The 57,671-nt window shown below is 42.8% G+C and carries 48 protein-coding genes, 1 tRNA gene and 1 pseudogene (1 of these 50 cut by a window edge); 21 read left to right on the top strand and 29 right to left on the bottom strand.

Annotated features, from left to right (window positions below; all coding sequences use genetic code 11):
* The first annotated feature begins 657 nt into the window (after window positions 1-657).
* The 3 genes from V7K76_RS20370 to trpE all read left to right on the top strand — a co-directional run bounded on the left by V7K76_RS20370 (window position 658) and on the right by trpE (window position 5,070).
* Complete coding sequence (locus V7K76_RS20370; RefSeq protein WP_334950872.1) at window positions 658-2,667, top strand: DICT sensory domain-containing protein; 2,010 nt, start codon at window positions 658-660, stop codon at window positions 2,665-2,667.
* A 259-nt stretch (window positions 2,668-2,926) separates the two neighbouring features.
* Entirely contained in the window at window positions 2,927-3,346 is a 420-nt protein-coding gene (locus V7K76_RS20375) for a photosystem I reaction center subunit II PsaD (protein ID WP_334775286.1), read from the top strand.
* Window positions 3,347-3,555: 209 nt separating this feature from the next.
* A complete protein-coding gene (gene trpE, locus V7K76_RS20380; RefSeq protein ID WP_334775312.1) occupies window positions 3,556-5,070 on the top strand; it encodes an anthranilate synthase component I in 1,515 nt (504 codons plus the stop codon).
* Window positions 5,071-5,541: 471 nt separating this feature from the next.
* On the opposite strand, the gene V7K76_RS20385 is transcribed toward trpE, so the two are convergent.
* Together V7K76_RS20385 and V7K76_RS20390 are read right to left on the bottom strand one after the other, a co-directional pair.
* On the bottom strand, window positions 5,542-5,781 hold the full coding sequence (locus tag V7K76_RS20385) for a hypothetical protein (protein WP_334706486.1): 240 nt from the start codon (window positions 5,779-5,781) through the stop codon (window positions 5,542-5,544).
* Window positions 5,782-5,846: 65 nt separating this feature from the next.
* Window positions 5,847-6,059, bottom strand: coding sequence for a high light inducible protein (locus V7K76_RS20390; protein WP_334950875.1), 213 nt, complete (start codon window positions 6,057-6,059; stop codon window positions 5,847-5,849).
* Window positions 6,060-6,400: 341 nt separating this feature from the next.
* Between V7K76_RS20390 and V7K76_RS20395 the strand changes: the two genes are divergently transcribed.
* Window positions 6,401-6,538, top strand: a complete 138-nt coding sequence (locus V7K76_RS20395; protein ID WP_334950877.1) for a hypothetical protein — start codon at window positions 6,401-6,403, stop codon at window positions 6,536-6,538.
* Window positions 6,539-6,594: 56 nt separating this feature from the next.
* The gene (locus tag V7K76_RS20400; protein ID WP_334775283.1) at window positions 6,595-7,557 is read left to right on the top strand and encodes an orange carotenoid protein N-terminal domain-containing protein; all 963 of its coding nucleotides are present in this window, start codon (window positions 6,595-6,597) and stop codon (window positions 7,555-7,557) included.
* A 110-nt stretch (window positions 7,558-7,667) separates the two neighbouring features.
* Here V7K76_RS20400 and V7K76_RS20405 read toward each other — a convergent pair whose 3' ends face one another.
* From V7K76_RS20405 to V7K76_RS20440, 8 genes and pseudogenes are all read right to left on the bottom strand, one after another.
* Entirely contained in the window at window positions 7,668-7,916 is a 249-nt protein-coding gene (locus V7K76_RS20405) for a hypothetical protein (protein ID WP_334775282.1), read from the bottom strand.
* Between the two features lie 9 nt (window positions 7,917-7,925).
* Entirely contained in the window at window positions 7,926-8,480 is a 555-nt protein-coding gene (locus V7K76_RS20410; RefSeq protein WP_334950880.1) for a pyridoxamine 5'-phosphate oxidase family protein, read from the bottom strand.
* A gap of 105 nt (window positions 8,481-8,585) precedes the next feature.
* Window positions 8,586-9,110, bottom strand: a complete 525-nt coding sequence (locus V7K76_RS20415) for a DUF937 domain-containing protein (protein WP_334775280.1) — start codon at window positions 9,108-9,110, stop codon at window positions 8,586-8,588.
* Window positions 9,111-9,232: 122 nt separating this feature from the next.
* Window positions 9,233-9,468, bottom strand: a pseudogene (locus tag V7K76_RS20420) (ATP-binding protein); the annotation flags it as partial.
* Between the two features lie 329 nt (window positions 9,469-9,797).
* Window positions 9,798-10,175 carry a response regulator transcription factor gene (locus V7K76_RS20425; protein WP_334775279.1) on the bottom strand — a complete coding sequence of 126 codons (378 nt, stop codon included), beginning with the start codon at window positions 10,173-10,175 and terminating at the stop codon, window positions 9,798-9,800.
* Between the two features lie 271 nt (window positions 10,176-10,446).
* Window positions 10,447-14,199 carry a PAS domain S-box protein gene (locus tag V7K76_RS20430; protein WP_334950883.1) on the bottom strand — a complete coding sequence of 1,251 codons (3,753 nt, stop codon included), beginning with the start codon at window positions 14,197-14,199 and terminating at the stop codon, window positions 10,447-10,449.
* Window positions 14,200-14,212: 13 nt separating this feature from the next.
* Entirely contained in the window at window positions 14,213-16,234 is a 2,022-nt protein-coding gene (locus V7K76_RS20435) for a GAF domain-containing sensor histidine kinase (RefSeq protein WP_334950885.1), read from the bottom strand.
* The gene (locus V7K76_RS20440; protein ID WP_335029978.1) at window positions 16,221-16,676 is read right to left on the bottom strand and encodes a hypothetical protein; all 456 of its coding nucleotides are present in this window, start codon (window positions 16,674-16,676) and stop codon (window positions 16,221-16,223) included. Before V7K76_RS20440 ends, V7K76_RS20435 begins: the two co-directional genes overlap by 14 nt.
* Window positions 16,677-16,903: 227 nt before the next feature.
* On the opposite strand from V7K76_RS20440, the gene V7K76_RS20445 reads away from it, so the two are divergent.
* Complete coding sequence (locus V7K76_RS20445) at window positions 16,904-17,062, top strand: hypothetical protein (RefSeq protein ID WP_334950889.1); 159 nt, start codon at window positions 16,904-16,906, stop codon at window positions 17,060-17,062.
* 6 nt (window positions 17,063-17,068) lie between these two features.
* On the opposite strand, the gene V7K76_RS20450 is transcribed toward V7K76_RS20445, so the two are convergent.
* Entirely contained in the window at window positions 17,069-17,569 is a 501-nt protein-coding gene (locus V7K76_RS20450) for a fatty acid hydroxylase (protein WP_334696008.1), read from the bottom strand.
* Between the two features lie 1,137 nt (window positions 17,570-18,706).
* On the opposite strand from V7K76_RS20450, the gene V7K76_RS20455 reads away from it, so the two are divergent.
* Both V7K76_RS20455 and V7K76_RS20460 read left to right on the top strand, forming a co-directional pair.
* The gene (locus V7K76_RS20455) at window positions 18,707-19,405 is read left to right on the top strand and encodes a haloacid dehalogenase type II (protein WP_334775274.1); all 699 of its coding nucleotides are present in this window, start codon (window positions 18,707-18,709) and stop codon (window positions 19,403-19,405) included.
* Between the two features lie 249 nt (window positions 19,406-19,654).
* Entirely contained in the window at window positions 19,655-20,524 is an 870-nt protein-coding gene (locus tag V7K76_RS20460) for a DUF5895 domain-containing protein (RefSeq protein WP_334775273.1), read from the top strand.
* Window positions 20,525-20,621: 97 nt separating this feature from the next.
* On the opposite strand, the gene mltA is transcribed toward V7K76_RS20460, so the two are convergent.
* Entirely contained in the window at window positions 20,622-21,872 is a 1,251-nt protein-coding gene (gene mltA, locus V7K76_RS20465; RefSeq protein ID WP_334775311.1) for a murein transglycosylase A, read from the bottom strand.
* A 3-nt stretch (window positions 21,873-21,875) separates the two neighbouring features.
* Window positions 21,876-22,130 (bottom strand): hypothetical protein, encoded by a 255-nt coding sequence (locus V7K76_RS20470; protein ID WP_179066232.1) that lies wholly within the window; start codon window positions 22,128-22,130, stop codon window positions 21,876-21,878.
* 631 nt (window positions 22,131-22,761) lie between these two features.
* Between V7K76_RS20470 and V7K76_RS20475 the strand changes: the two genes are divergently transcribed.
* Window positions 22,762-23,037: an HU family DNA-binding protein gene (locus V7K76_RS20475; protein WP_334775272.1), complete on the top strand. Its 276-nt coding sequence runs from the start codon at window positions 22,762-22,764 to the stop codon at window positions 23,035-23,037.
* A gap of 94 nt (window positions 23,038-23,131) precedes the next feature.
* Here V7K76_RS20475 and V7K76_RS20480 read toward each other — a convergent pair whose 3' ends face one another.
* Both V7K76_RS20480 and V7K76_RS20485 read right to left on the bottom strand, forming a co-directional pair.
* Entirely contained in the window at window positions 23,132-23,383 is a 252-nt protein-coding gene (locus V7K76_RS20480) for a hypothetical protein (protein ID WP_334775271.1), read from the bottom strand.
* Window positions 23,384-23,455: 72 nt separating this feature from the next.
* Window positions 23,456-23,653, bottom strand: coding sequence for a hypothetical protein (locus V7K76_RS20485; RefSeq protein ID WP_335029979.1), 198 nt, complete (start codon window positions 23,651-23,653; stop codon window positions 23,456-23,458).
* A gap of 193 nt (window positions 23,654-23,846) precedes the next feature.
* On the opposite strand from V7K76_RS20485, the gene V7K76_RS20490 reads away from it, so the two are divergent.
* From V7K76_RS20490 to V7K76_RS20500, 3 genes are all read left to right on the top strand, one after another.
* Complete coding sequence (locus V7K76_RS20490) at window positions 23,847-24,821, top strand: cation diffusion facilitator family transporter (protein ID WP_334950893.1); 975 nt, start codon at window positions 23,847-23,849, stop codon at window positions 24,819-24,821.
* A 125-nt stretch (window positions 24,822-24,946) separates the two neighbouring features.
* Window positions 24,947-25,186: a hypothetical protein gene (locus V7K76_RS20495; protein WP_334950895.1), complete on the top strand. Its 240-nt coding sequence runs from the start codon at window positions 24,947-24,949 to the stop codon at window positions 25,184-25,186.
* A 39-nt stretch (window positions 25,187-25,225) separates the two neighbouring features.
* A complete protein-coding gene (locus tag V7K76_RS20500) occupies window positions 25,226-27,175 on the top strand; it encodes an alkaline phosphatase (protein WP_334950897.1) in 1,950 nt (649 codons plus the stop codon).
* Here the strand turns inward: V7K76_RS20500 and V7K76_RS20505 are convergent.
* Window positions 27,133-27,312 (bottom strand): hypothetical protein, encoded by a 180-nt coding sequence (locus V7K76_RS20505; protein WP_334775267.1) that lies wholly within the window; start codon window positions 27,310-27,312, stop codon window positions 27,133-27,135. The genes V7K76_RS20500 and V7K76_RS20505 overlap by 43 nt on opposite strands.
* A gap of 95 nt (window positions 27,313-27,407) precedes the next feature.
* Here V7K76_RS20505 and V7K76_RS20510 point away from each other — a divergent pair, with 95 nt between their 5' ends.
* Together V7K76_RS20510 and V7K76_RS20515 are read left to right on the top strand one after the other, a co-directional pair.
* A complete protein-coding gene (locus tag V7K76_RS20510) occupies window positions 27,408-27,917 on the top strand; it encodes a PEP-CTERM sorting domain-containing protein (RefSeq protein WP_334950900.1) in 510 nt (169 codons plus the stop codon).
* Between the two features lie 631 nt (window positions 27,918-28,548).
* Window positions 28,549-30,816, top strand: a complete 2,268-nt coding sequence (locus V7K76_RS20515) for a transglycosylase domain-containing protein (RefSeq protein WP_334775265.1) — start codon at window positions 28,549-28,551, stop codon at window positions 30,814-30,816.
* 132 nt (window positions 30,817-30,948) lie between these two features.
* Here V7K76_RS20515 and V7K76_RS20520 read toward each other — a convergent pair whose 3' ends face one another.
* From V7K76_RS20520 to V7K76_RS20535, 4 genes are all read right to left on the bottom strand, one after another.
* A complete protein-coding gene (locus V7K76_RS20520) occupies window positions 30,949-32,433 on the bottom strand; it encodes a tetratricopeptide repeat protein (protein ID WP_334950902.1) in 1,485 nt (494 codons plus the stop codon).
* A gap of 12 nt (window positions 32,434-32,445) precedes the next feature.
* A complete protein-coding gene (locus V7K76_RS20525) occupies window positions 32,446-33,774 on the bottom strand; it encodes an ATP-binding protein (protein ID WP_334950904.1) in 1,329 nt (442 codons plus the stop codon).
* 139 nt (window positions 33,775-33,913) lie between these two features.
* Entirely contained in the window at window positions 33,914-35,347 is a 1,434-nt protein-coding gene (locus V7K76_RS20530; RefSeq protein WP_334950906.1) for a DUF4335 domain-containing protein, read from the bottom strand.
* Window positions 35,344-35,970, bottom strand: a complete 627-nt coding sequence (locus tag V7K76_RS20535) for a DUF3038 domain-containing protein (RefSeq protein ID WP_179066478.1) — start codon at window positions 35,968-35,970, stop codon at window positions 35,344-35,346. Before V7K76_RS20535 ends, V7K76_RS20530 begins: the two co-directional genes overlap by 4 nt.
* A 427-nt stretch (window positions 35,971-36,397) precedes the next feature.
* Between V7K76_RS20535 and V7K76_RS20540 the strand changes: the two genes are divergently transcribed.
* Window positions 36,398-36,916, top strand: coding sequence for an adenine phosphoribosyltransferase (locus V7K76_RS20540; RefSeq protein ID WP_334775261.1), 519 nt, complete (start codon window positions 36,398-36,400; stop codon window positions 36,914-36,916).
* Between the two features lie 85 nt (window positions 36,917-37,001).
* Window positions 37,002-38,048, top strand: a complete 1,047-nt coding sequence (locus V7K76_RS20545) for an ABC transporter permease (protein ID WP_334775260.1) — start codon at window positions 37,002-37,004, stop codon at window positions 38,046-38,048.
* Between the two features lie 692 nt (window positions 38,049-38,740).
* Here V7K76_RS20545 and V7K76_RS20550 read toward each other — a convergent pair.
* The 4 genes from V7K76_RS20550 to V7K76_RS20565 all read right to left on the bottom strand — a co-directional run bounded on the left by V7K76_RS20550 (window position 38,741) and on the right by V7K76_RS20565 (window position 44,040).
* A tRNA-Gly gene (locus V7K76_RS20550) sits at window positions 38,741-38,811 on the bottom strand.
* 56 nt (window positions 38,812-38,867) lie between these two features.
* Window positions 38,868-40,031, bottom strand: a complete 1,164-nt coding sequence (locus tag V7K76_RS20555; protein ID WP_334775259.1) for a hypothetical protein — start codon at window positions 40,029-40,031, stop codon at window positions 38,868-38,870.
* Between the two features lie 69 nt (window positions 40,032-40,100).
* Complete coding sequence (locus V7K76_RS20560) at window positions 40,101-43,646, bottom strand: response regulator (protein WP_334775258.1); 3,546 nt, start codon at window positions 43,644-43,646, stop codon at window positions 40,101-40,103.
* Window positions 43,647-43,800: 154 nt separating this feature from the next.
* Window positions 43,801-44,040 (bottom strand): hypothetical protein, encoded by a 240-nt coding sequence (locus V7K76_RS20565; protein ID WP_334775257.1) that lies wholly within the window; start codon window positions 44,038-44,040, stop codon window positions 43,801-43,803.
* A 736-nt stretch (window positions 44,041-44,776) separates the two neighbouring features.
* On the opposite strand from V7K76_RS20565, the gene V7K76_RS20570 reads away from it, so the two are divergent.
* Together V7K76_RS20570 and V7K76_RS20575 are read left to right on the top strand one after the other, a co-directional pair.
* Window positions 44,777-45,382 carry a GNAT family N-acetyltransferase gene (locus tag V7K76_RS20570; RefSeq protein WP_334775256.1) on the top strand — a complete coding sequence of 202 codons (606 nt, stop codon included), beginning with the start codon at window positions 44,777-44,779 and terminating at the stop codon, window positions 45,380-45,382.
* 922 nt (window positions 45,383-46,304) lie between these two features.
* Window positions 46,305-46,859 (top strand): hypothetical protein, encoded by a 555-nt coding sequence (locus V7K76_RS20575; RefSeq protein ID WP_334775255.1) that lies wholly within the window; start codon window positions 46,305-46,307, stop codon window positions 46,857-46,859.
* Window positions 46,860-46,867: 8 nt separating this feature from the next.
* On the opposite strand, the gene V7K76_RS20580 is transcribed toward V7K76_RS20575, so the two are convergent.
* The 4 genes from V7K76_RS20580 to V7K76_RS20595 form a co-directional block, all read right to left on the bottom strand.
* Window positions 46,868-48,016, bottom strand: a complete 1,149-nt coding sequence (locus tag V7K76_RS20580; RefSeq protein WP_334775310.1) for a histidinol-phosphate transaminase — start codon at window positions 48,014-48,016, stop codon at window positions 46,868-46,870.
* A gap of 105 nt (window positions 48,017-48,121) precedes the next feature.
* A complete protein-coding gene (locus V7K76_RS20585; protein ID WP_334775254.1) occupies window positions 48,122-48,763 on the bottom strand; it encodes a YqiA/YcfP family alpha/beta fold hydrolase in 642 nt (213 codons plus the stop codon).
* Between the two features lie 83 nt (window positions 48,764-48,846).
* A complete protein-coding gene (gene gor / locus V7K76_RS20590; protein ID WP_334775253.1) occupies window positions 48,847-50,223 on the bottom strand; it encodes a glutathione-disulfide reductase in 1,377 nt (458 codons plus the stop codon).
* A gap of 216 nt (window positions 50,224-50,439) precedes the next feature.
* Window positions 50,440-51,828, bottom strand: coding sequence for a FecR family protein (locus V7K76_RS20595; RefSeq protein WP_335029980.1), 1,389 nt, complete (start codon window positions 51,826-51,828; stop codon window positions 50,440-50,442).
* A 949-nt stretch (window positions 51,829-52,777) separates the two neighbouring features.
* On the opposite strand from V7K76_RS20595, the gene V7K76_RS20600 reads away from it, so the two are divergent.
* Window positions 52,778-53,938, top strand: coding sequence for a hypothetical protein (locus tag V7K76_RS20600; RefSeq protein WP_335029981.1), 1,161 nt, complete (start codon window positions 52,778-52,780; stop codon window positions 53,936-53,938).
* Window positions 53,939-54,007: 69 nt separating this feature from the next.
* Here V7K76_RS20600 and V7K76_RS20605 read toward each other — a convergent pair whose 3' ends face one another.
* Window positions 54,008-54,826 carry a sulfurtransferase gene (locus tag V7K76_RS20605; RefSeq protein WP_335029982.1) on the bottom strand — a complete coding sequence of 273 codons (819 nt, stop codon included), beginning with the start codon at window positions 54,824-54,826 and terminating at the stop codon, window positions 54,008-54,010.
* Between the two features lie 219 nt (window positions 54,827-55,045).
* On the opposite strand from V7K76_RS20605, the gene V7K76_RS20610 reads away from it, so the two are divergent.
* The gene (locus tag V7K76_RS20610; protein WP_335029983.1) at window positions 55,046-55,969 is read left to right on the top strand and encodes a tRNA (5-methylaminomethyl-2-thiouridine)(34)-methyltransferase MnmD; all 924 of its coding nucleotides are present in this window, start codon (window positions 55,046-55,048) and stop codon (window positions 55,967-55,969) included.
* Window positions 55,970-56,927: 958 nt separating this feature from the next.
* A protein-coding gene (locus V7K76_RS20615; RefSeq protein ID WP_335029984.1) for a response regulator crosses the window boundary here: on the top strand, window positions 56,928-57,671 show its 5' portion. 501 nt of this gene lie beyond the right edge of the window; only the first 744 of its 1,245 coding nucleotides appear in the window; the start codon lies at window positions 56,928-56,930; its stop codon lies beyond the right edge, outside the window.

Here is a 57,671-nt window from a genome sequence, read left to right on the forward strand (position 1 = left end):
TATCATAGCTCCTGAAAGATTTTGCCTATGCAGGCACATAGCAAAGTTGGTCAAGAATGTATATTGGGCGTAGTAGTAGTCTGTCAATAAATAATTGATGGATAAATCCCCTGTAGAGACGGTGATTATCGCGTCTCTCTAACCGTCAAAATGAATTTGACGAAGCCAAGAGGGTTTCAAGCCCCGCCCCTTGTGGGCGATTAACATTTTTGGGGGAAGGTTCATAGCAACAACCCTTGTGGGTGGCTCCGCCTCCTGCCTCCTTGACAGACTAGTACAACACGGCGTAAATCAACCACCTATTCCAAATCAACGAAACTCTTACGCTGTAGTCATTTTGAATTTTGTTAGCGCAGCGTAAAGCCTGCGGCATGGCTTCGCTTAGAGCGAGTCCGCGTTCGCTTTTAGCGTCTCGTAGAGAGCGTCATTTTGAATTTTGAATTCCGCCTTGCGGTACTAGTAGGTTGTCAATCAACCAATTAAGTTGTATGTACCCCTCCTAGTTGGTAACGAAGTGTTGCGCCTGTTTTGGCGAAAAGCGCTTTTTTAGCGTTCTTTACATATTGCAACTGTCTATTTAACTTGAGAGTCCCTTGGAATTTGTACAATGCAGCTGTGACGTGGATCTGATCGAGGTTGAGCGTTTAACAATAATTCATGAGCATTTCGACTTCTGTGCTGAGTGATCTGCTAAAGTCCCTACCCTACTTGCGGCCCCAGCTATATTTTAAGGCTTCATTAACGGCGCTCTCCCACGCGATGGAAGATCAAGTTTTGGCTGGGACTTTAGCCCAACCCCTTGTAATTGCTAGTTTTCAGCGAGAGCGATTCTACCGCCAAGAAGCTCATCGCTACCAGCGACTTGCCTTGCGGAGTAATCAAATATACGTATTGTCTGCTCCAGAAACGGATTTCACCAACAGTTCGGAACACTACGAAAAGGTGGCTTTTGAGCCAACAGATGGCTTAAGTCACGAGTGGCATTTGGTAGTGATTGCTGACAATTACGCTACTTGTCTGGTTTGCCGGGAAAACCTTAGTTCTATTGCTAAAAACAAGCAACTACCAGAACTAAGCCCTAATCTGGATATCGACACAGCGCGAAGATTTGAGGGAATTTGGACATCGGAAAGGGGAGCTAGCCTGAAAGCCGCCGAATTGCTGTTAGACAGGATTTTGGTTTACAGACCAGAACTAGTAAGTAAAATTGAGGAGGCACGTCAGAGGTTTGGCATCGGGCAGCCACGAAACTACTCTGGAGCAGAACAGGTCAATGAATATGCCTGTGACATTGATACAGATCCCTTTGTGCAGCGCTTAGTAACTTATTTGCAAGCGAGTCAGTACAAATTGCATAAAGCCTATCGCTCCATCGCTGCCCAAGCACGAAAAGAGCGATTAGTCAACTCAATTAGTACTGCCATTCGGCGATCGCTCGATCCTCACGAAGTTCTTCAGGTGGCGGCACAAGAATTAGGACAACACTTAGAAGCTTGTCGCTGTTTAATTTATCGCGCTCAAGCCGCAGATCGCCAAGCCATAATTGAACACGAGTTTTTGACACCTGGTACTTTATCTGTTTGTGGGCAAACCTGGGAATTAGAGAAAAATTCGCTATTTCGGGACATAGTAGAACTTGGCGAAGGCGTTTGTGTGAGCGATACGCTGACTGATCCTCGCGTTATCAACTCGCCAGGACTTTCCACGATCGCTAAAAAGTTTGCCATTCGTTCTTGGTTGATGGAACCAGTATTTTATCAGGGGCGATTATTGGGCATTGTGGAGTTACATTACTGCCGAATGCCACCGCACGAGTGCCAACCAGGGGAATTGGATTTGGTAGAAGCGATCGCCACCCAGGTAGGAGCCGCTCTCATTCAAGCGGAAGCTTACGCTAACCTAGAAGAACTTAACCAACAGCTAGAAGCCCTAGACCGCACCCGCAGCAACCTTATAGCTATCACCGGACATGAACTGCGTACCCCCCTATCTACAATTCAAGTTTGCCTAGAAAGTCTCGCCAGTGAGCCGGATATGCCCTTGGAGTTGCAGCAAATCATGCTCAACACGGCTCTTTCCGACTCAGAGCGGATGCGAAAACTGGTGCAAGATTTCCTCACACTTTCCAACCTGGAAAGCGGTCGAGTGCAATGGCATCCAGAATCCCTCAGTTTACAAGAGTGTATAGATTTATCACTCAGCCGGAATCGCACGCGTTCCTCAACGGAAAAGCCGCCCCAAATAAAGACTCAAATTGCCGAAAACCTACCTCTGGTTAGAGCCGATGGTGATTGGCTAGTAGAAGTACTGGCAAAACTCATGGACAATGCTTGTAAATTTACGCCACCCCAAGGAGAAATCACCATTAAAGCGATTTACAACAGCCGTCAAATGGTCGAGGTAACTGTAGCTGACACTGGACGCGGCATTGAACCGAATCGTTTAGAAATCGTTTTTGACCGCTTTTATCAAGAAGAGGGAGCGCTGCGCCGCACCACTGGCGGCACTGGACTTGGTTTAGCAATTTGCCGTCAAATTGTTAATGGCTGGGGTGGAGAAATTTGGGCAGAGTCAACTGGCAAAGACCAAGGTAGTCAGTTTCACTTCACCATCCCGATTGTTCAGAATAGCCAAGAAGAAAAGCGGATAAAAGTTAAGAGTAGATAGGGATTGGGGACTGGGGATTGGGGATTGGGGATTGGGGACTGGGGATTGGGGATTGGGGACTGGGGATTGGGGATTGGGGACTGGGGATTGGGGATTGGGGACTGGGGATTGGGGACTGGTTTTTAACAAAGGACTAATGACCAATGACTAATGACTAATGACTAAAAGACTAAAAACTGTTACAGTCTATAACGCGATCGCAATATGATCCTGGTTGCGGTGTTAGGATTCCCTAAAAACGTTGAGAGAATCAGACTCTATGACAGAAAAACTCTCTGGACAAACCCCGCTATTTGCTGGCAGCACTGGTGGCTTGCTCAGAAAAGCGGAAGTGGAAGAAAAGTACGCTATCACTTGGACTAGCCCGAAAGAGCAAGTATTTGAATTACCTACAGGTGGTGCTGCTACTGCTCGGAAAGGCGAAAACCTGCTGTATTTAGCCCGCAAAGAACAAGGCATCGCTTTAGGTGGTCAACTCCGCAAACTCAAAATCACAGACTACAAAATTTATCGGATTTTGCCCAACGGAGAAACTACTTTAATTCACCCAGCCGATGGTGTCTTCCCTGAAAAGGTGAATGCAGGTCGTGAAAAAGTGCGTTATGTACCTCGCAGTATTGGGCAAAACCCCAATCCAGCACAACTCAAGTTCAGTGGTAAAGCTACCCACGACGTATAGGGACTAGGGACTGGGGACTGGGGACTGGGGACTGGGTAAGAATTTTAGATTTTAGATTTTGGATTTTAGATTGAAGTTTAATCCAAAAGACGCTCGCGGACTCGCTTGCCGCCGGCGCTATCGTCAATCCAAAATTGAATTGCCCAATGCCCAATTCCCCATGCCCCATACCCAATGCCCCATGCCCAATGCCCCATCCTAAACAATTTATGGTATTCCCCGATTTCTCCGAATTTTCCCAGCTAGCTCTACAAGGCAACTTCGTCCCGGTATATCAAGAATGGGTAGCGGATTTAGATACGCCCGTATCTGCTTGGTATAAAGTCTGTGCAGGTCAGCCCTATAGCTTTTTGTTGGAATCCATAGAAGGCGGGGAAAAGCTGGGACGCTATAGCTTGGTAGGTTGCGATCCGGTGTGGATTTTAGAAGCCAGGGGCGATCGCACCACCCAGAAAAACCGCGACGGTTCGCAGGTGGTTTTTGCAGGCGACCCTTTTACAGCTTTAGCTGAATGTTTAGCACCTTATCATCCAGTGAAATTACCACAGCTACCGCCAGGAATTGGCGGTTTGTTTGGGTTTTGGGGCTATGAATTGATTAACTGGATTGAACCGCGTGTGCCCATTTATCCACAAGATGAGCGAAATATCCCTGATGGGTTGTGGATGCAGGTAGACCACCTATTGATTTTTGACCAGGTGAAGCGGAAAATTTGGGCGATCGCTTATGCTGATTTACGTGAAGAGAATGTAGATTTACAGGCAGCATATCAACAAGCGAGCGATCGCGTCACCCAAATGCTCGAAAAGCTATCTCTACCTCTATCGCCGGAAAAAACTAAATTAGAATGGAAACCGCCAGGGAGCAAGGTATCTGGAGAAGCAGAGGAATACACAAGTAACTTTACCCGCCCTGATTTTTGTGCCAGCGTCCAAAAGGCCAAAGACCATATTCAAGCAGGCGATATTTTTCAAGTAGTAATTTCTCAGCGACTATCAACAACATACACAGGCGACCCCTTTGCCCTTTACCGTTCCCTACGCCAGATAAATCCTTCGCCTTACATGGCTTACTTTAACTTCCAAGATTGGCAAATCATCGGTTCCAGTCCCGAAGTGATGGTGAAAGCCGAAATAGATTCAGATGGTGGAGTCATAGCAACGGTACGACCAATTGCCGGCACACGTCCACGGGGTAAAACCACGAAGGAAGATGCAGCATTTGCTGAGGATTTACTACAAGACCCCAAGGAAGTTGCTGAACACGTTATGCTTGTGGATTTAGGGCGGAATGATTTGGGGCGTGTTTGTCAAAGTGGTAGCGTCAAAGTCGATGAATTAATGGTAGTTGAGCGCTACTCCCATGTGATGCACATTGTCAGCAATGTTGTGGGTAAATTAGCAGTTGGTAAAACAGCATGGGATTTGCTAAAAGCTTCCTTCCCAGCAGGTACGGTAAGCGGCGCACCCAAGATTAGGGCGATGGAAATTATTCACGAATTAGAGTCTAGTCGCCGGGGCGTTTATTCCGGTGTATATGGATATTACGATTTTGAAGGACAATTAAATACTGCGATCGCAATTCGCACAATGGTAGTGCATGATCATACGGTTAGTGTCCAAGCTGGTGCAGGTTTGGTGGCTGACTCTGAGCCAGAGAAAGAATATGAAGAGACGCTAAATAAAGCTAGAGGTCTACTAGAGGCGATTCGTTCTTTGCGTTGATCTGGGGACTAGTATACACAAGCAGATCCCCGACTTCTTTGAGAAGTCGGGGATCTTGTTTCTCACCATGATTCAGGATTGGTATAGTCAATTTCGCATACAATTAATTGCACACTGGTTTTTGTTGTTTAATTGCAAAACTGGACTTGATATAAGTACAGTAACAGTTCGATCTGCTGTATGAGAATCCAGTCCAGACTTTAAAAGTTGATATATCAATAATCTTCTATTTTGAATTACATAGGTTTTATTTTGAACTGCAAGATGTTTGGAAACAATTTGTGCTACTTCTAAGCCCACGTATCCACAATACCGTGACAAATTAGGAAGCTTTATAAATCCAATTAACATCGAACTTTTTCCAAGGCTAAACAGAGTTTTTTAGAGCTATTAAAAAGCGCAAAGAAGTCCTGGTATCCAAATCCAAGACCTCCATTAAATTTACCACACACTAGTAATAAACAAACTTATTCATCCCAATTGGCTAAAGTATGTTGCCCAAAGAATTCCAGTTACTCCAATGGCAATTAAAAGGTTAGTGAAAAATCTGCCGAACTCAATTTCTTGTCCTAGTCCCTTATCATCTTGACCTGCTGTAAAAAATAATGACCAGGCTTGATTTGCATTGATAGTCTCAAAATTGTTGAAATCAGGTCTAAAAACAACCGGCCCAATCAAATCTTTTTTAGGATAATCAAAATCAGTTTTCATAAGTTTGCCTCTAAATTGGTTTATTCGTCAAGTGAAGAAAATTCATGAATCTCAAAATGTCTTCTCTAAAGGCTGGTTAGCCATCCAATCAAACCGTGTCCGGTGATAACTTCTAAAGCGATGAGTGAGACAAAGCCAATCATTGCCAAACGACCATTGAGTTTTTCGGCATATTTGGTGAAGCCTACTCGTGGGGTTTCATCAACATAAACCTTAGGTTCGATCGCAAATCTGTTAAGCTGACCGCGTTCGTTAATGCTAAAACCTTTACTTGTCATCTTTTATCCCTTGTTTGTGTCATTCTATGAACTAATGTTAATGATTGTAAATATTTTTTGCAACTACTTGACTTGGCAACAAAAGTAGTAAAAACCGTACAAAGCAAGTACGGTATTTCAGATTTGTAGGAGAAGCGATCGCCTTTGCATGTGAATGCACACAAAAGCGCCAATTAGCTTAATTTAAATTCAGTAAAACTTATCATTTGTATAAATAGAAGTTATCAATATATAACTGAGAAAGTATTGCTTATTTGTAACAGACTTGTTATCTTTCTTTACATAAAGATACAAAAGCAACATCAATGCGTTAAACCACCGTTAATCAAGGCTTTCTAACTATGCAGTTGAGCCTGCAATGTCCTTTGCCGAGTATTTCAACTCAACGGCAACAACATCGCCATGCCTTTAGTACAGCTATGACTACAATGGGCTATCCAGTGATGCAAAAACTGCTGAGTGCCTTGATTAACAGCTAAACGCCTTATCTTTTCACATTCGGTAGAACTGTAATTTTCTTTTGGGAATTTCTGCTATGTCTTTTACCATCAAGTCGGCTCAAAGTATTTTTCCCGGCACCCTAATTGCTGACGTTGTTCCAACCGTTGTTGAATCATTCTCTAAACTCAATGCTGAAGATCAACTAGCATTACTTTGGTTTGCCTATACCGAGATGGGTAGAAGTATTACGGTTGCTGCTCCTGGGGCAGCTAACATGATCCTCGCACAAGGCTTACTCGAACAAATTAAGCAGATGCCTTTTGAGGCTCAAACACAAGTCATGTACGATTTGGCTAACCGTGCTGACACTCCTCTCTGTCGTTCCTATGCATCCTTCACCGTAAACATCAAATTGGGCTTCTGGTATCAGTTAGGAGAATGGATGGCTCAGGGAATCGTTGCTCCAATCCCAGAAGGTTACAAGCTTTCTGCCAAAGCTGCTGATGTGTTGCAAGCCATCCGCAGTGCAGATTCCGGTCAACAAATCACAATCCTACGCAATACCGTAATTAGCATGGGATTTGACCCGAACGCTCCTGGTAGTTACAAAAAAGTCTCAGAGCCAGTGTCTCCTCCGACTGCACCAGCATTTCGGACTAAAGTCACCATTGAGGGCATCAACAATACTACGGTGTTGGGCTATATCAACAACATGAATGCCAATGACTTTGATGCTGCGGTTTCTCTGTTTACCTCCGAAGGTGCTTTGCAACCTCCCTTTGAAAGACCGATTGTTGGTCAAGATGCAATCCGCGCCTATATGCGTGAAGAATGCCAGGGATTGAAGATGATTCCAGAGCGCGGTATATCTGAGCCTGTGGAAGATGGCTATACCCAAGTTAAAGTCACAGGCAAAGTCCAAACCCCTTGGTTCGGTGCCAGTGTGGGAATGAATATTGCATGGCGGTTTTTGCTAGATCCCCAAGGCAAAATCTTCTTTGTCGCGATTGACTTGCTGGCTTCTCCGAAAGAACTGCTGAACCTAGTACGTAAATAGAGGGCTAGATTAGTCGCTGCTTAAGCGTGGATGAGTGAGGCATCTGGCCACGCTTAAGCAAAAGAAACTGATAACGGCTTCTTTAGCGTTATCTTTTTACTTTTTACTTCTTAAATATTTTTACCTGTTAATAAACGCAGCCATGCAGCTCCTACTGGCTGATTACTACTTTCCAAAATAGCGACAAAGCCACTATCATCCTTACATCCCCAATTTTTCACATATTTTGCCAAATCAGGATTATTCTTTGCATCTTGCACTGTCAAATTACCTTCTTCTACCAGATGGGCTGCTTCGTAAAGCATTTGCCAGAGAAAAGGCTCATCTTTTTGTGTGAGTGGACGAATAGAATAATCCATCAGGCAAAGTTAGGGCAATCTACTCAGTGGTGTCGCTAAACCGTCAATGCTGACAAGATTTTTCTGCTGTTGATATTCTCTAACTCCCTCTTCACCTTTTTTACTAGCCCAGTTTACTAAAGTTTGGCGCTGACCTTGATATTCATAGAGTGGTATACCAAAACCACAGGAGGTCTGGATTTTTTCAATGTCAGCGATGATAATTTGACGAGTTCCAGGTATCGGCAAAAACAGAGAATACAGCGAGTCCCAGTCTGGAGAACTCGGTAAAATTGTGGTTCCTTGACCGTAAAGACGCAGGATACACGGAGGTTCTTGAAAAGCACAAAACATGAAGGTTATCCGCCCATTTTCTTGCAAATGGGCTGATGTTTCGTTACCACTGCCTGTAAGGTCTAAGTAACCTACTCGGTTGGGAGAGAGGATGCGAAAGCAGTTAAAACCTTTAGGAGAAAGGTTAACATGACCTGTAGGACTCAAAGGTGCAGAGCCAACAAAAAAAAGGTGTTGGGCAGCAATAAAGTCTTGCAGTTCCTTAGTGATACAGTCAAACAATTTAGACATAGACTGTCTGATTTATATTTGAAAATTTCTTATGTTCCCAGCCTATGTCTTAGCTAAGAATCTAGCAAGGACTAATTGTCGATGTGTGGGGAATGGGGAAAAGTGTTATTGTCTGATGTATCGACTAGCCATTTGGATCGCATCAGCGATATCGACATCACCATCGCCATCAGCATCCAAGAAGGAATTCAATACAGGATTTCCGCCAGCTTGGGGATTCTGGGTATTAGCACCTGATTGTAGAAAATTTAATACCAAAGGTACGGCTAAAGGCAGCAATTGTTGAACTATACCAGCATCTAATCCAGTGCGTTGGGCAGCAACTTCAGCTACCTGCTGTTGTATCTGAGGAGAAAATAGCGAATCGACGGCTTCGGGGTTGGGAGAAGTACCAGCATATTGACTCACTAGATTTTGTGCGGCTTCATTACCATCTGTGGCTTGCTTGTCTTGTAGAGTAGAACGCACTTGACCACCGACGATTGACAAAACTGATTGAATGGTAGAAGGGTCTGCACCTGTGCTTTGGCTCAATTGCTGTACACTATTGATAATACTTCCTAGTTGACCTAAGCTGCCCTGTTGATTGGGATTAGTGACAGCACCAAGAATTTGATCGAAAAGTCCCATAAGTTTGTTTCTCTCTTTGTTCTCAAAAAGCTTGTCAAAACTGGTTTGGAGTTTTTTATGTACACTGACTTTTGTAAGTCTACTAAAAGATTAGAACACTTAAAATTTTAAAAGCTAATAGCTCAAGGATGAGAAATCGGTAAAGCGATACCTACGGTGGGCAAAGCTACCGCAAACTCTGTTCCTTGATTTAACTCAGATTGACAGGTAATTTTACCCTGATGTTTTTCTACCACAATTTGATATGCGATCGCTAGCCCAAAACCGATACCAATGCCTCGCGGTTTGGTTGTAAAAATGTTTCAAATATCTTTTTCTGATTTTCTGGTGAAATACCAGAACCGTTATCTGTTATTCGCCAGCAATTCTAAATTTAAGAATTGACAAGGGTAAGACTTACGCACTGTACAAAAGAATTATATTGTGTATCAACGTAAATACGTCGTTTCCGGTTTTTATGAATCATTCTTTGATTGTTGTAGAGCCGGACGGTAGGGGCAATTCATGTAGACGCGAACGCGAGTGCGTCTCCATGAGTTGCGGCTTCCCGCAGGGTATTGCCCCTACGACAAATATGGTTTTTCAAATCATCTATATTTGCTCTTTCCTGTCAATACGGAAGTCCGATAATTTTCTTTTTACTTTATAATTTCTTTTTACTTTATAAATGGTCTATCAAAACTTTCCTCAAAAACCCAATACATGCATTGATTTTTCAAGTACTTCTTTGGGTCGAAATGGTTTAGTTAGATATAAGTCTGCACCAACTTCAATTCCTTTTTGTTTATCAAATTCCTGTCCTTTAGCTGTCAATATCACAATGTAGATATCAGTCATTTGCAGGTCGTGTTTAACAATGTGACAGACTTGTAGCCCGTTCATTTTAGGCATCATCACATCAAGAAAAACTAGATTTGGTTTTTCAGCTTTAATAGTTTCAAGAGCTTCTTCTCCATTTCTAGCAGTGAGAAGTTCAACACCCTCGTCTTCTAATGCTTCTAGGGCTTGTTCCATCAAAATCAAGATATTGGGTTCATCGTCAACAATTAGAATTTTCTGGGTCATAAGGATTGGGGATTGGGGATTGGGAATTGGGAATTGGGGACTGGGGATTGGGGATTGGGGATTGGAGACTGGGGATTGGGAATTGGGAATTGGGGACTTGTACTGAGGTTTCGCGTAGCGTCTCGTAGAAAAGCCGTTGGCGCAGCCTCCCCAAGAGTTGTATTCGGGACTGGGGATTAGGAATTGAGGATTAGATTATATAGTAAGGTTCCACTAAATTTTTCCAGTACCCAGTCCCCAGTCCCCAGTCCCCAGTCCCCAGTCCCAGCAATTACTGTTCAGACAGCATAATAAAAAATACATTTTCCAGATCCTTCTCAAACCGTAGAGTTTTCACCAAATCGGCTTCTTGAGAAAAGATAGAATCGATGATGATCATATCAGGTTTGGCTGATAGGGCTTTATTGATGCATTCTTGCGGATTGGAGGCTTCAATTACGCTGTATCCCTGAGCTTGTAATACATCTGATAGGATTTTTAAGGCTGATGCATTTTTATCTACAACTAATACTTTTTTATTAGAAGTACCTTGGTAAAGCAATGAACCAATTTCGTTGAGAAGTTTCGCTGTGTCAATGGGCTTGGTGAGATAGCGATCGATGCCAATGTGATAGCCCCGTTCTTTGTTTTCAATAATTGACAGAATAATGATCGGAATGTCTGCGGTCTGGGGATCATTTTTAAGAACGGCTGCCACATCGAAGCCATTGATTTGGGGCATCATTACGTCCAAGAGAATCAGATCGGGACGGGCTGTTTTGATTTGATGAATTGCATCCACACCGTCTTTTCCTTCCCGGACGTTGTAGCCTTCGTTTTCCAATTGTTGACGAAGCAGTTCCCGAATGTTAGCGTCGTCATCCACAACTAAAATGGTTTTACGGTTTTCGTTCAGCACAGTTTTTGTGGTGATGACGTGTTCTTTGAGTTGCTTAACTAGCGTATCCAGATTCAGATTAGCAGTGGTTTTTTGATCGCTGGCGTAGGTGGGAATAATGAACGAGAATACGCTGCCTTTACCTGATTCACTCTCAACCCAAATTCTACCGCCGTGATGATCGACGATTTGCTTACAGATGGGCAGTCCTAAACCAGTGCCTTTGGGTTTATCGGTGAGGGTATCGCCAACTTGGCGGAATTTCTCGAATACTTTCGGCTGATCTTCAGGTGCAATCCCAATACCTGTGTCGATGACGCTGATACAAACACCTTCGTTTCCTTGTTTGACGCGACAGGTGACACAACCAGATTCGGTAAACTTAACGGCATTGGAAATCAGGTTGATTAAAACTTGCAGCAGACGGTTGCGATCGCCTAATATCTGAGGCAGTCCAGGTTCAATCTCGCTGACTAACTGCAAGCCATTGGTTTGAAACAACGAGGCTGTGGAATTGGTGGCCCAATCGAGTAATTCGCTGGGATCAATGGGCTGCATCTGCCATTCCACTTTACCTGCTTCCATCTTGGCGATGTCTAGAACATCGTTAATTAAAGATGTGAGCCGTTCTGCTTCCGACACAATAATATTGAGATTGTCACCCACCCGCTTGATGGTTTTCTGAAGCTTGCGGTCTTCAGCAGGAAGTATTGGGAACACATCGGTTTCTAGCTTTTCTTTAATGATCGACGCAAAACCCAGAACGGAAGTCAGTGGCGTTCGCAGTTCGTGGGAAACCGTGGAGATGAAATCGGTCTTCATCTTGTCAATTTCCTTTTCTGCTGTCACATCCCGAATCAGCAGCGCCGAACCGAAGCAGATAGCGGGTTCTCGATCTGTCGTCTTTTTGAAAATGGCGGTCGCCACTGCCTGACCAATGCGTTCTTTGGTCAGTTCAACTTCCGCAGAGAACACCTCTCCGGGATGAGACTGAGTTTGTGCAACTAGTTCTGCTAAACCAGATACCGGCAGTTCTCGGTAGTGACAGTTGAGGTCACTACCTGTCAATTCATACATGGCTAAAAAGGCAGGATTGAAGTGAGTAATTTGTCCTGCGGTGTCTGCCACCAACAAACCATCTGCTAAGTTATCTAAAATGGCATTTAATCCCTGTGTTTCTGCTAAGGTATTTTGCAGAGCAGCCGTCCGCTCTACAACTCTGGTTTCTAGTTCTTGATTCAGTTGCCGTAGAGCGACTTCTGCTTGTTTACGGGCAGTAATATCGGTATTAATTTCCAGTGTGGCGCAGCGTTGACCCGATGCATCCAGTTGCATTGTCCAGCGACTCTGGACAATAATATATCTACCGTCGCGGGTGAGGTGTTGCAGTTCCCCGAACCATGTGCCCTGCTGTAAACACTCTGTCTGGATTTCCTTTAGCGCTTTTGGAAAGATTGTGTGTAGCAGGTTGTGAGTGATGTCTTGGTTTTTCACTTCTTCACACTTCCAGCCGTAGAGCCGTTCTGCCCCCTGACTCCAGTAAGTGATTTTGTCGGCGGAGTCGCGGACAATCACGGCATCACTGGAATGATTTAACATATTCATCAGCCGTTGATTTTCTGCTTCTGCTACCTTGCGATCGTGAATATCGGTGCAGGTGCCAATCCACTCCCGAACGCTACCGTCTGCTTGCACGACGGGGGCACCGCAGACAGAAAAGTGGCGGTAGCTGCCATCCTTGCCACGCAGCCGATATTCGGTTTGATAGAGGCTCTGGCTGACCACGGCTGCATTCCAGACTTGGGCTGTGCGATCGCGATCGTCGGGATGAATGGTGTCAATCCATCCTAAGCCCTCAACTTCGGCTGCACTCTTACCCGTGTACGCCATCCAGGTCAGCATTTCACTGCTTACCGCCAGTCCTTCTGCTGTGCATACCCAGACAATTTGTGAGATCGTAGTCACCAGAGAGCGAAACCGTTCTTCGCTCCGTTGCAGAGTTTGTTCTGCAACATAGCGATCGTGAATATCGGTGCAAGTGCCAATCCACTCGCGGATGTTGCCGTCTGCTGCCAAAACCGGAACTGCATTACCAAAAAAGTAGCGATAAGTGCCGTCTTTGCCACGAATCTGGTATTCCAGTTGATAAAGACTCCGATTCGCCACAGCAGCACTCCAAACTTCGGCGCTGCGGGGACGGTCATCAGGATGCATGACATCCAACCAGCCCCAGCCCATCATTTCGGCTGCACTCTGACCTGTATATGCCTCCCAGCCGGCTATTTCAGCGTTGACCATTCCTTCCTCTGATGCCGTCCAGACTATTTGGGAAGTGGCAGTTACTAAAGAGCGATACCGTTGTTCGAGATACTGCTTTTCGGCTTCTGCCAGTTTGCGATCGTGAATATCAGTGCAGGTGCCAATCCATTCCCGGACGCTGCCATCTTCTTCGAGAACGGGGACACCCCAGATCGAAAAGTAGCGATAGTTGCCATCCTGGCCACGAATTCGGTATTCGGTTTCATACAGGCTGCGATTGGCCACGGCTGCACCCCAGACAAGGGCAGTGCGATCGCGATCGTCGGGATGAAGGGCATCAATCCAGCCCCCATTTTCTGCTTCAGCTAAACTTTGACCTGTATAAGCTATCCAGCTTGCCAGTTCAAAATAAATTCCTTCTGGTGTACTTACCCAAACAATTTTTGTAGTAGCTGTCACCAGGGAGCGGTATCGGGTTTCACTCTGTTTCATAATTTCTTCAGTATGTTGGCGTTCTTGCTGGGCGCGTCGTAGGTCGCTGATGTCCTCGACACTAGACCAAATGAGTTGTTCTCCATCCTTCTCAATCATCAATCCAGAGATTCTAACCGGAACCAAGTGCCCGTCTTTGTGGATTAACTCCTTTTCATCAGGGCCGTAGCGACCAGTTTTTTCTAGGTTCTCTAGGCTAGATCGGTCAACGACGGCATAGTTTTCAGGGTTAATCTGGCGATCGCACAAATTCAGAGTTTCTGGAACAGTGCTACCCAAAATGGCAGCATAGGCAGAATTAATGTTAATTAGCGTCCCATCTGTTCGGCATAGTACTAGCCCAACAGGACATTGTTCAAATAGCTGACTGTTATATTCATCAAATTGCTTAAACATAGTTAAGATTTCTTTAGTGACGAATTTGGGTAGGGTTAGAACAACAGAACCAAGACAACAAAGTGGCGTAAAGCTTTAACGAAATTGGCTGGCGTTGGAACATCTGGTAAATTTCATCGGGTGATGTACCTTCCACATCTGGATTGTGTTGTGAGAGTCGCTGGATCAGTTGAGTATGGCGGATCAACAAATCTGTCGGTTTCAGCATTGGAGTTGTTGATGGAATGAAGCCGTCGGTATCAGCAGTGGGGGATAATTCTGTTGTGGGAGTTGGTGAGGCAGAGGTGCTATTCTGTTCTTCAGTAGCGTCTGACAACAGACAATTTATTGGAATCTGAATCCAAAATTCTGTCCCCTCACCCGGTTTAGAACGACACTTGAGCATTCCCCCATGTCTGTCTACAACAATTTGATAGCTGATTGCCATGCCTAACCCGGTTCCCTTACCAATATCTTTTGTGGTGAAAAAGGGATCGTAAATGCGGCGAATTACTTCCTCTTTCATACCTGGGCCATTATCGGCAATCCGAACCACAATCCACTCTTTGTCCAAGGCTTTGGTACGAATAGTGATTTGGGGATTGGGGATTGGGGACTGGGGATTGGGGATTGGGGATTGGGGATTGGGGATTGGGGATTGGGGACTACTTTTGACTGCCCAATTTTCCATACTTTCTTCTAAAGCATCAATGGCATTTGCCAGGATATTCATAAACACCTGATTTAACTGTCCGGGATAGCATTCAATGAAAGGAAGTTTTGCATAGTCTTTAATAATTTCAATTGCCGGACGACGAACATCTGCTTTCAGGCGATGGTGGAGAATCATTAGTGTTCCGTCGATGCCATCGTGGATGTTGACGGCTTTCATTTCGGCTTCGTCATGGCGGGAGAAGTTTTTCAGAGATTGGACAATTTCGACAATGCGACTTGTGCCCAGTTTCATTGAATCTAGGAGTTTGGGAAGATCCTGCATGATAAATTCCAAGTCTATATTGTCTAACTCTGATTCCAGTTCTGGAGGAGCAACAGGTAGGAATTTCTGATACTTTGCCAACAGGTGTAACAAGTCTTGGGCATATTCGGCAACATACTTTAAATTGCCATAAATAAAGTTAACCGGGTTATTTATTTCGTGGGCAACTCCAGCAATAAGTTGCCCTAAACTGGACATTTTTTCGCTTTGGATTAACTGAGTTTGAGCCAATTGCAACTCATGGAGAGCTTGCTGAAGTTTCTGTGTTTGGGCTTTTGCCTGGACGGCTGCTTCAGTGCTTTGCTCATAAAGCAGAGCTTTGTCAATAGCGATCGCTGTTTGAGAGGCAAAGATACTCACAAGTTTTAGGTGTTCTGCCCTATAGGAGTCAGTTTTGGATGTGCCAATGGCGATCGCTCCCAGTACCCGCCCCTTGGCTCGCAACGGGACACAAATCATGGCACTAACGTTTTTTTGCCCATCTAATCGCGGATCGGCTTGCACATCATTGACCAGTTCTGCCCGGTTAAATTGCACAACATTGCCAATAATTCCTTTTCCCGGCTCCGGCTGACTGTGGTCAAAAAACACTCCAAATTCGGCAATGATTTCAAAGGCAGTTGCATCTGGACTCAGTAGCAGAATCATCCCCGCAGATGATTCAATCAATTGACTCAATTCCTGAAGCACGAGTTGGCCAATTTGTCGCGTATCTAAACTTGTTGCAAGTTGAGTTGAGATATCGTCAAATAAATCAATTTCTTGGTATCGCTCCAGCAATTCTTTGGCGAGTACTTTCTTCTCAGCTTCCTGCTTTGCTAAAAATGAGAGTAAAGTCGCAAGTAGAGTTGCCTGTTCTCCCCCAACAACCCAACCAATGATTTCTCCTGACACCTCGATTGGATATCGGTTTTCGGCAGTTTGCTCCCCAATGCTAATTAGTTTCGTGCCGTCTACCAATTCAATATCAATGGCAATGTTGAACTGATAGACCAAGTTATGAAGGAGAGATGGAAACTCTTTTTTGTTGAGAATCTTTCTGAGGCTAACTGTGGGCATGAAACACCTCATCAAGAGCAGGTTGCAAATTTTCGCTAATCAAGGGAACTGGGTGATTAATTTTATCGAGGAAGGCAGGAGGCAGATAGCGCAGCGTTAGCGAGTCCGCGAGCGTCGGACAGGAGGCAGGAGGAAAACTGCACTCTGTAACAACAGCCCGCGACCAAAGAGAGCAAGGGTTTAAGACCCCCACTGAACAAGAGTTTACTGGCTCTAAATCAGTAGGGGATTCGACCCCTACTGATTTGCTCCTTCTGCCTCCTGCCTCCTGCCTCCTGCCTCCTTCAACAACAAAGGCAGGAGGCAGACGAATCGCTACCGCTACGCTATCCTGCCTCCTGCCTTCTTCACCGTAGCTATCCATACCCCTTCCCTGCGGGACGCTCCGCGAACGGATAAGCAAACTAAGCCCAGCATCTCCACAAAAGAGAGGAATTGTCATAAAAATCTAGGGATATAATAATTTACTAATTAAGACATTAAGACTAGTTTTCCCAAAAATATTAGCGATATAACAGCGAAGTTGAGCGGTAGCAAATACCTTTAAACTCCCCGCCAGATTCATTCTGGTACCCTTGTAACTTGCTTACTGTTTGATAAATTCTCGAAAACCTATAAGTAAATATTTTATAATTAGAGAAAGGTATAATTTAAATCTATGGTTAATTAATGTCTCTTGTTGTTACTACTCGGAAATTGGGGATTAGCTTTTTTGAGTATGTAGGTGAGCGGATTTGTAAGAGTGGCATAATCTCATCTAGCGTACAAAAAGAAGCTGCGATCGCAGCTTCTTTTCGTACCTTTAAAAAATATTTAGATAAGCAATAGTTTCAGTTAGATCCGAGATTCACGAAAACGAAGTCTGAGCAATCGCAGCCAGCGTAGCCACATTTGTGCAGGTTGTTCAAAGAAGGTGAAAATATCACCAAAACCTAAGTTAGTTTTGTGATGATGTAACCAGTGTCTCTCAGGAGTAGTAATAAATAGAATTTGGCATAAAATATTTATCGGCTTTGAAGTTTGCCAACCTAGTACACTTATGTGTCTCCACCATACATGAAACTGACCAAGCAGTAATCCAGAAATCACGCCAATGGGAGAGAAAGACCACAAGACTACTGCTATGAGTACATAAGGCAAAGCTCCCAAGATACCATCTAAAAGAACCTGGGGATTAAAAGTTAAAATAGCGTAGTGGCGGAAGTCCTTCTTCCAGGAGTGGTGCGTTTTTAAATGAAGGCTACCAAAAACATGCTCGGGTACGTGGTAAAAAAATGTAGATAGAAAATCGCCAAAAAACAGTAATAACCAAGCAACAGCAATAGCCTCAAGCATTTGTACTCCTCAAGAATAGTTAAGAAAACTCCACAGAAAATATGCAAATGTCATGCTATGGGCGTAGACACCTAGTTTTCTGCTATGCAAGCATGATCTGTGCGTCTTGTATGTCTACGCTCCAGTTAATTTGGCTCAGAGTATATGTAATTGGAGCAGTTGCAGTTTCATGAATCTCCAATCCTTAATGCAGTAAACAGCAACTCGTAAAAACCTCCAATTTGATTGCTAGCTTTGGGTTAATGGCAGTAATACATCTAATATCCGATGGGAATACAGTATTTTGCCATAGTTACTACACAATCTTCTTACCTAAGGCATACAGCATAAGCAAAGGTTGAGTTAAAGTTAGTACAAATTTAGGTTAAGGCTTTCTTCAACATTGTTAATTCTAGATTGATTGCAATTAAACTTTAAATATGAATCTCTTCAGAATGATATAAGTAGGTATTTTCTTAATATATCTGAGTTATTAAAGCGATTGAAGAAGAATTCAGAAGTCAGAATCAATCAGTCGGGGATTCAGACCCGCGACTGATTGAAGACCACCAAATTTCCAATTTGGTGGGGGTCTTAAACCCGATTATTCATCCGCCAGTCGCACAAAATTCATTCTGAATTCTGGCTCCTGACTCCTGAATTCTGTTCGATAAAACGCGTTTAAAATTAAATTTATATATGAAGGAACTTAGATTATTTTTAATTTTAGATTATAAATAATTAGTATTTTTTAATAATTTCTAAATTTACAACTTCAATGATAAATTTATGTTATAAATACGGAGGATTATAGAAATTATCTTATCTTTTTTGCCAAGTGCATTTGAATTCCCTTACCCTTGTTTTGAACATCGGCGACTTTGTGATTGTGAACAAACAGCTAAATCAGCAACGGATGTGATTCGAGAACTCATTCGAGCTTTGGCACTGACGAAAAAAAAGCACATTTGTGAGCCATATTACTTTGGTTCATTCTTAAGATATAAGCATGAGAATTTGGTTGAATTGGAGGTGTTAAATTAAGAGGTGGTAATTTTTTGTGATGATTGAGAGGTACGTAAAAATTTAGTGAAGGTGTGCTGCGATCGCAGTTTATGAAAACTGAACACAACTAATCAAATTTTGGAGTATAAAAACGTGATAAGCTTCAATCAGTATAAGGCTTTAACTTTCGATTGTTACGGAACCCTGATTGATTGGGAAAACGGTATCTTAGGGGTGCTAAAGCCACTTCTGCGGGTACACAACACTAATTTGAATAACGAGCAAATTCTGGAAATTTTTGCGGAATTTGAAGCAGAACTAGAAAAAGGAGAATATATCAAATATCGAGAAGTTTTGAAGAGAGTAGTCCAGAAATTTGGTGAAAGATTTGGCTTTGAACCAACTGCTGACGAACTAAATTCACTTGCGGATTCGATTCAGCATTGGCTACCTTTCCCCGATACTGTTGAGGCACTTAGAGCTTTAAAGCAAAAATTTAAGCTGGTCATTATCTCAAATGTTGATGACGATCTCTTTGCATTCTCAGCAAAGCACTTGGAAGTGGAATTCGATCGGATAATTACAGCAGAACAGGTAAAAAGCTACAAACCCTCATTAAATAATTTCAGATTTGCCATTGAAAGAATTAATTTGCCGTTAGAGCAGATATTACACGTTGCGGCTAGTTTATATCATGATATAGTTACAGCCAAATCTCTAGGAATATCAACAGTCTGGGTAAACCGTAGAGCAGACCAAAATATAGTTGGCATCACAGGATCAGCAGTAAGTCAACCGGACTTAGAAGTACCTGATTTAAAGACTCTTGCCGCTTTGGTTTCTCCAAAATAATACTGAGTAATAAGTACTGAGTACCACCACCGCTTCGATAAGGATCTATTGTTACAAAGGAAACAGGGATTGCAACATAGATTGATTCTGTCTTAATCTAGAAAAACTACCATGCTAGTTTGACAGTATCTTCCTCCTGCAACGCGTCAGGAACGAGTGAAGATCGTACCAACGCTCTGCTTCTGGTTCCCCAGGATCAGCGCCCTGCCGATAAACTTGTTCAATAAAACACTTTGATAGCCTAAAACGATGAAAGCATCTGCTAATTTCGACTTTGAAGACGAGAAATTCAATGCACCGCCTTCTCAAGTCCTTCCGTGGTGTCAGATGATTAATCCTCGGTATGGCACAGATGGCATACAATCCCACGGTTTGGCGATTAAGCTAGATAATGCTAATGCTGTTGGCTTTGTGCCAGATGAGAATTGGCAGCAAGTGGAGCATGAATTTACTTCTGGAGTCGAAACGGTATTTATTACCCCTACTCCACGCCTGGTTATAGTGCGTCGGGGGCCATTATCTGTCAAAGACCGGGAAAGTGGTCTAAAACTAGGTACGCTCAAAGAGAATTATGATGCTTTTTTAGCCGACAAACTTAAATTTAAAACCTTTACTCGTTATTTAATTTTTATAGTGGGTGAGAATAAAAACTTTTTACATGAATCACCACTACAACTAACTCTCAATGGTGCTGCCGGAGCGAGTTTCAGCAAAACCTATTGCGAATATCAACAAGGCAAAGTAGTTAGTGGATTTGTTGCTGAACTAGAAAGAGCTTATGCAGTCTACCGTAAACAACCTTTAGCACCAAAGGGGCCTTTGTTCCATGCTCACGGAATTTTTTGCCCCATCATTGAGTGTGAAGAAAGAGGCATTGAACCAAATACGGTTTTGGTAGCTTCAACTGTAGACTACAAACATCCCACAGTCGGGACTTTAACGCAATATTTAATTGCTTCCGATGCTCTTGAGTCTGCAATGATTTGTAAGACTTTTGAAGAATACAAAGATTTTGGTAAGGAACCTGTCAAATTAGAAACGCCTAAATTGGCAACGGCAGGAGTTTCCAACTCTTACGTTTATGCTGATGAAGATGATTTTGCTTATCCGCCTTATTAGATGGGAGCAGGGAGTAAGAATTTTAGATTTTAGATTTGGGATTTTAGATTGAAATTTAATCCAAAATCTAAAATCCCAAATCCAAAATTTAATTGCCCTATTCCTTGAGTAGCAAATAATATAGTGAACCATTGCCGCCCGTGATGCCAGCGCGATCGCCTGCTAGTTTACCAGACCCCATGAAATAATCCACCCGTCCCGGGCCTTTGATGGCGCTTCCTGTATCTTGGTCAAGCACAAAGCGGCTGACGGTACGACTCTGTAGTTTGCCACCACCAGCAGGATAGGGAAATGAGTTGTAAATCAACGCTAGCGCTCCCGGTGGCATGAGAGACTTATCTGTAGCAATGGAACGTTCTGCTGTCACTGGCACATGAATACTGCCTGTAGCCGCCCTACCACCAGTTTCTTGGAAGAAAATAAATCGTTCCCAACGTGGTAGATAATTGTTCAACTCGTGCGGCTTTGCCCGGAAAAAAGCAACCATACGTGGTAACGTCAATCCATTTAGGGGAAGTTTGCCATCTTTGGCTATTTCTTTGCCGATACTAGTCCAAGGGTAATCAGTTCCACCTGCATAGCCAACTGATGTTGTTTTGCCATTAGTTAATTTAATTTGGGCAGAACCTTGGATATGTACCATATATGCGTCTAGGCGATCGCGGAACCACAGCAGTTCTAAACCGCGCAATTTGCTCTTATTCCCATGTAAACCGTCCTTTCCTTCCAAATCAATTCGTTTTGGGTGGGGTTTAGTCCATTGGCTGAAATCAGGTGGTAGCCGATAAAGAGGATATTTATATATTGCAGTCCTGACACGGCTAGCGGTATAAACAGGTTCGTAGTAAGCGGTGAACTTAACAGTACCCTTGCCATCGTTGCCCACAGACTGGTAGAAGACAAACTCACGGCGGACAGCCGCTTGTAATTGCGCTGCTGACTTAGAACTGACAACCAGTTGACGGAAGCGTACCAAACTCCGGCGGACGCGATCGAGGGTAATTTCCCTCATCGGATAATTTTGATATGCTGCGATCGCCTCACCCTTTGTTAGGTAAAGCAAACTGTTGTCAATAGAAGCCAACAACGCATTGCGATCGCCTCTTTGACCCCAAAGTTGCTCATCCCAGCCCAAGCAAGTCTGCCGCAGCGTACAATTGCTGCTGATAGCAATTGGTTTTAGGGGCGGCGTTACTTCAGGAGTGATTGGTATTGGTATAGGCGAGAAATCGGGAGTAGTCGGTATTGGCAATGGCAGTAAGTTAGGAACCTGAGCAACAGCCCCCCAGAGAGGATTTACAAGGGCAATTCCCAGACTCAAGGAAAGGAAAGCAAGGGTTTTTCTCATCATTTAGTTGAATCTTTCAACACTGGAACTAAAAACGGGTTCTACCCGGATTGCCACGATCCGAGAAGGGCGTATTACCATATATTCCCCTTGAATATTTTTAATCGGCACGCTAATAAAGTCATTAGAAGCAGATTTTGGCACAAGTTCGCCACTATACCACTTCTGAAACTCTTGAATAGTCGGAAAACGTACTTCTTCCCGGTGGCCGCTTTCCAGTAGGAGGAATACGGCATATTCATTTGCAGTTCTAGCCATAAAGTTGAATTATCTATTTAAAAAACATTCAACCCATTGTTAACCACGCAACCCCCGAATGAAAAGGGTAAGCATACGGGAGGTTGGGGGTAGAAGGGCAAAGGAGCAGGGAGAGCAGTGAGAAGAATTTTCCCCTCCGCCCCCCGCACCCTGCCCCTCTGCCTCTTTTCAATGCCCAATGCCCAATGCCCAATGCCCAGTTATCCCAATAACTCTTCACTTTAGACGCCTAATCCTTTAACCAGTTCCTTGTTTTTGTGTCAATTAACCTTGCCAAAGCTAGTAGTTGTGCCAAGATGAATTTGAGGACTTAAGTAGAATTTGTTGGTCTTGTTGCCTCAAGATTATTACGACAAGTTGCAGCGTCAGCATCCAATTTTGAAGAATTCGTTAGTCAATTAGCCCTTTATCTTCGAGAAAATTAACAAATTGATTTTAAGAAGAAAACAATGTTTCTACTAGAGAAACCTACTCTCCTACAGGAGCTTACTACTAAGATTGAAATTAAGTCCAATAATTTACCAATTCAAGAGCCTCAAGTAATCAGTGAGAAAATTATTTCTTCTCACCCTTTACCAACCAGAGATAGTAATGCTAGATTTCCATTATTTACAATGCTTTGAGGTGATTTATGAACAAAGGCGAATTAGTGGATGCTGTAGCAGCAAAGGTTAACATCACAAAAAAGCAAGCCGATGAGGTAATTAGTGCTTTTTTGTCAGTTGTTACCGAAGCTGTAGCGAGTGGTGAGAAGGTAACGCTGGTAGGGTTTGGGTCATTCGAGCGACGCGATCGCTCTGAACGCGAAGGGCGTAATCCGAAAACCAATGAGCCAATGACTATCCCAGCTACCAAAGTGCCTGCATTTTCTGCTGGGAAACAGTTTCGGGAAAAAGTTGCACCCTAATCAATACAAATGTATTTACTTGACTACTGTCAATCCAATGACTGCAAAGCCATAATCGATTAATTCAAGTCTAGTTTCGCCCCACTTGCAGGCGTTAGCGCGTAGCGGGACGTACCCCTACGGGGATCTTGCTACGCGGTAGCGTCTCTAAGAGTTGTACGGTTTTAAACCAATATTCATTACCCAGTCGTACAGAATTCATACGCTCATTCTGACCGGAACTAACGGAAACGTCTCCGGCTTTGCTCCTGAGTTCTGAATTCTTCTTATAAAAACTTCGGGAATCCACAGCAAAGGCGATCGCTATGTCTACCAAACCCTGCGATCGCCTTTTTACCCCAAACAAGAGGTATTTCTAATAGACATCTCCAGAAATTAAATATGCGTTACCCAGAAACCTTGTAGAGACGTAGCAGTGCTACGTCAAAACAATTCTTTTTCGGAGATGTCTAATGATGACACAACTTTCAGCCCCTACGCCAACAAAAGATCCGTTAACCACACGCGATGCCTGCGGTGTTCTCGTTGCCATCGCCAAATCATTGCAACCATCGTGAATCAGTCCAATTATTCCCACGATTGCCAGCCCGAAGATGCCCGAAGATGTAGTATACACAGCAATACCACTAAAATTTAGGATATTTGCTGCTTAATTTCCTGTAAATTCATTTTTAACACAATTATTACCATTCCTTAAACTAAGCAAGATAACTTTTTAGAAGTTGATATTTTTCTGGTCTTCACATATTTGTGAATTTAAGCGGCATACCAATTGAGCGAATTCTGTACTGTAAAAGGCTTTTCTAGTAATGCTTTCACTTGAATGGTGTGGATGTGAACATAATTCGGCAAAAGTATTGAATAATCAGCATAAATCTAAAGTATTGTGGCTAACAGTAGGTTTACTTGCTGTTTTTTTCGTTGCTGAGTGGAGTGTGGGTTTATGGAGTCAAAGTTTATCTTTACAGGCGGATACAGGACACATTTTATCGGATATTACAGCCTTAGTAATATCTCTATTTGCTAGTTTTTTAGCACAGCAACCAGCTAAGAAAAAAGCAACCTTTGGAAATCAGAGGATCGAAGTTTTAGCAGCCTTATTAAATGGATTAGGTCTGCTGGTGATCGCTACTTTTATCATATTGGAAGCTATTCAACGCTGGCAACATCCAGCAGCCATTTTAGGCTTACCAATGTTAGGGATTGCCGTATTAGGTTTAATCGTCAATCTGCTCAATATTACTTTGCTTCATCCCCACACTCACGACGATTTAAACTTGCGCGGAGCTTTGCTTCATGTCATCGCCGATACTGCTAGTTCTGTGGGCGTAATTATAGCTGCAATAGCCGTTCATCTTTGGGATTGGTGGTGGGCAGATGTTGCTATTAGTTTAGTAGTTGCAATTTTTACGGGTTTAAGTGCTTTACCTTTAGTGCAAGAAAGTTTAAAGATTTTTTTGGAATATGCACCAGAATCAATTGACCCCGTTGAGGTGGAAATATCTCTCAAATCTTTTCCTGGTGTTGTGCAAGTAGAAAAACTCCACATCTGGACACTTAGCTTAAATAAGGTAATACTTTGTGCCAATTTGACGGTTGAATGTACAACCATCCAAGAACGCGATCGCTTACTCAATAAGTTGGAAAATCACATCCGACAAACTTTTCATATTGCTGAAATAACTTTGCAGCTAACTAGCTACAAAAAGCCATCATTAATGCCAATTCATCCTTTATTTAAACAAGATTTAGTTTTTATGCTGTCTCATAATAAAGCAAATTAAAACCAGCATATTTCTGTTAATTTGTTTACCTAAATTACTTAAATTAACATTTTAAAATCATGCTTATTGACATTGATTTTAATTGTCAAAGCATTTCTACAAGTTATTAACTAGGAGGTTTCCTGATGATGAGTTTCATGCAAAAATCCCCAATGATTTTATTACTGAAACAGTACAAACGCATCTTGGCTTGGTTCATATCTGGTCTGGTTTTGGCTGTTTTCTTGTTCTTGGGAACATCAAATCAACAACCAGCAACCGCCTCTAAACCAAGTTATCCCACACCCTCAACTGTGCCAAATGTGACTTCTACATACTCAGACTTTGGTGCTACTCACCTAGAACCAAACTTTTATCAGTACTAACGGCTAATACTTGCTCAATTAATTCTAAGGCACATTGCAATGATTTCATTTTTGCGAAAGTACAAGCGATCGCTAGCTTTGACTATGGTCGGCTTGCTCTGTACCGTCCTACTGATATTTGGTAATTCTGTTTTTCAGCCGACTCTAGCTGCTGGTAATGGAGTTAACGTAATTATCATGATTGGCGATGGTATGGGTTGGAATATGGCCCGAGCCGCAGCCGTTGCCAAAGGCGCTCCTTTTTACACAAGTGGTAAAGGCTCAGGTTTGAGCTTCCAAAAGCTAAGTGGATATGGGCTGGTAACAACTTACGGCACAACAATTGAGGGCAATACACCAGCCAATCCAACAGGTCAGCCCCACCTAACAAGTAACTCTGCTCTGGATGGATCTGATACATTCACAGGTGCAAGTCCTGTTCGTCCCAACTTCTCATTCAAGCCTACTCCTTTTAATCCAGGCGATCGCCTTGATGGCAACAGTTTAGCAGAAGGTAATCTCACCGGCTACGACCCTAGTAAGGGTGGCCCTCTTCCTTGGATTCCTCTGACCCCTGCTAATGCCGGTACTTATGACAAAGAGTACATCAAACACAGTTATCCCGACTCTGCTAACACCGCGACAACTCTTTATACTGGCGTAAAAAGCTTTAACAACGCGATGGGTGTAGACATTTACGAGAAAAAGTTGAAAACCATCCTGGAAATTGCCAAGGAAAATAATAAGTCTACAGGGCTAGTTACTTCCGTACCCATTAGCCATGCAACGCCTGGTGCTGCTGCTTCTTTTGTGAATCGCCGCAGCAAATACGATAGTAAGTACGACCCCAGCAAAACTAACCAAGACAGTATTCTGCAACAGACTTTACTAAACTTTCAGCCTAATGTTTTGTTGGGTGGTGGTCATCCGAAAGACTTTGACAACAAAAATAGTACAAGTACCCCAGAAGGTGTCTTTAACTATACGTACATTACAGAAGACACTTATCAACATCTCAGCAAGAACCCTACGTCAAATCGTTATGGCTATACCTTTTTGGAACGTGGGCCAAATGCAACTCAGACATTGCTAAATACGGCTGCTAAACTCAATCCAAATAAGGGAGATAAATTATTTGGTCTATATGGTGCGCGTGGACAAGAAGGCAACCTTCCTACTAGTTCTTCTAAGGGAGACTACAGTCTCACAGGTCTGAACAACGGCTCACTCTATAGCTCTGTTGTTAAGAGTGTAAATCCCTGTCCATCAGGTCAGATCATTCCTGGTACATCTGGGGATTGTGTTCCTGTCGTTGACGCAGCAGGAAACCCAGTTAGTGGCCCCACACCTGATACTGTCCGTCCTCTGGCTCCCGGTGAAACCGATGCTAGCTTTATCGCCAGAGAGATTAACGAAAATCCGACTTTGGCTGATCTGACCAAAGCAGCTTTAACAGTTCTAGGTAAAGACAAAGATGGTTTTTGGCTGATGGTTGAGGGAGGCGATATCGATTGGGCTGCTCATGACAACAACATAGATAACCTAATTGGTACTATGAATGATTTTGATAAAGCAGTCCAGCAGGTGATTACTTGGGTAGAAAATCATGGTGGTTGGAGTAAGAACCTACTACTGGTTACTGCTGACCATGACCACTATCTAACTCTGAATAATGATTTTGCCTCTAAATTGACTCCTAATCCTGACCCGAATCAGGCTAGAGGCTTGAAGTGTAACGCCAAGGACATCACCTTCAACAAGCACAATCCTAGAGAAGCTGGTCACTTCTGGGGAGCCGATCCAAATTACAAGTACCTCTGGGGTAGCCATAGCCGCCGGATTGTACCTGTGTACTATCAGGGTGCTTATTCATCAACCCTGACTCGATCTTTTGGACAAAAGCTTCAATTCACAGATAGTTCTGGTACTTACACTGCGCCAGGTGTTCGGGGTGTGGTCGATCAGAGTCATATCTTCCAAGCGATGAAAACTGCGATCGCAAGTCCATGAAGTAATGGCACTAAGAAAAGCCCAAAGGCTTGTGTCACCTCGTTCCCAGATGGAGGCTGGGAAGCAGTCAGAGCAAGGGCTGTATCTTTTCTTAGTGCCATTCGTCCATGAAGAGTGCTGAGTCTTGTAAATTGCATACACCGCTCACCACTAACTGACAAGCTTTGTGTTGCAGAGACTTGGTAACACGCGTCTCTGTCTCAAAAAATGGTTCTTTTATCAATGTAAAAAAATGACTGACTCCATCTTCAAGAAGTTAGCGGCTGCAACGGTAGGAACTGCTGTGATTTTTTCCTTAAACGAGACTATCCCCGCCCAAGCAGCAGCCCTAACTTATAATTTTTCTAACAACGATAAAACTCTCACAGGCACTTTTTCATTCGACCAAGCAGCAGCAGCAGACGATCAAGAAGTAACCATCGCCGAAGGTTTAAAGATTTCTGCTACCTATGGTGGACAGTTATACACTGAAGCAGATGATCCTTTAGCGTCAGTTTTCACTGACTTTTCAGGAAAAATTTTGAACCAAGCCGGGTTAGGGTTGTATTTTACACCTAGCACTTTTAATGTCTACCGTGATAGTTTTATCGATTTGAATGATTCCAGTGGTGCGGGTGTTCAAACTGTCACTTACACAAGTGTTCCAGAGCCAAGTTTGATGTTGGGATTTTCTATATTCGGGTTGAGTTTGTTCTTGGGTAAAAAGATCGGATCTTCTAGACCATCAAGCACAAAAGCTTAATCCAGATTATCAAGAATAAACTGTTAGGCGGTTTATTTGCATCTATCTAAAACAGGGTGGGACTATCCACCCTGTCAATTTTTCACTACCCCTTCGGGGCGGGAGTAAGGAGTAGGGAGTAGGGAGTAGGGGAAGAAATTAGCCCCGAATGCGAACAGCGTCTCCCTTTGGGAGAAATTGAGGTTTGAAGCCGTACAACTCTTAGAGACGCTACCGCGTAGCAAGATCCCCGTAGGGGTACGTGCCGCTACACGCTAACGCCTGCAAGTGGCGCGTTCGCACGAGAAAAAATCCTTGTATCCCAAGGGTTGTTGAAACCCCGCTTACATCCACAGACACCTGGGGATGGGGTTTTACGCTCGATCAATAAAAATTGTGCCTGTAGTTATTGAGTTTATAACAGGAGCTTAAATAAGCCTTTGAGAATAGGAAAAAATTATGCTGCCATAAATAAGTGATGAAAATCACAAATCAATACCGCTTGTAATATAAATTTAAGTATAAATTAAATCAAAAAGTTCCGTATAGCTAATTTATGCTTTGGCTTATGAGTAAAATGATGAAAGACTAACATCTAAAATTGATTGTAATTCGCCCGATTCTTCACTAAAAACTGTGATGTGAATAGCCGATGAGTTCCCCCCAACCCCCTCACAAGCCACAAACGTTACTAGGTCAACTGACTCAAGCAGTACATACGATTCAAGCTAGGGTCGATTTTTCTAAATTGGCGCTCAAGCCTAATGCCAAAGTACCAGAACTTTGGGTGCAGGATGCAGGGGCGGATAAAGCAGAGGTATATCCACTGTTGGGCGATCGCTATATTCTCGGTCGTAGCTCCAAATCCAGCGATATCGTCATCCGTAACCCTGTTGTCAGCCAAATTCACCTCTCGCTATCGCGGAATTCTACTCATAGCACACCAGTTTTTGTCATCAAAGACGAAAACTCGACTAACGGCATCTATCGTGGCAAGCGTCGTGTTAGCTCCCTAGAATTACGTCACGGCGATATTTTGACTCTGGGACCCCCAGAACTTGCCGCTTCTGTACGTTTGCAATACGTCAATCCACCAGCATGGTATGTAAAAGCTGCAACTTGGACAGCTTATGGTGTTGGTGGTGTCACTGCCCTGTTAACATTAGTGATTGGCGTCGAATGGCTGAAATTTAAAGTTAAACCTCTACCGACAGCGACACGCGCCCCAGTAGTTGTTTACGCCCGCGATGGAGCCACCCCCCTGAGAGAGCCTCGGACAATCTCTCATGTAGATATGAAGCGATTAGATGAATTTGGCCCTTATTTGCCTGCTGCTGTAGTAGCTTCAGAGGATAGTCGTTATTATTGGCACTTTGGGGTTGATCCTCTGGGTATTTTACGAGCAGTGTTAATCAATAGCCGCAGCGGAGATGTCCAACAAGGAGCCAGTACTGTTACCCAGCAAGTTGCCCGCAGTTTGTTCCGTGAGTATGTAGGCAGACAAGATACCCTTGGACGCAAATTGCGAGAGGCAGTTGTCGCCCTAAAACTCGAAACCTTTTACAGCAAAGATGATATTTTGCTGATGTACTTAAATCGGGTTTTTTTGGGAGGAGATACCTCTGGCTTTGAGGATGCAGCCCGATATTACTTTGAGAAGCCGGCTAAAGAATTAACTTTAGCAGAAGCAGCAACATTGGTAGGAATTTTACCTGCTCCCAACGCCTTCGATTTTTGTGGGAATGGGCCAAATAAGCTAGAAGCGGCTGAATACCGGAATCGTGTGATTAAGCGGTTGCTGGAGATGGGCAAAATTAAACCAGAGGATGCCAACCGAGCTAGACGCTCTACCGTTCAAATTAGTCCTAAAGTCTGCGAACAACAAGCTAAAACGATCGCACCTTATTTTTACAGTTACGTCTTCACTGAACTCGAATCAATCTTGGGGGAAGGAGCCGCAAGAGAGGGAAACTATATCATTGAAACCAAGCTTGATCCAGCCATACAGAGACAAGCAGAAGCCGCGTTGAATAATTCGGTGAACAACTCTGGTAGAAATTTTAATTTTTCTCAAGGGGCGTTAGTTACTCTTGACTCTAGTACAGGCAGCATCCTCGCAATGGTGGGTGGAACTGATTACAAAAAAAGTCAGTTCAATCGTGCTGTTCAAGCCAAAAGACAACCAGGTTCCACCTTCAAAATTTTTGCTTACACCGCTGCTATTCAACAGGGAATTTCACCATCCAAAAGTTATTCCTGCGCTCCTTTAACTTGGCAAGGCTTCACTTATAAATCCTGTCGTTCAAGTGCTGGGAGTTTAGATATTGCCACTGGGCTGGCTCTTTCAGAAAATCCCATTGCTTTGGGAGTTGCTAAAGAAATTGGGCTAGATAAAGTTGTGGCAATGGCGCGGCGTTTGGGGATAAAATCAAACCTCGATCCGGTTCCTGGGTTGGTACTAGGTCAAAGTGTGGTGAATGTTTTGGAAATGACTGGTGCTTTCGGCGCTATTGGCAATCGCGGTGTGTTGAATCCTCCCCATGCCATTAGCCGAATTTTAGACAGTGGTGATTGCCGCGATCGCAATGATATCAAAACCTGTCGGGTAATCTACTCCTTCGACCAAGATCCGGCTGCTAACAAACAAGTGCTGACAAATGGTGTCGCCGATGAAATGACTACTTTAATGCGCGGTGTCATCGCCAGAGGTACTGGTCGTAGTGCTGCCATTGGACTAGGGGAAGCTGGTAAAACTGGCACGACTGATAAAAACGTTGACTTATGGTTCATTGGTTTTATCCCCAGTCAGCGACTTGTAACCGGCGTTTGGTTGGGAAACGACAATAATTCCCCAACATCTGGTAGCAGCGCTCAAGCAGCTCAGTTGTGGGGAAATTATATGCGGAGAATTACAAGGTAAATGGCCATTGGGCATTGGGAACTCTTGATCAATAAATGATCAATGGACTTTTGTGAGAAGACCTGATTTTGAGGACTTAAAAGTTTATTAACTCGCTGAAAAACTAGCTAATGAAATTTGGCAAATGTGCAATTACTCTAACCTCTCACGAGTTAAATCAGGTTGAATTTGCAGTGCTTTATCATAGGACGCGATCGCTTCTTCATTGCGTCCTAAGTCTCGTAGCGCATTGCCCCGGTGATTCCAAACCTCGTAGTCATCTGGTTTAATTTTTAGTGCTTGGTCATAGGATGCAAGTGCTTCTTCATATCTACCCACTTCGTTAAGTGTAATGCCTCGCCATCTCCAGACAGAAAAAAGGTCAGACAAGTCATCCTTAGGTTCCAATTCTAAAGCTTTGTCTAAACTAATGAGTGCTTCTTCATATCTACCTAGTTTGTTAAGTGTAATACCTCGCCATTTCCAGGCATAATAAAGGTTAGATAAGTCATCCTTAAATTCCAATTCTAAAGCTTTGTCTAAATTAATGAGTGCTTCTTCATATCTACCCAATTTTTGCAATGAAATACCCCGACCCTTCCAAGCATAGTAATCATCTGAGTTAATTTTTAGTGCTTGGTCGTAGGATGCGATCGCTTCTTCATAGCGTCCTAATCCATCCAGCAAATAGCCATGCCAGTTCCAAGCATCCTGGGAATTTGGTTTAACTTTCAAGGCTTCTGTAAAGGATGCGATCGCTTCTTCACTGCGTCCTAAATTCTCTAGCGCAATCCCTCGGTTGTACCAAGCTTGGTGGTCATCAGGTTTAAATTCTAGTGCTTTGTCGTAGGACGCGATCGCTTCTTTATAATCTTGTCCAGCAGACTGCAATTTTCCCAGGTTAATCAGTAAATCATATTGACGAGCAGGTGTTTGATGGTCTTCTGCTATTAATTCTTGAATTCTTAGTATTTCTTGAGTTCTTTCTTCTGGTGTTAGAGCAAGATGTTTTTCATAATCTCGCTCCTGAATTATCCGTGATGATTCTTGTTCTAAAGTTTCTGAGTCTATAGGGAATTCAAATAACCCAGAACGCCAGTCAAAAAAGTCTGGCGCACGTTGAATAAAATATTTAATCGCAAATATCGGTAGCAAGAACACAAAACAAATATTAAAGTTATCCTTAAACCGTTCTCGCTGTTGATTAAGGTTAATTAAAACAGGTGGTACACCCTTCCAACTGTATGAATAAATATCTCTACTATTCCAACCTGTTAAGCTTTTGCATTCTTCATATTTATAAAATGAATGCTCTAAACCTGTAACAAATAAAATATTTATTTCTTTTTTTTTATCTAAATTATCAATTATTTCATATAAATTAGTCACAGCTTGCTCCAGCCGTATAACTTCAATATTTTTATTGGGAATATCTTCTTTTACCTTGGTAATTAACTGCTCACCCTCAGCCGGAGAGCAACGGACAAATAATAAGCCAAAGCCTTCTGTAAAATTCAGAGTGCGGACTAAGGCTTGATATTCCTCATCTCCTTGTGATGGTAAATCCCGATCCCAATCCGTCAGTTCTAGTGCCATAATCTTAGCTGTGTAATGCCCAATGTTAAGCGTTAAAGACACAGTTATTTATTTTTATGCCGGATACAGTCGATTAAAGGTATCTTGAAATTCTTTAATACCTTTGATAAGAGGATGAATATCATACCAAACTTGACTTTCTCCTTCTCGATTTAAATAACGATATTCTAAAATACAGCGATTAAATAATAAGCCTCGATACAATGGATCGTTTTCTATTTCTTTAGAATGATACACAGTTGCCAGTGCTTCCCATTCATTAGCAAAAACTGTATTTCGATAAGTATTTCGCAACTCGCTCATTGAGCGCTGTAAGGCTCTGGTAGGAATGGGTAGGCTGTTTGTGTATTTAATTGCCTCCTTCATTAATAATAATAAATTTCGCACATGACCTCCACTCATGAGGCATAGTCTTTCTAAAGCTTCTCGCTGCTCAAACATATCTACCACAGATAAACTAGAGTCTATCAAACTCAGACGTTTTTGCAGTATTTCTATAACTTTATTAATACCGCGTTGATAGGGTTGATTATCAGGCGTTTGCACCATAATCATCGGCAATACCTGAGTATTCCCATAGATATTAGCTAGGTCTGCGGCGCGATTAGAATACAGCAAAGAAATGGGTACTGTATAAAGCAAATGGCAATCTAAAGCTTGGAGTTGTTCGCTACGGTCGATAAAAATTTGATCGTGATTGCTGCGTCCATCTTCTTGAGGTATAGGTACAATCCGGTCTAAGTTATCAGCAATTAATACAAGTTGAGAATATCCTGAAGGTAAGTGCTTTTTGGCATCTTGAATAAACTCATTTAAAGCTGCAATCAAAGTAATTGTATGCGGATTGACACGCTCACGAATTTTTTGGCGTTGAGTAGGTTCTGTTCGCAAATTTGCTGTTAATTTGGCGAATTGGGCAATTTGCCCTTCTATACTTAAGCTTTGTAAGGAGACTTCAGTTAATGCCAAATCTTTTAAATCTAGCCAACGATCATTTAACCAGTTCAATAAACTAGCTGGATTGGTATCTTTTAATTTTTCTATTAAATGGCGGGTACAAGCTAAAAGAATATCAGTATATTGGGCATCTTCTGGATCAATATCTTGTTCATCGGCGGGAAAATAAACAACAAAGCAACCTTGCTCATCTAAATATTTCTGAAGCCGCAGTAATTCTGTTGATTTCCCAGCACCGCGATGACCTGCATACAGTTGAGAGGTAATTCTGTCTGAATACAAAATCTCTCTACCTACTTCTACTAATATGTCACCATCTCCCCGCACTTCTGTACAATCAACGTAAGCGGGATCTCCTGCGGGTAAGGGGCGAAATGGGTCAAAAGCATTGTATATCCGCTTTAAAAAGGCAAAATCCTGGGTCATAAATCTAAATTTCTCAGGTTAGCGCCATATTATCGCAAACTTACAGAGATAGATGGAAAATTAAATTGTCAGGTATGTTATTGCTCAGAGTAGGGCACAGGGAATAGCAATTTAATTCTTTTCCCAATGCCCCATCCAATTACTGATATCCCTGCCAAGGAGTAACTTCCAATGTGCCACTAGGCTTGAATATCACTTGGAAGTGAGCCAGAGGTTCTTTGGCATTGGGAGCAGCTACATTGGAACCGTAGATAGCGTTAAACATCTTGGGAAGAGGTGTTTCCCGAAAATAGTCAAAGGCTACTTGGTTGAGTGGTTCATAGTCAGCAATTACACCATCTTTGTTGACTGCTACCCGATATTTCAAATCTCGCGTAAAGGTGGGAGTACCAGTCCAACTTTGACGAACTGCATTATAAAGCTTTTGATTTAAACCTTTAGTGATCTTAGGGTCAGTAATTTTTGCCCCGATTACCTCCGGTGTCCTGGCATATCCCCGCCAAGGGCTAACTTGCAGCACACCATTTGTAGTAAACACTATTCGGAATTGGGCGATCGGTTCATTGGAAATGGGAGCGCGGTTAGCAGGATTGTAAAGTAGGTTAGGCAGAGGAGTTTGGCCAACTCCTTGATTAGCCTCCTTATTCACCGCCTTATAACCAACGATCGCACCATCGGCAGCTACACCCAAACGATAGACCAAATCCTGTTGTAATCCTGAACGCTTAGTCCAAGCTGGATGAACTTGGTTATACACTTGACGATTCAATGCACGCAGCTGGGATGGATCGGTAATTTCTGGAACTGTATTTAAAAGTGCTTCTAAATCTTTAACTACTGGCTTTGTATTAGCTGTAGGTGTTGGTGTAGGCGTTGCAGCAGCGACAGGAGTTGCAGCCGCTGATACTGGAGGAGTGAGGCTCTTGGTTGTAGAGCTAGTTTGCTCATCTGCCTTAGGCTGTGGTGGACGAATTTGGGGAGGTGGAATCAAGTTAAATGCGATCGCTGCTACTGCTAAACTTGATACTCCCACAGCCGCAGGAACAGCCTGCCTGATCAAAGCTTGACTAGCACCGCCATAGCGTCTAGTAACTGGTTGTAGTTCTAGAGATAATTCTGGTAAAGTCTGGCTATCAGCAAAAAACTGATCTACTGCTTCTACTAAATCAAACAACTGCACCGTATTCAAATCTATTTCAATCGGCGGACGTTTGGAATTCTTAGAGTGAGACTCAAATCCCTCTGGAGCGCCTTCTGAATGTATGATTAACCGATGTCGGTTGCTGTCAATTTTCTGAAACTCTACTAGCTCCGATTCCTGATTGTGTGCTTGCGGATTGGGTACACTACTTAAAAATTCTTGGGCGTAGCCACTAACAGCCCTTACCAAACTTTCAAAAAATTCCCGTCCTCCCGTTAAGGGTTGATTGTAACCAGATAAATAGCATTCTGCATTTACCAATATTGACAATTCCGGGCGCATTTCCTGGAACTGTGTAGCCCTAGTGACATCACTTAAGCCTTCTAAAAGAAGTGTACAATTAGGTAGACTATACTTACGTTGAATATTCATTCCACTTCACCGTCAAAAAGACTAATCCAGAACCGCTGCATTCCAGCTGTACCAGTACAAAATAGTAATTGTCCTAACAAATTTATTGCTAGCGCATCTAATTTCTCATCAGAAGTTAATGCTAGTACACCAGAACGCCGAGCATTCATCCGGCTTTTAAAATGCGCTCTAAACCGCTCTAGGTAGTTAGATAGACGCAAATTCTGTTCTAATGGAATCTGCTTCTCTTCCATTTGTTGACATATCATTAATAACTGGCGGATGACAACAGTTAAACGCCGCGCTATATAGCAAGCAATGACCACCAGAGCTTTGGCTTCCATAATAGTTAAGGGACGGCGTATATGCGCTCTTCGTAGCGGGTTAGAGCTACGCATCCGCCATAAATTCACCCTGTCTTTAACAATTCCTTTAAGATCCAACTCTTGAGCAAAAGCCAGGATTGCTTCTGAACCACCAAGCTCTAAAGCTTCAATTGCCAGTAAAATCAGGTCAATTTGCAGCCTGGTTCTCCGAGGACAGGTTTTGGAAGCGATCGCCGGATCTGGTAAAGTGTCCAGAATCATCGGCACTGAGTCTTGGGTTGGACTGTTGAACGGCGTTAAACTTGCTGAGACATTCATTCTATAAATACCTTATGCGGTTCCAACAGACTAGATAAAACAAATTTAAGGTCGGTAGTCAAGACTTGAGCGTTAGACTTGTAGCAGTATCATAACTACCTGATATATACATTACTTAACTCTTTCTATTGAAAGTTTTCCCTATATTGAAATCAAAAGTTTAAAACATCACTAAATTCACCTCATTTATTAATGCAACACCTTTTCTAGCTTGGTTTAGATTCTAATTATCGTCAATAAATGGCGAAACTTCAGCCTCGACCCCCAGCGTATGACATTATAGTGTACGATTTTTCAGGTATCTGAAATTGGGGATTGGGGATTGGAGACTGGGGACTGGGATAGTTATGAATTTAAATTAATAACTCCTCACTCCTCACTCCCCACTCCTGACTTTCCCCATTCCCCATTCCCAATTCCCCATTTTATGGATTTAAAGTCTCTCGTTCGTGACATCCCAGATTTCCCGAAACCCGGAATTTTATTTCGGGATATTACTACGTTACTGCGCGATCCAGAAGGACTGCACTACACTATTGACTTTTTAACACAAAAATGCAATGAAGCTGAAATAACTGTAGATTATGTCATTGGCATAGAGTCGAGGGGATTCATTTTTGGTTCACCTCTGGCTTATAAATTAGGAGCTGGTTTTATTCCCGTCCGCAAAAGAGGGAAGTTACCGGCAGCCGTTTACTCAATTGAATATGAACTAGAGTATGGTACAGACTGCCTAGAAGTGCATCAAGACGCCTTACACCAAGGTAGCCGAGTTTTGATTGTGGACGATTTGATTGCTACAGGAGGAACTGCGAGTGCCACAGCAAAGTTGGTGCAGAAAATTGGCTGCGAACTAGTAGGATTTGGGTTTATTATCGAGCTACGGGATTTACAAGGGCGTACACATTTGCCGGACGTGCCAATTATCTCTTTAATTGAATATTAGTCATTAGCCATTGGTCAATAGAAAAACAAGTGACAAATGACGAAGGACAAAGGACAAGTGACAAAGGACAAAGGACAAAAGATAAATGACATCTACAAAAATTTCCTTGGAGACAGGTCGGGATTGGCTAATCAGGCTAGTCACGAGCGAAACTTTTGTTTATGTAGGAAAGCGGCTATTGCAGGCACTCCTGACTTTGTTGTTGGCATCAGCGTTGTCGTTTTTTATCATTGAACTCGCTCCCGGTGATTATGTAGATACGCTGCGGCAAAATCCGAAGATATCTCCAGAAAGAATTGCGGAAATCAAGCGGCAGTTTGGCCTAGATAAGTCTTGGCCAGAGCAATTTTGGCTATGGCTATGGCGAATTGTGACCAAAGGGGATTTTGGCACAAGTTTTATTTATCAGCGTTCAGTGGCATCGCTGTTGTGGGAACGAGTACCAGCAACTTTACTATTAGCGATCGCATCTTTAATTGTCACATGGGCGATCGCCATCCCTCTAGGGATTTTTGCCGCTGTTAAACAAAATAAACCAGCCGACCGGATTCTACAGGTGATCAGTTACGCTGGACAAGGCTTTCCCAGTTTCATCACTGCCTTAGCGCTGCTGGTTTTAGCCCAAATCACCTCGCCGCTATTCCCAGTGGGTAGTATGACTAGCATTAATCACTCAGAACTATCGTGGTTTGGCAGAATCTTAGATATCGGCTGGCACATGATTTTACCCACAATCGCCCTCTCAATTACTAGTTTTGCTGGTTTGCAACGCATCACTCGCGGTGAATTATTGGATGTGCTGCGTCAAGATTATATCCAAACGGCTCGTGCCAAAGGTCTACCAGAAAACCGCGTCATCTACGTTCATGCACTCCGCAACGCCATAAATCCCTTAATTACCTTATTGGGTTTTGAATTAGCCGGTTTACTAAATGGTGCTTTCATCGCCGAATTTTTCTTCAACTGGCCCGGTTTAGGGAGATTGACTTTACAGGCTTTACAATCTCAAGATTTATATTTATTAATGGCAAGCTTGTTAATGGGCGCAGTACTGCTGATTATTGGCAATTTAATCGCCGACTTGATGCTCAAAGCAGCCGATCCACGCATTCGCCTAGAAAATCTCAATTAGCGTAGCAGCAATTCTAAATTCAGAAAATCAAGAAGCATTGGGCAACTCCCACAGTCCTGGTTTCTCACATTAGGGACTTCCAAATAAAAAAATATCCAATTAACTCCTGTGGGGTGGGCATCTTGCCCGCCCAGTCCATAGGGCGGGCAAGATGCCATTGGTGTCAAGTTAAGCTCAAACTTCCTATGTCAATAAGCATTTATGCTCAAAAATTCGGTTTGAAAGGGACAAAAAACGAACTTTCTCAGGGACTATTAATGCTTTGTTTATTAGCATCACTCCCAGCTTGCGTATAAAAGTCAGAAAAAGTTCACCTTTATACTTCGTTACTAACAAAACCTATCGTTGACAAATGGGTTTTAACCTTAAGTTGACACTAATGGCAAGATGCCCACCCCACAATATTGGATAATTTATTTCTTGGAGTTCCCTTACCTGAAATTTTGCTGCTTTGAGTATCTAGTAGTCTGTCCCATTAAATATAATGGGTGAACTCATTCTTAACTTTTCTTCCTTTGCGCTCTTTGCGTCCTTTGCGGTTCGTTCTTTTATCCCTCAAATTTAATGGGACAGACCACTACTAGTCTGTCAAAAACCAATTGACGGATAAATCCCCTGTAGAGACGGCGATTTATCGCGTCTCTCTAACCTTACTAATGGCACTAGATTAGTATATTTGAGGGCATTTTCTAAGCGGGCGGCGGGAATCGAACCCGCATTAATAGCTTGGAAGGCTATAGTTTTACCACTAAACTACGCCCGCGTATTTCCAACCCTATGAATTTAACACAGCTTATGTAAAAAATCAAGCATTTAGTTTTAATTGGCAGTTTGGATTGTGACTCTGATATACAGATTGCTCAAGCCTGGTTTTTTGCCATCGTTATTGTGGGCAGGAAGAAAGTTTTCTGTTTTGAAAACTTCATTGAGGACTTGCTCGTATGTGGTTTTTTCACTTTGCAGTGCTGCTGGTTGTATTTCTAGAACTACAGCCTGTTTAAAGTTACCATTGCTATCAATTATTAAGCTAGCCAAGAGATGTGCTGGTTTAAGTCCAGAATTCTGGACAAGAAAACTTGAGTCTAATTGTTTTGTGTTGCTTCCCTTGTATAAAGCGATAACGTCGGGTAAAGCATCTTGTCGAAATCCTCTTGATTGTATCAAGCTAATCACTTCATCTCTAGATAAAGGAGCTACTATTGCTACCGACGCTCCCCCGGTAGAAGCTGGTGGAGTTTCCCTAGTCGGAGTTGCTGGAGTTTCTCTAGTAGAAGCTGGTGGAGTTTCTCTAGTCGGAGTTGGTGGAGTTTCCCTATTTTCAGGTTCTAAAACTGGTCGATTTGATGGAATACCTGCTGTTAGTGGTCTTCCCTTTCCCAGTTTGATTTCTTGACGGCGCTTCCAAGGTAAATTACCAACTGGAACTGTAGGTGTTGGTTTTGGCGTGGCTGTAGGCGTTGGTTTTGGTGTGGCTGTGGGCGTTGGTTTTGGCGTGGCTGTAGGCGTTGGTTTTGGCGTGGCTGTAGGTGTTGGTTTTGGCGTGGGAACTATCTGTCGTCTAAAGAGTTTGCGATTAGTTTGAGAAGCGACAGTTCGGCTCTTTTTCTGGGGATTATCCGTAGAATTTATGACGCCAAAATCTTGATTTCTGGGCGTAGTTCGTCCTGTCTGTAGTGGACGTGCTGGTGGTACAGACTTTTGATGTGAGGATAATGGCTTTGACGAAACTGTTTTGGCTGTTGATTTTGATTTGATTATTGATTTTGTTTTGGGAGCAATGTCTATCAATTCAATAGGAATAGCAGATTGACTTTGCTGGGGAAACCACAGACTAAATGCATTAGATGAGCGCATCAGCCAGAACACCAGCAAGTGCAGAGAGACTGAACCTACAACAACAGAAATCCACAAACCTGGGGGATCAGTATGTCGTCTCCAGACCTTGGCTGGAATTGGAGTTTTGTCTGCAACCGATGGTGTCATATTATATAAACTGGATATGATTAGGCACTCTTAACTCATTGATAATGCTTTCAAATACCAGTCTAAATTTTAGCGATTAACCATTACCTCTGGTGTAACAGCGAAAGTCAAAACTGTTTCATCTACTCCTTTAAGTTCTAGCGGACTACCTTTAGTAATTTCTTCTTCCTGCAAATAATCTGCCACGGCAGCAGAAACCAGGATTGTACCGGGAACAGCAGCAGCTTGCAACCTGGCAGCGATATTTACACTTGGGCCAATAGCAGTATAATCGGCACGTTCAGCGCTACCAAACATCCCCACAACAGCAGTACCTTGGTGGATACCACACCGAAACTGGACGCTAGTAAGTCTGTCGCCATCGAATACACCTTGCTCTCGCCAGCGTTCGTTTAACACAGCTAGTGAGCGGTGCATTGCTCTTGCTGTATTAATAGCACGACGCACCTGTTCATTGGGGGTTAGTTCTTCGGGCGCTCCGTATAAAGCTAAGATCGCATCTCCCATAAATTTATCTACAGTGCCGCCATTACCAAATACAACCTTGGTCATAGCTTCTAAATATTCATTTAGCAACTCTGCGACTCGTCGGGATCTGAGAGTATTTGATAGCTGTGTAAAACCCACGATGTCACTAAACAAAACTGTAATCAAGCGTGGTTCTGGGCGTAAATCTAACGTTAAATCTCCGGTTGCGGCTTTTTGCACCAATACAGCCGGTAAAAAGCGCTTTAGCACCGATTCTGTGAGATAAGTATTTAACTCCACGATTCGCCGCTCATTTTCTTTCAACGCTAAAAGATTCCGAACTTCCGCCAAAAGTTCCCGATCGTTGAATGGTTTTGCTAAATAAGCATCCGCCCCATGTTCTGTACCTTCGATGCGGGTTTCCTCGTCTACTTTCGCTGTCAGCAGAATGATTGGTGTTCCTTTCAACTTCTCCTCATTGCGGATCATCTGAATCATCTCAAGTCCGCTCACCAAGGGCATCATTAAGTCAGTCACAATTAAGCTGGGTAGAATTTCCTTAGCTTTACTGTGCCCTTCATGACCGTTACGAGCTGTTTGTACACGATAACCGTTGCGGCGGAAAATTTCAGATACATAGGTTCGCAAATCTGGGTTGTCATCTACAACTAAAATTGAGTGCTGAGTCTTATGTAGTGAGTCTTGAGTATCAATACTAGTGGGGGAGTTTATTGTAATATCTTCAATATTGTCTGTTGTTGACTCTACTAGTTCTAAATCAGCCAATTCTACGCTAGCGCGGCTCGTATTCAGTTCGGTAGGCGTTTCTAGTACTTGCTGTGGGGGTAAATGAGCATTTCCACTCACCAGCCATAAACTAAAGGTAGTGCCTTGACCGTAAACTGATTCCACAGTGACTTGACCACCATGTAATTCGACCAATTCTTTAACTAAAGCTAAACCTAAACCACTGCCTTCATAGGAACGGTTTGCTGAACCTTCAGCTTGGCGGAAGCGCTCAAATAGATGGGGAATTTGTTCTTTAACAATGCCAATTCCAGTATCTTGTACTTGCAAGACGCAGCGATCGCGCTCAGATTTTAGTCTGACACTAATCGTGCCACCTTCGGGAGTAAACTTCATGGCATTTGACAAGAGGTTATAAACCACCTTGTCAAATTTTTCCATGTCCAAGTACACCGTAGAACATTCATCTAACTGGGTGGCGAGATGCAGTCTCTTTTTCTCGCAGTAGGGACGAAAAGATTCCACAATTTGGCTGACAAACTCGACTAAATCGCAAGGATGGAAGCTAGGCTGCATTCTCCCCGCATTTAGGCGTTGTAAATCCAGGAGTTGATTTACCAGTCGCAGTAGGCGGCGGGAATTACGCAGAGCGATCGCACTTTGGGAATAAGATAATCCTTCACCAGCCGCCACCGCCGACTCTAAAGGCCCTTGAATCAAGGTGATGGGTGTGCGAAACTCATGGGAAATATTTTGGAAAAATTCGGTTTTTTGTTTGTCTAATTCCAGTAAGCGTTCAGCTTGTTGGCGAGTTTTTTCATATAAGTGTGACTGTTGGACAGCGATCGCTGCTTGCGCTGCTACTGCTTTCGCCAAATCGATATCAGACGGTAGCCATTGGCGTACTTTTTTACCTTCATGTAAGGTAATACTACCGATACATTTACCGTCAGCCAATAATGGTACAAACATTAGCGATCGCGCTGGCATTTTTAAAGGCAAATCAAAACCCCGCACATCTGAGGGAGAATTACTCACATTACCAATGACCACAGGTTCATGTGTCTGTAGCATTTGTTGGAGGATGGGATTCTCCTGTATGGATGCTTGAGAATAGGGTAATCTCTGAGTTGGTACGTGATTATTGCCATTTGAATGATTATCTGGGGCTGGCAAGCGTAAATTTTCTAGATGTTGAAAACTGTCATACAAAGCCACACACTCGACAAACTCATCTTCCTCTGTCCACAAAGACAGGACACAGCCATCGACTTGTAAAGCTTGTCCCAATTGCTGGGTGATGGCCGCAAAGATATCTTGCGGATCTAGGCTAGAGCGAATCGCGCTCGTAATCGTATTAATTAGAGCTTCTCGCTTGGCAAGGGCACGTACTTGTTCGTAAGCATAAGCTTGAGATAAAGCTAAGGCTGCTTGATCCGCTACCATCAAAACTAACTGCACCTCATCCTCCCCCCAGAGGCGAGGCTGAAAACACTGGTGCAGTGCTAATACTGCCATCAGTTCTTGTTGGCAGATCAGTGGCACAATTAAACTAGAACGAATATCAGCAGCAGCAAAAGCTTCCCCACGCTCGTGCAGTTCCGCAGTATTACCGTGAATCCGCCCATCATCAATGGCATCGTGAATTACTTGGACTTCGCGGGTTTCCCACACTGTCTGAGCCAAAAGAGGCTGAGGGGAAACAAGAGGATGGGGGGCAGAAGAGATGGGGGGCAGAGGAGAAAGATTTAGTGCTACTTCCCCTCCGATCCCCTGCACCTCTGCTTCTTCAGAAAGAGGCTTCTGATAAATAAATCCTTTATCCGCCAACTGGTCATCTTGGAAAGGACGCAACAGACAGACATCCACCTCCAACATGTGACCCACTGTGTCTACAATTGCTTGCAAAATTTGTCTGTAGTCTAAAGCACTGCGAATCGTATTTGTAACGGTATTCAGCAGCGATTCTTGACGGAGTGTGCGGGTAAGTTCGCGGGTTCTGGCTTTGAGAACATTGTGGGTATCCAAAGCTTGGCGTACCACTGCTTTAAGTTCTTCAGCTTCCCACGGTTTAGTGACATATTTAAATACCTTACCAGCGTTGATTGCTTCCACCAAGTCTTCGACATCGGTGTAGCCAGTTAAAATAATCCGAATAATATCTGGATATTGAGTTGCTGTGAGGCTTAAAAATTCTGTACCGCTCATCATCGGCATCCGCTGATCGGAGATGATCACCGCGACCTCTCCCTCTTGAGCCAGCAGATCGAGGGCCGCAGGGCCAGAGGTTGCCCTTAGCACCTTATAGTCGCGATAGAAAGTGCGGTAAAGCAAGTCAAGGTTGTCTGGTTCATCATCGACAACCAAAATTTTAGGCTTACTGTTTGCTTGGGATTTCATGCACCGCTTTCCTGCTGCAACGGCAGTCGGATAAAGAATAATCTGATCAGTTAAGGATTTTTCTGAGTCAGGCGAGAGCAGAGCATTTCGACCAATAAGGCTGGTTGGCTACATGACTGCTGAGTGTAGGAGCATTTGCTCACAGTAATTCGTCTCAATGGCTTGTGCCGATTACTGTTTGCTTTGGTGCAGTGTAATTGCTTTCATAGTCTGTTTTAGTGTTACAGAGTCGATGCTTGCTTGCCAAATGTTCCTTCACCTCCTGTGAGTAATGTCTGATACCACACACAGCGCTCATAGCTAGCTTAAAAATCCAGATGAAGCTGCATATTAAGTTTTCCCTCCGCAGCAGTTGTACTAACACTTGCAGGTAAATTTTATTTATGATAGTCATGATGGAGTCAGCAAAATCAACAAAATAAGATTGAAAGCCAAAGTATACTATTAGACAAATACCTCTTTCTAATTTAGCAATCAAAACTATGATTCAGACAAGTTGTAGTGGTTGGAGAGCTAGAGATTAGGGATTAGGGAACCTTAAGATTCTTGTACCAGTATATGTATAGCCCATTCATATAATTTCGTAGCAAAGTAGTGTCAGTGTAGCAGCAAGTGCAAAAAAAGTTCAGTACTGCAACCAATGGTGATTTGAAACCAGAGTTTGGCAATGGTGTACTTACTTAACAATTTTGTAGGTGCTGCCTACGGGCAAGTTATGCTATTTCTCTACCCACTCAGCCAAAGCTATATCACTTTACAGATTTTTTTGTGGTAATCAGTCTGATATCCTACCTACCTAAAGCAAGGGATGCACCAGAACCTACTGAATTCAAGTTTATAGATTTATGAAGCTGTAATTCCTAAGACTCTTTCAAAATGCAGGTTAGAAGAGAAAGCAAGAATATGTTTGGCGATCGCTAGTTTTACGCTTTTAAGCGTGCCTTAATCCTGCCTCCTGAAAAAACCTCAGACTTAAAGTATAAAACTTTGTTTGATCCACAAGCAAAAGCGAATTAGCGGTGTTGTGTCACTTCAATCTACTGAGCAGCAATTAAGTTTTCATTTAGTTAAAATGGTGTTTTCGGATATTTGAGAAATTTTCTTAGAATAAAATCAATACTAAACTAGCCTTGAAATATCGGTTTTTTCACCCATACCACCAACAGCCAATCGATCCAGCTTCCTACCAATTCCAAATTCGGACGGCTACACCTGCTGATTTGATTGGTGTTGCCCAAATTATTACTGAAAGCTTTCACTCCCACAAGGGTATATGGGGATGGGCTTTTCCATTGCTACGTCTGGGTATTTACGAAGATTTAAGGCATCGTATGGCATCACCTCCGCCTCGTCATGTTTGTTTAGTCGCTTTTGAAGCTACTACTGGTGAGACTAATAATTTAGTGGGAAGTGTGGAACTGGGTGTACGGTACAGTGATTCCTGGAGCCAGGCTGGCGTAGGTTTTCCTTACTTATCTAATTTAGCGGTTCACCCAAAATACCGTAGACATGGTGTGGCTTCAGGATTACTTACTAGCTGTGAAAAAGTTTCTCGCGAGTGGGGATTTAAAGACTTATATCTCCATGTTTTAGAAAATAACCATCAAGCAAGACAGCTTTATTTCAAGCTGGGATATCGGGTGCATAAAGTCGAATCTAATTGGAATACATTTTTCCTAAGACGCTCAAACCAGATGCTTTTGCACAAGTACTTGAGTGCTGACTCCAGCATCTAAATTTTATTTTGGTAATTGTCAAGTTTTGTGTTGCAATTAATTCGGATAAAATCTGTAACTCATAGCGGTAATTAAAGACAAGATAACTAAGCTAAATATCTAGTACAACACGCTCGAAATCCAGTCACTATCTCAATCAAACAGATAGCCAGTTACTCAAGCAATTGGTTGATGGTATAGCGGTTCCCACTCAAATGCGGTACAAAATTCTATCGTAAGGTGTAGGGGCAATTCATGTAGATGCAAAGCGGTGAAGCAGCGCGGTCTTGGGGGTTTCCCCCACGAGCGACTGCTGAACCCGGAGGGCTTCCCGCAGGGTATTGCCCCTACGGGTGTACCTCACGTGAATGAGAACCGCTATAGACAAATTTCTGCCATAATGTACTAAATAAAAACTCAGAAGCATGAATTTATAAATCGAATAAATAGCTTTTATAATTCTTTTTAGGAAGAATATTCTCATCAGGCTGGTTCCGAAAAATATTATTGATTATTGAAAAAAAAGTCTCTTTTTGGCAAAGATTTTTAACATTATAAAATATTAAGTTTTGCCTTTTGTGATTTATCGTTAACAAATATTTTGAAGTATTCGATTTCGATATAGATAAAATGGATTACAATGGGGATATACGCGAAAATGCGCTTAAAAAAATCCTCAGTTCATCATAATAACTTTGTAATTAAGATATTCATCTTTATAAAAACTTTAAGAAAACACTCCTAGAGTTTACAGACAAATCTAGTTATATCTCATAAAATATAATCACTCAATTACTGAAACAACGTCTATATACTGCTGTTTTAGTTGATTTGAGTAAAAAACTCTTGACAATAAAAGACATTCAAAAACCTGATTTGACACAACACTTATTTAAGTTTTGAAGTGCATACTACTACCACATTCGTTGAAACTTTAAAAAACATGGATAGCGAACAGCATCAACGCTATCAGACCTCTATGTTATCAACTTATTACCCTGAAACAAGTTTCCTTGATTCTATTGTCATGTCAGATGGAACTGAGCAGTCACAAGGCTCGGATATCCTTACACGTTTGCACAGCGGAGAAGTTTTTATCGTCAATAGTCGTAGGAGAAATGGATTACTACTCTTTAAACGCTACCATGCAGAGTTTGCTGGGCCTGGAGCTGCTGTGGGTGGGGATTACGATTGTGATTGCCAAAGGGCACTGCCTATAGGTAATCTGTCTTTATTAATTCCCGAATCTAATGAAGAACGTCAGAAAGCTTACTTGATTAGGCGACAGTGGATTCGATTAATCAAACAAATAACTGAAAATCCACTGCCTGGGCAGCGTGTTCAGAAGATTCTCGATCAATTTGAACAATACTTTCCACCAGAAATAGTGGCTCTTTTACCGGATGTTGCCTTTGCTCTTTTGGTGGGTGTGCTGCCACAAACAGTAGGAATAGTACGCCGTTTGGGCAGTGATATGAACAACAGGTTTAATTACTGAGTGAATTGCTAAGATTCCAAATCTGCCAAAAGAGCTTGGACTCGATTTATGGTGCGGGCGTTTTCCTCTGTGGTGCCGACGGTAATTCGCAATCCTCCGCTAATGTGTCTCACAAGAGTACCCAGCGTCCTAAGTTTCTGGTGGAAAGTTTTTAATGCAGCATCTTGTGAACCAAAGCTATTTGCTTGAAGACGCAGGTAAATAAAGTTGGCAGCACTTGGGGTAATTTGTAGTTCTGGTCGCTGGGATAGAATTTCGATGAGTTTGGCTCGTTCGCTCAGAGTTTGAGGAATTGATTTCAGCAAGAGTGTACGGTTTTGTAAAGCAACTAATGCTGCCGCAATGGAAAAGCTGGGGAGATTGTAAGGTAAGCGAACTTTTTCTAAGATGGCGATCGCTTCTGTATGAGCGACGCAATAACCAACACGGAGAGATGCTAACCGGAAGGCTTTAGAAAAAGTACGTAATATTACCCAATTAGGATGCTGTGCTAATTCACCTACTAAGGTAGTTTGGCTGAATTCAAAATAAGCTTCATCAATTACTACCAAAATATGCTGTGGCAAACTTCTTAACCATGTCAATTCTGCCGCAGTTAAGCTGTTGGCAGTCGGCGAATTGGGATGCACTACGAAAACTACGCGAATGGGGGGATTTTGAGTTTGTTCGATCGCAGACTGTGCGGCGCTGATGTCAATTTCAAAGTTTGTTTCATTTCTTCCCACCGCCACAACAGGAATGCCCAAAGTTTGTGCCAAAATCCCGTACATAGAGAAAGTGGGATTGGCAACCAGAATTGAACCTTCTCCTCTTAGACAGGTGGCGATTAATAAAGAGCGGATAATTTCATCTGAACCATTACCAACAGAAATATTGGCAGCAGTAAACAAGGATGATGAGAGAGCGGCTGATTCATTGACATACTGTGCGATCGCATCTTTAAGTGTTTCATGTCCACCATCGGGATAACGATTTGTTTCAATTACTTGCTGATACGTCCATGCCAGCTTCTCTTTTAACTCAGGTGGTAAATCGTAGGGGCTTTCATTTGTATCTAACCGATCAAACTGTGTGGCGACAGAATTGGCTGTATCGCTACTGGGGTGAGGTTTATAGGCGGTGAATTGGGATAAATCAGATCGGATGAAGGGAAGCATAGTTTTAGTCATTAGTCATTGGTCATTAGTCATTGGTCATTAGTAACTAACAAAGGACAAATGACTCAGAATATTAGTTATGTGTGAGTTTAATATTTTACTGCTTTAAGGTAATTGGCAAAAGAGGTGAATTGCCTGCCAAATTTCTTCCATGACATTACCCAAGGCGTGGTCACTGTCGAGTTCGACTAACTCCACCCAAGGACGAGAACGCGCAAAGTCACGACTAGCTTCGATAGGAATGACTTCATCCTTTTTGCCGTGCAAAATTAGCGTGGAAATAGGACGTTGCAAAAGTTTTTCTTGGTATTGAGCAGCATCTATGACAAAATCGTAACTTAAAGGAATTAATCGCTCTTCCCCGTAGTGGTAGACCATGATATATCTTTCTTGCCGCCAACGCTGTACTTCTTCGTCGCCTAGCTTGGGCAACCAATGGGATAAAAACCCAAAAGCTGGCGCTAGTAAAACTAAGCGTTGCACTTGTAAATTTTGCTGTCCCAAGTGGGCGGCGGTCAAACCACCCAAACTTGAGCCAATGAGCGTTACTGGTGTAGAATCATTGTTGAATTCTGCGGCAACTTGATTTAGCTGACGAGTGATTGTCAACTGGGAAAAATCGCCTGCATTGAGATCGGGAATTTTCAGCTTTGTGTGAATTTGGGTAAAGCGATCGCTTATATCCCGCGCTTTGGCAGAATTAGGGCTAGAAGCAAAGCCGTGTAAATATATATATTGACTAGGCATTCAAATTTTCACATTAGGATCATCCTTAGTCATTGGTCATTGGTTTTAGACAAAGGACAAATGACAAAGGACAAATGACATACTTACCGCATTGTGACAAATTCCTCTGCGGATGAGGGATGGATACCCACAGTGGCATCAAAGTCTTTTTTGGTTGCGCCCATCTTGACTGCGATCGCTACACCTTGGATAATTTCAGCTGCACTTTCACCTACCATGTGAGCGCCTAGAACTTTATCGGTGTTGCTATCAACCACCAACTTCATCATTGTCTTTTCTTGCTTACCAGTCAAACTATAGTACATGGGGCGAAAGCGAGTGCGAAAAACTTTTACGGCATCACCGAGTTTTTCCCGTGCTTCGGCTTCTGTCCAGCCGACTGTCGCGGCTTCTGGGCTAGAAAATATGGCTGTGGGAACAGTTGCGTGACTGAATTCGCGGCGGTTATTCCCGAATTCGCTATCGGCAAAGGCGCGACCTTCGCCAATGGCTACGGGAGTTAAATTGATTCGGTCGGTGACATCGCCAACGGCAAAGATATTCGGTTGACTAGTTTGACTATATTCATTAACTGCGATCGCATTTGTGGTAGGGTACCCAGGCCCTTCGATAGAACTAGCGACAACATCAACCCCAGCGTTTTCTAAACCTAATCCATCTACATTGGGAGTTCGACCGGTAGCTACTAAAAATACATCGGCAATTAGTGGTTCTTGGTCATCTCCTGATAAAGTCAGTTTCAACCCTTCTGGGACACGTTCAATTGCTTTTACCACATTATTCTTAATCAAGCGAATTCCGTGGTTTGTCATACCCTCTTCAATTTCTGTACGCACATCCTCATCAAACCCATTTAAAATCTTTTCACCTCTGGTAACTTGTGTCACCTCCGAACCCAAACCGCGCATAATACAAGCAAATTCCGTGCCGATATAACCAGCGCCAATAATAACGATGTGTTTTGGTTGTTCTTTGAGATGAAAGATTTCGTTAGAGGTAATGCCATGTTCCATCCCTGGTAAATCTGGCTTAACAGGACGCCCACCAACAGCAATTAAAATTTTGTCTGCTGTAATTTTGCGGCCATCAACTTCTACTGTGTGGGGGTCTACGAATGTGGCGCGACCAGAAATTAGTGCCACTCCGGCTTTTTCTAAGAAGCTGATGTGTAGTTGCGACAGTCGCCGAACTTCCTTATCTATAGATGTAATGAAATATTCCCAGTCAAACTCCGCATTACCCACTTTCCAGCCATAGCCTGAAGCTTCACTGAACAGTGCAGGAAAGTGAGAACCATAGACCATGAGTTTTTTGGGAACGCAACCGCGAATCACACAAGTGCCACCAACTAAATCATATTCAGCGATCGCTACTTTTGCGCCGTAGCTAGCCGCTCGTTTGGAAGCCGCCAAACCTCCAGAACCCGCACCAATTACAAACAGATCGTAATCAAAAGTCATAAATTTATGTTCTCTCTAGCAAAAAGTTAGTTCCTGGGAGCTTACACACAGAATCTAATGGAACTATATAAGGATATCTGGTGAATCCTGTATAAGTCCTGCCCTTGATTAATCTAGCGTTAGCAGATGCTATCTGGTCGTAGGGAATATCACTTTTTGCTTTAGTGGCTGTAGAGACAGTAGCTAACACTTGTTATAATTCTGTCCCTAGCGCGTTTATGTGGTTGGTCTTTTCGGTGGCGGTTCTACAGGAGGTGATGTCGGAACTACAGGAGTTGGTGTAGAAACTACAGGAGGTGTTGTCGGTTCTACAGGAGTTGGCGTAGAAACTACAGGAGGTGTTGTCGGAACTACAGGAGTTGGTGTAGAAACTACAGGAGGTGTTGTCGGTTCTACAGGAGTTGGCGTAGAAACTACAGGAGGTGTTGTCGGAACTACAGGAGTTGGTGTAGAAACTACAGGAGGTGTTGTCGGTTCTACAGGAGTTGGCGTAGAAACTACAGGAGGTGGTGTAGTAACTACAGGAGGTGTTGTTGGTTCTACTGGGGGTGGTGTAGAAACTACAGGAGTTGGTGTAGAAACTACAGGAGTTGGTGTAGAAACTACAGGAGTTGGTGTAGTAACTACAGGAGTTGGCGTAGAAACTACAGGAGTTGGTGTAGAAACTACGTTATTATTCTGGGTGCTGACATTATTATTGTTACTATTTCTCTCCGATCGCCGCTGCTCAGTATTTGATAGGACTTGTCCTATATCCTCAAATAAATTTAATGGTGAATCATCTTTTATGGGGTCTAGTGAGGAATTGTCTGTGATAATGTCGTCGGTAGAGGAATTTGAAGGACTAGTAGTTAGCTCTGCAAAAGATGGGTTTTCAACTACTCCCTCACCTGTTATCGGCGTCTGTGCGTTTAAAGCTGCAACAGTTTCAGCTTGAACACTAGCGATCGCTGGGTCGGCTGTAGGTGTAAGATTTTGCTTAGTTAAATCAAGCCCCCGCACCATATCGCTGGTTTCATAAAAATTTCTGAGATCAAAATCGTATAAACCCTGAAATTTGCCTTTAACTATAACCATCATCTGTCCTGCTTGCAGCACTTGAGTTTGAGAAGCTTCTTTATTAGAAACTTCAATGCCGCTATTGGTCAGCGCCCCCACAATTGTGGTATCTGTTTCTTGGTTGTAGCGTACAAATAATGCTGAACCACGAATTGCTGCTGCTGCACTTGGCGTTTGTATAAGTGTTTGTCCTCTTCCAGGTGGGATAAGCAGCAATGCAGTTCCGTTTGAAACTCTAAAGTTGCGAGTATTTGGTAAAAATTGAAATATAGCCTGTTCACCCACTCGTGCTAAAGAGCCGTCGTTAAAGCGCAAGTCTGCTAAAGAAGCCCGACCGGTTGACAAACCATCACCAGGAGTCATTGCATCTGATTTGCGTGCAGGACGTTTCTTGTCTCTATTTCTAGGTATCAGTTGTACTAAGTTGCGGAGGCTCTGAATCTCTGCTCGCGTCAGAGGAGTTATGGCTTTTACCTGATTTGGGAAAGGCAATACTATAATTCCCCATAAAGCAATCACTAATAGTGGAAACGATTTATGAAACATAGTTTGAGAATTTGCGAACTTTAACTAGTACCAAAACAGATGAATCAATTCAAAATTCAAAATTCAAAATTAAAGACAGCCACGCCACTTGCGGGTGGGGTTTCAACAACCCTTGGGAAACAATGATTCTTTCTCGTGCGAACGCTACCGCGAACGCGCCACTTGCAGGCGTTAGCGCGTAGCGGGACGTACCCCTACGGGGAAGCAAGCTACGCGGTAGCGTCTCGTAGAGAAGTACGGTTTTAAACCTCACTTCTTTTCATAAAGGTTTAAGCTAGTACATCACGGCGGAAATAGACCTACCATTCAAAATCTCTGAAAACCTTATGCTCTATTCATTTTGAATTTTGAATTCCGCCTTGCGGTACTAGTGCTAAATTGTTATGTAGCAATCCGATTTGATTTTTGAACTTATTTGTGTAGATAGGCAGTAGGGAATCAGGCTTTTTGAGTTGCACAAAATTTTTCAAAAATCAAATAGAAGTCTTATAGAAAATTTTTTTAGGTAAACTTATCTGGATTTGAGTCTACATTTACATACATAAAATCAATCATAAATAAACTGTGTGTTTAGTTTCTTAAAATTTTTATTCCGAAACTGACATTGTGTGTATTAAAGTTTGTGGAAGATTTAAAAGCAGAATTCTCTTGTTGATACACTTCAGTATCAACCAACTCCCAATCAGGAGTTTCTGAATTTAATGAGCGAGTTTTTTGTTTCAAGAATAAGTCACACATCGCATTATTTGATTAAATACCATGAGAAATTTTCTCGGAATATCTCAGTTTTGTAGAGAAAATCCGGGAGGAAATCTGAAAAGCAGCAATTTTAGTTTGTAAATTAAGTATATACCTACAAAGCTCAGATAGATGCACTCAATTGTATCTTTTGAGTCGGAACTTCTGATGCAGCTTGTGGGTCTACATTTGCCAAATGCGATCAAACCAGATGCGACTCAAGAACTGGAAGAATTTGTTTTTTTGTATTTTGTTAGCGTCCAGTGGTAGAAGCTGTTGTTGCATTCGAGTAAATGCGGCAGAATCTACAAATACGTTAAATCTGGCACAGCAAAAACTAGAAACTACTCAAACCCCAGGCCAAACCAAAGAACCTGAAAATACTCAAAAGCAAAATGACCCGCCACCGCTAGAATCGCAGCCAAGTAATTTGCCTACTTCAGACTCAAAAGAGCAAATATTAAATATGCCTGAGATAAATCAGTCTCAAAGGCTAGAGAGGCTAATGCAGCTGCTACGATCGCCAAAACGGCCACCTAAGTCCGATCGCGATCGCGAATTAGGGTTACGGGTGCGGTTACTACCCCTAGAACAGCAGCCACCACCACCGAAAGAACAACCCGTAGTTAAGTTTAAACCTATCGGCTATCTACAAGCCCATATAGGCTACTTCGAGACGAGTAACATTTTTTCGTCACATGATAGTCCCATCGAAGATGGTTTAATTTTTTCTGGACTGACACTAGCCTCAGCGTATTTCCCTCTAGGATCTAAGACTTATTTAAATGGCTCAATTGATGGGAATCTCATCCGTTATATAAATCAGTCACAATATGATTACAACCAAGTAAGATTTAATCTCAATATTTACCAGCAGTTATCGAGACGAATGTACGGAGAAATCAGTTGGAGCAATCAACAGTTATTTTATGCCAACAACAGCGATCGCCTGGATAGCTTCAAAGCTGGCGATCGCTTTTTAAATGAGAATTCCCTACAACTGTCTTTAGGACGGCGAGATCCCTTAACTCCAAGATTAATCCTAGATAGCTTCTACGAATTTAGTGTAAATTTTTCTGATCCTCAAAGTCGTAATCAGATCATCAATTCCTTTTGGGTTTCTCTAAACTACTACTTGCAAAAGCCTCTCCAGGTTGGTATTGACTACCAAATGAATTTATCAGACTTTACCCAGCGCGATCGAGAAGACCAATTTTATCGGCTATTCGGGCACTTAAATTACCAAATATCCGATACCATTAATATGAATATGCAGGCTGGAGTAAGTTTAGGTAGTTCAACCGACGAAAACATTGATTTTGATGGTTGGTTCTTCAGTATTAATTACAATTTCCAATTAGGCCAGTTTTGAAATTTGTCCTTTGTCATTAGTCATTTGTCCTTTGCCAAAAACCAATGACCAATGACTAATGACCAATGACTAATAACTAATCCAATCACTCCAACTGCCAGCATAAAGTTTACCCTTGCTAATGCCAGCTAATTCTAAAGAAAGTAAATTCACACAAGCAGTAACGCCAGAACCGCAATAAACCAAGATTTCTTCGGCTGTTTCTAGCTTTTCCCAGCGACGACGTTGTTCTTCTTGAGGCAGTAGGTAGCCGGAAGAGTCTGTAACTTCTTGCCAAGGATAATTGACTGCACCGGGAATATGTCCGGCGATTTTATCAATTGGTTCTCGTTCTCCTCGGTAGCGATCGCTCTCTCTTGAATCTACTAATACTACCTCATCGCTGTCTTTCCGGCTTTTCACCTCTGTAATATCTACCACCTTTTCTGTTTGTACTTGGGCTACAAACTCACCCTTTCGGGGATGAGGAATAATATCTGTAACAGAATACCCAGCTTTTTGCCATCCAGCAAAGCCGCCATCCAGTACTGCTACTTGCTCATGTCCAAGATAGCGCAACAGCCACCATAAACGAGCCGCAAAAGCAAAGCGCGAATCATCATAAGCTACAACTAAAGTTTTTTGGTAATCTACCCCAATTGCTGCCAATTTGTTAGCTATATCATTGGGGTTAGGTAAAGGATGTCTCCCGCCATGCTTACCGACTGGACTGGAAAGATCCTGATTCAAATCTAAGTAATACGAACCTTCTATATGACTCTTTAGATACTGTTGTTGTCCTAGTTGTGGTTCGGCTAAAGAAAAGCGACAATCCACAATAACGACTTGCGGATCTTCTAGATGTTCAAACAGCCAAGTTGGCGAAACAAAAAATTGAGTATTGGGCATGGGGCATGGGGCAAAGTGGTAGAGGTGATACCAATTCTGTATGAAGATGCGCTAAATCATATTTAAGTACAAGGAAGAAAACGAACCGCATTCGCGTTAGCGTCTCCCCTTGGGAGAAGGACGCAAAGGACACAAAGAAAGAAAGAAAGAAAGAAGTAAAAAGGGTTTGGCGCAGCCTCACAAAGAAATGGTATGAGAATGACAAATGACAAATGACCAATGACAAACTTAGAAAATTTTACACCTAAGCTAACAGCAGATGGTTCTTTTACCTTTGTCTCTCAAGAGTTTGGTGAATCTTTTCACAGCCATTATGGAGCTATGCAGGAGAGTTTTTGCAAGTTTGTGGAACCTACTCAACTAGCTACAGCCGCTCAAAAACCAGTCTTGCGACTATTGGATGTTTGCTATGGTCTAGGATATAACACAGCTGCGGCTTTGCAGACAATTTGGGCAGTGAATCCTAGTTGTTGTGTTGAAGTAATCGGTTTAGAACTGAATCCAGCAGTGCCACAAGCGGCGATCGCTCATCACTTGTTCGATAATTGGAACTGTAACTATATTGAAATTTTAAAACAGCTAGCTTGTGAGCATCAAGTGCAAACGCCTTACCTGAAAGCAAAGCTACTAATTGGCGATGCCAGAAATACGATCAGGCTAGTACATCAATCGGGTTTCTGGGCAGATGCAATTTTCCTCGATCCCTTTTCACCACCTCAATGTCCTCAATTATGGACTGTTGAATTTATTAAACAGCTGTCATTGTGTTTACATCCAGATGGTTTATTAGCCACCTATTCTTGTTCTGCTGCTGTACGCACAGCATTTTTGTCTGCTGGCTTGGTGATATATTCTACCCCACCCGTAGGAAGGCGATCGCCTGGTACTATGGCAACACATTCTCGGATGGCTGAGTCTAAAAATCATTCAGCACTCACCACCCTCTCGCAAGCTGAAAAAGAACACTTACTAACTCGTGCTGCTATCCCTTATCGCGATCCTCAATTGAGCGATCCAACCGAAGTCATAGTAATGCGGCGACAACAAGAGCAACAAGCCTCTTGCCTGGAACCTACCTCCCGTTGGCGAAAAAGGTGGCTGTTGGGAACACAAGGCAGGGATTTTATGGGAAATAGTTTGTAGTTTGGTTGTGATGTTTACGACAGGCTACGCCTACACAATTGTAAGCCTGATTATCAGTCTTTACAGCAGTTTTCATGTATTTGAACCACATCTGTCGTAGGGGCACAGCATTGCTGTATTGGTGTCAACTTAAGCTGAAACTCCTTTAAAACCTCGTTTCCAGCCTCCGGCTGGAAATGCAACTCAAAAGCGGCTCTGCCGCCAGGAAGAGAGGCGGAGCCTCAACGACGAGCATTCCCAGTCGGAGACTGGGAACGAGGCAAAATAAATTTCCGGGCTAGTAGGCTAAAGTCTATTTCAGTAGACTGGAGATTTTTGGCGATATTTAGTCATCTTCAGATAACTTTAGCTATTATACGGGAATTGAAATTCCCGGCGGACAAGCGGTTTCACGTTAAGTTGACACCAATGAGCATTGCTGTTGCCCCTACTTACATGAAAATACCTGTAATTCCAGAAAAGTTAGACATTTTTTGCCAAAATTTCTGATTTCGTTTCCAGATACTTAGGCAACAAGTTTTTACGAGCCAAATAACTTGATTGTATGATAGTATTCAAGATTACATGCAGTTCAACAGTACTTGAGTATTGCTATAACTGAGTAAGTAAAACACATATACCTAATGATTACCAGAAAAATTTGAAATTCAAAACCCGATATCTGGCATAGAACAGGCAACTATAACGGTTGATGACGCCACTAGGTTAAAAATCTCCGTAAAAAACCTGATTTAACATTTGTGCCGATTCATCATACTGGAATTAGAAGCAAAAAATGTAACAACAAGATAGACCTTGTTCGTAACATAAAAGATACATGCTGCGAAAAATTTAGATAGGCAGCTTGACATCATGCATAATCTATATCGAAACTTCGGCTCAGATACAGTCGAATCCTAAATTTGTTTGTTATTGAAATCTGACACTGTTAACTTGTGCAAAAACTTGGAGTACCTTTGTGATTCAATGGAAATCCAACCATACAGGCTTTACAGAACAAATTGTTAGTGGATCAAATCCCATTAGCACCGTGAAGAGTATCGGTTCAAATCATGCCGTAGGGTCGCAAAATGCGGAGAGTTCTTTAGGCTTATCTCAAGAAGACCTGATGTTTGAAGATAGTCAAGCAGCGCCTTCTTGGATCAAAGCTGATGTTAATTGTGGTGATAGTTTATTAGTCTCTAGAACACTACAAGCTAAAGGTTCTAAGGTGAATGGATTTGATTTAGATCCGCCGAAAGTTTTAGTCGTTGACGATCATGCCGCCAGTCGGATGACTGCTGTTGCCCTCTTGGGGATGGAAGGATACGAAGTTATTGAGGCGGACAGTGGTTCCATTGTTGTGGGATTGGTAACTCAAAAACAACCAGATTTGATTTTGCTGGATGTGATGATGCCAGGAATGGATGGATTTGAAGTGTGCCAATTGCTCAAACAGGATGACCAAACTAGGCTAATCCCGGTGATTTTTATTACAGCGTTAAATGACAGGCGATCGCGCATTCGGGGAATTGAAGTTGGGGCAGATGATTTTCTCACCAAACCCTTTGATCGTGTGGAACTAGCGGCGCGTGTAAAGTCCTTAGTGCGGCAGAAGCGTCTAAACGAAGATTTAGACCATGCCGAACAAGTACTATTTTCCATTGCTATGGCTATTGAAAGTCGCGACCCTAATACGGGCAACCATTGTGAACGCCTAGTA

The organism is Nostoc sp., from assembly GCF_036917975.1.
Classification (GTDB): domain Bacteria; phylum Cyanobacteriota; class Cyanobacteriia; order Cyanobacteriales; family Nostocaceae; genus Nostoc.

Excerpts from the sequence above, each read along its gene's own strand:
- V7K76_RS20370 (WP_334950872.1), top strand. The coding sequence starts at position 658 with ATGAGCATTTCGACTTCTGTGCTGAGTGATCTGCTAAAGTCCCTACCC.
- V7K76_RS20375 (WP_334775286.1), top strand. The coding sequence starts at position 2,927 with ATGACAGAAAAACTCTCTGGACAAACCCCGCTATTTGCTGGCAGCACT.
- trpE (WP_334775312.1), top strand. The coding sequence starts at position 3,556 with ATGGTATTCCCCGATTTCTCCGAATTTTCCCAGCTAGCTCTACAAGGC.
- V7K76_RS20385 (WP_334706486.1), bottom strand. The coding sequence starts at position 5,781 with ATGAAAACTGATTTTGATTATCCTAAAAAAGATTTGATTGGGCCGGTT.
- V7K76_RS20390 (WP_334950875.1), bottom strand. The coding sequence starts at position 6,059 with ATGACAAGTAAAGGTTTTAGCATTAACGAACGCGGTCAGCTTAACAGA.
- V7K76_RS20395 (WP_334950877.1), top strand. The coding sequence starts at position 6,401 with ATGCAGTTGAGCCTGCAATGTCCTTTGCCGAGTATTTCAACTCAACGG.
- V7K76_RS20400 (WP_334775283.1), top strand. The coding sequence starts at position 6,595 with ATGTCTTTTACCATCAAGTCGGCTCAAAGTATTTTTCCCGGCACCCTA.
- V7K76_RS20405 (WP_334775282.1), bottom strand. The coding sequence starts at position 7,916 with ATGGATTATTCTATTCGTCCACTCACACAAAAAGATGAGCCTTTTCTC.
- V7K76_RS20410 (WP_334950880.1), bottom strand. The coding sequence starts at position 8,480 with ATGTCTAAATTGTTTGACTGTATCACTAAGGAACTGCAAGACTTTATT.
- V7K76_RS20415 (WP_334775280.1), bottom strand. The coding sequence starts at position 9,110 with ATGGGACTTTTCGATCAAATTCTTGGTGCTGTCACTAATCCCAATCAA.
- V7K76_RS20425 (WP_334775279.1), bottom strand. The coding sequence starts at position 10,175 with ATGACCCAGAAAATTCTAATTGTTGACGATGAACCCAATATCTTGATT.
- V7K76_RS20430 (WP_334950883.1), bottom strand. The coding sequence starts at position 14,199 with ATGTTTAAGCAATTTGATGAATATAACAGTCAGCTATTTGAACAATGT.
- V7K76_RS20435 (WP_334950885.1), bottom strand. The coding sequence starts at position 16,234 with ATGCCCACAGTTAGCCTCAGAAAGATTCTCAACAAAAAAGAGTTTCCA.
- V7K76_RS20440 (WP_335029978.1), bottom strand. The coding sequence starts at position 16,676 with ATGACAATTCCTCTCTTTTGTGGAGATGCTGGGCTTAGTTTGCTTATC.
- V7K76_RS20445 (WP_334950889.1), top strand. The coding sequence starts at position 16,904 with ATGTCTCTTGTTGTTACTACTCGGAAATTGGGGATTAGCTTTTTTGAG.
- V7K76_RS20450 (WP_334696008.1), bottom strand. The coding sequence starts at position 17,569 with ATGCTTGAGGCTATTGCTGTTGCTTGGTTATTACTGTTTTTTGGCGAT.
- V7K76_RS20460 (WP_334775273.1), top strand. The coding sequence starts at position 19,655 with ATGAAAGCATCTGCTAATTTCGACTTTGAAGACGAGAAATTCAATGCA.
- mltA (WP_334775311.1), bottom strand. The coding sequence starts at position 21,872 with ATGAGAAAAACCCTTGCTTTCCTTTCCTTGAGTCTGGGAATTGCCCTT.
- V7K76_RS20470 (WP_179066232.1), bottom strand. The coding sequence starts at position 22,130 with ATGGCTAGAACTGCAAATGAATATGCCGTATTCCTCCTACTGGAAAGC.
- V7K76_RS20475 (WP_334775272.1), top strand. The coding sequence starts at position 22,762 with ATGAACAAAGGCGAATTAGTGGATGCTGTAGCAGCAAAGGTTAACATC.
- V7K76_RS20490 (WP_334950893.1), top strand. The coding sequence starts at position 23,847 with ATGCTTTCACTTGAATGGTGTGGATGTGAACATAATTCGGCAAAAGTA.
- V7K76_RS20495 (WP_334950895.1), top strand. The coding sequence starts at position 24,947 with ATGATGAGTTTCATGCAAAAATCCCCAATGATTTTATTACTGAAACAG.
- V7K76_RS20500 (WP_334950897.1), top strand. The coding sequence starts at position 25,226 with ATGATTTCATTTTTGCGAAAGTACAAGCGATCGCTAGCTTTGACTATG.
- V7K76_RS20505 (WP_334775267.1), bottom strand. The coding sequence starts at position 27,312 with ATGCAATTTACAAGACTCAGCACTCTTCATGGACGAATGGCACTAAGA.
- V7K76_RS20510 (WP_334950900.1), top strand. The coding sequence starts at position 27,408 with ATGACTGACTCCATCTTCAAGAAGTTAGCGGCTGCAACGGTAGGAACT.
- V7K76_RS20515 (WP_334775265.1), top strand. The coding sequence starts at position 28,549 with ATGAGTTCCCCCCAACCCCCTCACAAGCCACAAACGTTACTAGGTCAA.
- V7K76_RS20525 (WP_334950904.1), bottom strand. The coding sequence starts at position 33,774 with ATGACCCAGGATTTTGCCTTTTTAAAGCGGATATACAATGCTTTTGAC.
- V7K76_RS20530 (WP_334950906.1), bottom strand. The coding sequence starts at position 35,347 with ATGAATATTCAACGTAAGTATAGTCTACCTAATTGTACACTTCTTTTA.
- V7K76_RS20535 (WP_179066478.1), bottom strand. The coding sequence starts at position 35,970 with ATGAATGTCTCAGCAAGTTTAACGCCGTTCAACAGTCCAACCCAAGAC.
- V7K76_RS20540 (WP_334775261.1), top strand. The coding sequence starts at position 36,398 with ATGGATTTAAAGTCTCTCGTTCGTGACATCCCAGATTTCCCGAAACCC.
- V7K76_RS20545 (WP_334775260.1), top strand. The coding sequence starts at position 37,002 with ATGACATCTACAAAAATTTCCTTGGAGACAGGTCGGGATTGGCTAATC.
- V7K76_RS20555 (WP_334775259.1), bottom strand. The coding sequence starts at position 40,031 with ATGACACCATCGGTTGCAGACAAAACTCCAATTCCAGCCAAGGTCTGG.
- V7K76_RS20560 (WP_334775258.1), bottom strand. The coding sequence starts at position 43,646 with ATGAAATCCCAAGCAAACAGTAAGCCTAAAATTTTGGTTGTCGATGAT.
- V7K76_RS20565 (WP_334775257.1), bottom strand. The coding sequence starts at position 44,040 with ATGACTATCATAAATAAAATTTACCTGCAAGTGTTAGTACAACTGCTG.
- V7K76_RS20575 (WP_334775255.1), top strand. The coding sequence starts at position 46,305 with ATGGATAGCGAACAGCATCAACGCTATCAGACCTCTATGTTATCAACT.
- V7K76_RS20580 (WP_334775310.1), bottom strand. The coding sequence starts at position 48,016 with ATGCTTCCCTTCATCCGATCTGATTTATCCCAATTCACCGCCTATAAA.
- V7K76_RS20585 (WP_334775254.1), bottom strand. The coding sequence starts at position 48,763 with ATGCCTAGTCAATATATATATTTACACGGCTTTGCTTCTAGCCCTAAT.
- gor (WP_334775253.1), bottom strand. The coding sequence starts at position 50,223 with ATGACTTTTGATTACGATCTGTTTGTAATTGGTGCGGGTTCTGGAGGT.
- V7K76_RS20595 (WP_335029980.1), bottom strand. The coding sequence starts at position 51,828 with ATGTTTCATAAATCGTTTCCACTATTAGTGATTGCTTTATGGGGAATT.
- V7K76_RS20600 (WP_335029981.1), top strand. The coding sequence starts at position 52,778 with ATGCGACTCAAGAACTGGAAGAATTTGTTTTTTTGTATTTTGTTAGCG.
- V7K76_RS20605 (WP_335029982.1), bottom strand. The coding sequence starts at position 54,826 with ATGCCCAATACTCAATTTTTTGTTTCGCCAACTTGGCTGTTTGAACAT.
- V7K76_RS20610 (WP_335029983.1), top strand. The coding sequence starts at position 55,046 with ATGACAAACTTAGAAAATTTTACACCTAAGCTAACAGCAGATGGTTCT.